Source organism: Nonomuraea sp. NPDC047529 (assembly GCF_040642995.1).
Taxonomy (GTDB): Bacteria; Actinomycetota; Actinomycetes; order Streptosporangiales; family Streptosporangiaceae; genus Nonomuraea.
The window spans coordinates 1-54,181 of record NZ_JBEYTJ010000010.1; the positions used below are offsets into that span (position 1 = coordinate 1).

Consider the following 54,181-nt stretch of genomic DNA (forward strand, 5'->3'; position numbering starts at 1 on the left):
TTCAGGGGCGGCGTGTGGGGGGGGGCCGTGAGGGGCCCGCCGCCCCGCCGGGGCGGTCCGGGGGCCCCGCCCGCGGCGGGCCCGCTACGCCAGCGATCGGCCGACCAGCGCGTCCCCCAGCGGCGTACGTGCGTAAAGGACGGAACGGCCCGTGCGGGTGCCCACGACGAGACCCGTCCGGCGCAGGGCGGCGAGGTGGCCTCCGGTGGCGCCGAGGCTCTGGCCGAGCAGGGCGGCGAGGTGCGTGGTCGTCGCGGGCACGGCCAGCTCGGTGAGGACGCGCGCCCGGGTGCGCCCGATCAGCAGCGCCAGGTCGCCGTCCGGCACGCCGACCCCCGCGCCGGTGCCGCGCGCCGGGTAGACCAGCGCGTTGGGCCAGGACTCCTCCAGGTACGCCCCCACCGAACGGGAGAAGGCCGTCGGCAGGAACAGCAGGCCCTTGCCGCCCAGCACGTGCAGGCCGTGCCGCGTGTGCAGGCGCACCTCGATGTGCCCGTCCTGGCGCCAGCGCACCTGGTCGCTGAGGTCGTCGAGCGCGGCGGCCCAGCCGTAGGCGGCCAGGCGTCCGGCGCGCTGGATCACGTCGCGTTCCAGGATCGTGTGGAAGCGCGGCCAGCTCACCGAGACGATCTCCCGCCACAGGGCCTCGTACGCGTCCGCCAGCACCTGGACCACCCGTGGCGAGAACAGCACGTCCCGGAGCTGCTCCGGCAGCGGCGGAAGTCCCGCCAGCACCTTGGTGACCTCCTTGTGGGCCTGGGCCACCGGGGTCCGGCGCATCGAGGCCAGCTCGGTCTCGAACGGCACGCTCATCCCGGCCGGGGGCGGCGCGATGAAGTCGACGTTCGCGTCGCCCTTGTTGCCGCTGACCGCCGCGAGCGCGCGCAGCGCCGGATGCCGGCGCACCAGGTCGAGGTACGGGCCACGCCACCGTTCCACCCACCGGCGGTGCACGCCCGGCTCGTTCCTGCCGTCGAGCGTCCAGTGGGCGTGCATGGTCTCGATCAGCGGCGAGATCGCGAACCGGCTGGCCACCAGGTCCTGCGGGGACACCTGGATCTTCACTGCCATCTTTCGGTTATATCCGAAACTGTGGCCCTGCCGGGAGCCGGTTCAGCAGCATCGGGGGTGTGAGAGCGGCGACGTACGGCGACGTGTTCGCCGTCAAGGAGTTCCGGGTGTTGTTCGGCAGCTTCGCGCTGCTCGTCACCGGGGACTCGATCAAGATGCTGGCCCTGTCCGTGCTGGTGTACGCGCGTACCGGGTCGCCGGGGTTGTCGGCGGCGGCGTACATGGCGGGGTGGCTGCCGTACATCGTGGGCGGCATGTTCCTGCTGTCGCTGGCCGACCGGCTGCGGCCCCGGGCGCTGATGGTGACCGGCGAGCTGGTCAGGGCGGCGGTGTGCCTGCTGCTCGCCTACGCCGGGCTGCCGGTGTGGGCGATGCTGGCGCTGGTGCTGGTCAGCGGGCTGTTCTCGCCGGTCTTCGGCGCGGCCAGGTCGGCGGCGCTGCCGGACGTGCTGCCGGGGGACTCGTTCGTGCTCGGGCGGTCGGTGCTCGGGGTCGCCTCGGCGGCCTCGCAGGTCGGCGGGCTCGCGGCCGGGGGCGCCTTCCTCGCCTTCGCCGGGGCGCCCGGCGCGCTGGCCGCCACCGCCGCGCTGGCGGTGGCCGGCGCGGTGGTGCTCCGCCTCGGCCTGCCCGACCGGCCGGCCCGGACCGCCTCGGGAAGGGGCGGGACGGGGGCCGTGCGGCAGACGTTGCGGGTGAACCGGTCGCTGCTGGCCGATCCCCGGGTGCGCGGGCTGCTGCTGGCCGGATGGGTGCCGACGATGTTCCTGGCCGGGGCGGAGGCGATGATCGTCCCGTACCTGGGCGGTCAGGGGCGGGCGGGCGTGGTGCTCGCGGCGGCGGCGGCCGGGATGGCGGTGGGGGAGTTCGCCGTGGGCCGGTTCGCCGCGCCGCCGCTGCGGGAGCGGCTGTCGGCGCCGCTCGCGGTGCTGCTCGGGGTGCCGTGGCTGGCGTTCGCGCTGGGGCCGGGCATCGGGTGGGCCGCGGTGCTGGCCGCGTCCGCGGCGGCGGGGCTGGCGTACCAGCTCGGGTTGCAGCGGCGATTCGTGGACGCGGTGCCCGAGGAGGGGCGCGGGCAGGCGTTCGGGCTGCAGTCGGCGGGGTTGATGACGGGCCAGGCGGCCGGTGCGGCGCTGGTCGGCGTTTTGGGCGAGTCGATCGGGCCGGGGCCCGCGATCGTGGTGGCGGGGGCGGCGGGCGTCCTGGGGGCGCTGGCCCTGCTCGGGGCCCTGCGCCCGCCGCACCCGGCCCCGCCGCACCCGGCCCCGCCCCACCCGGCCCTGCCCCACTCGGCCGCGCCGGCCGGTCACGTCGCGTCGTCCGGTGAGGCTGCGTCGTCCGGTTCCGCCACGTCTGGTGGGGTTACGTCGCCGGGAGTTCGCCGGAACCGCGTGGGATGAGACGTACGGGCAGTTCGACGTGCTCCGGCGGCCCGCCGTCACCGCGCAGGCGGCGGAACAGCAGCTCGGCCGCCACCCGGCCCATCCACGCCGGATCCTGCGCCACCACGCTCACCCCCGGCCGCAGCAGGTCGGCCAGCTCGAAGTCGTCGAACCCCACCAGCGCGAGCCGCCGCCCCTCCAGGACCCGCAGCGCGGTTACGGTGAGCCGCCCGTTCCCGGTGAACAGCGCGGTCGGCGGCGCGTCGAGGGCGAGCATGCGCCGCAGGTCGGCCCGTACGTCGTCCGGGGACGGCGTGCGCATCGCCACCAGCCGCGGGTCGAACAGCCCGCCGAGCGCCCGCCGGTAGCCCGCCAGCCGCTCGGCCGCCGTGTAGATCGCCGGATCGTCCCCCAGGAACGCGATCCTGTGGTGCCCGTACGTGAGCAGGTGCCGTACGGCCTGCTCGGCCCCGCCCGCGTTGTCGGCGAGCACGGTGTCCACGTCGATCCCGGGCTCGGGCGGCCGGTCGGCGAACACCACGGGCGTGCCGGTCTCCAGCTCACCCCGCAGGTACGCGTGGTCGTCGCCCGCCGGGACGACGATCAGCCCGTCCACCCTGCGCGCGCAGAACGTCTGGACCAGCTCGCGCTCCCGGCCCGGCTCCTCGCCCGACGACCCGCTGAGCAGCAGGCAGCCGTGGTCGATGACGACGTCCTCGACGGCCCTGCTGAGACCGGCGTAGAAGGGGTCGGCGACGTCCTCGATGACCAGCCCGATCGTGGCGGTCATGCCGGTGCGCAGCCCCCGGGCGCTCTCGTTGCGGCTGTAGCCCAGCCGGTCGATGGCCGCCCGCACCCGCTCGGCGGTCGCCGGATGGACGCCGGGTTCGTCGTTGACGACGCGCGAGACGGTCTTGAGCGCCACGCCCGCCGCCGACGCGACGTCCTTCATCGTCGGTCTCACGCATGGATCATGTCCTACTCCACCCAGGCGGACAACGCTGTCAGACGCCTGTGCCAGAGTAGGTGCCCTATGCCGTTGAGACACGCCTTGCTGGTGGCCGGGTTCGTGCTGGCCGCGCTCAACCTGCGGCCCGCCATCGCCGGCCTGTCGCCGCTCCTCGACGAGATCATGAAGGACCTGGGGCTGTCGCCGTCGGCCGGCGGCGCGATCACCACTGTCATGGTGGTCTGCCTGGGCGTGTTCGGCCCGCTCGCGCCGCTGCTCGCGCGGCGCATCGGCCTGGACAGGACGCTGCTGGCCGGCCTGCTCGTGGTCGCGGCGGGCGAGATGCTGCGCGGGCTCGACGGCGTTCCCATGCTCTACCTGGGCTCCGCGCTGGCCGCCACCGCCATCGCCGTCATGAACGTCTCCATGCCCGGCATCGTGAAGCAGCACTTCCCGACCCGGGTCAACCTGCTCACCGGCGTCTACGTCTCGGCCGTGGTCGCCGGCGCGGCCGGGGCCTCGGCCCTGGTGATCCCGCTGGAGCGGGCCACCGGCTTCGACTGGCGCGGCGTCTCGGCGCTGCTCGCCGTGCCCGCGCTGGTCGCGGCCCTGCTCTGGCTGCCGCAGGCGGTCCGGGGGAGGGCGGCCGAGCAGGGCGGCCCGAGACCGTTCGGCGCCATCCTGCGCAGCCGGGTCACCTGGTACGTGACCGCCCTCATGGGCCTGCAGTCGCTCACCTTCTACGTCATGCTGGCCTGGCTGCCGACGATCTTCCTCGACGCCGGCCTGCCCGCCGACCAGGCCGGCTACCTGCTCAGCCTGACGAACCTGGTCCAGGTCGCCACCTCGCTCGCGGTGCCGGTGCTGGCCGGCCGCCGGGCCTCGCAGGTGCCGTACGTGGTGGGCGCGGGCGTGCTGACCGTGTTCGGCTACCTCGGCGTGCTGCTGGCCCCGGCCACCGTGCCGTGGTTGTGGATGATCGTGCTCGGCGTCGGCCAGGGGGCCTCGTTCGCGCTGGCGCTGCTGATCATCGCGCTGCGCCCGGCCGATCCCGCCGGCGTGACCGCGCTGTCGGCCGTGTCCCAGTCAGTGGGGTACCTGGTGGCCGCGCTGGGCCCGCTGCTGTTCGGCTACCTCAGGGAGCTCTCGGGCGGCTGGACCCTGCCGCTGACGGTCGGCCTGGGCGTCCTCGGAGCGCAGCTGGTGGCTGGATGGCTGGCCGGACGCCCTGCTACCTTAGGTAAGGCTAACCTGTAGAAGGGATTCGCGGCGTGCTGACCGAGGCTCTCCAGCGCCTGGCCGACGGCCGGGGCGGCGTCATAGGGGTCGAGCCCGGCCTCGTGATCGACCCCGACGAGAGCTGGACGGCCGCCGCCGATCTCGTGCGGGAGCCGTACACGCTGCTGGAAGAGCTGGTCGCGCAGACGGCGGCGCGCTGGAACGCGCCGAGGCACGTCGGCGCGGCGCTGTTCTGGAAGACCTTCGGCTACTGGCACAGCCTGCCCATGGCGCTCGGCTGGGCCCTCGACGGCCGCGTCCCGGTCATGCGGCTGGCCGACACCTACTTCAAGGTCTCCGACGCCGGCGTGACCATCGCCGCCAGCCGGGTGACCTGGGGCACGGGCGTCGAGCCCATCCGCGAGTCGCTGGCCGAGGCGCAGCAGCCGCTGGTCAAGGCCATCAGCGTGCTCGCCAAGGTCGGCGAGCGCACGCTGTGGGGCTCGACCGCCGAGGCGTTCGCCCATCCGCTGGTCACCATCGTCGAGGGCGACTACATGGCCCTGCTCGCCGAGATCGGCAGGCCGGTCGACGGGCTGGTCGAGCCCGCCGACGACGGCTACTTCCGCAGGACGTGCTGCCTGTGGATCACCCTGCCCGACGTCGAGGCGTGCGGGAGCTGCTGCGTGCTCAGGCCACCGCGACAGGCTCGTCCATAGGACGCAGCTCGTCGGCGTAGCTCACCGAGACGCGGCGCATGACGCCGCTGTCGTCGATCGAGTACTGGCCGAGCCGCCACAACGGCGGCGAGTAGGCGTGGATCGAGACGCTCTCGCCCTCCGCGCCGCCGAGCCGGTGGATGTGGTCGGGCCCGAACGAGAACGACTGCCCGGCGGGCACCACGGTCTCCAGGTGCTCGCCGCCGATGCGCGGGTTGCTCTCCTGCAACGCCCCCTGCACGACGTGCACCGCGCCCGAGGAGATGTCGTGGTCGTGCCAGCCCGTGTCGTCCTCGGGACGCCAGCACAGCACCCAGACGTCCACGTAGGCGTCCCGGTACAGGGAGGCGTAGTGCCGTCCGCCGTCGGTCGGGAAGTCGACCATCTCGCGCCACTCCTGCGGGTTGGCGGCCAGCTCGTCGACCAGGTCGCGCAGCTCACGCCGGTCGAGCGCGCGCTCCGGCAGCCCGGCACACACGCCGCCGCCCTGGATCTGGATGTCACTCACGTACGAGTCTCCTTTCTGTATCTCATGGCCTCACTCCGTGAGGCGGCTCGGTCGCCGGAATGCCGGCGCCTTCCCCCGCTCTGGTCGCTTCGCTCCCGCCGCTCCTCCAGGCACCGGCGCTCCCTCGCGGGGTCAACTGCCTCACTGCGTGAGGCGGCTCGGTCGCCCGCAGGCCGGCGCTCCCTCGCGGGGTCAACCGCCCCACTGCGTGGGGTGGGGTTGATGGCCAGGTGCCGGCGCTCTCTCGCGGGGGTCATGGGTTCGGGAGGGAGAGGAGGCGGCGGGGGTTGGTGGAGCGGATGGCGTGGAAAGCGGCGGCGCCGAGGCCGGGGTCGGGGGCGGTGGCGTACGGGGCGTCGGAGCCGTTGACGACGACGTCGATGCCCAGCTCGCGGACGATCGCGTCGATGGCGCGCGGCCCGTACGAGGACGTCTCCACGTAGAAGCCGGGGTCGACCAGGCCGCGCCCGGTGCCGCCCCGGGCGATGAGCCGCTCGGAGTGCAGCGGCGCCAGGCCCGCCAGCAGCGCGAAGCACACCCGCAGCCGAGGATGCCGGGGCCTGACCACGGCGTGGAAGTGGTGCCAGGACGCGTGCATCTGCTGCACGTACGGCACCAGCGCCGGCCACCACGACGGCGCCCCCGGCGGCGGCGGCACGGCGGCCGGGCCGGGATGCACGAACAGCGGCAGATCCCGCTCGGTGAGCACGTCGAGCAGCCGGTCGTCCGGTACGGCGGTGGCCGGGATCTGCAACCCGGCCGCCCCCCGGTCGAGGTCCTTGGCCAGCCGCTCAGGATCGGGCTCGCTGTGACAGGTCGCCGCCCACACCCCGAACGGCCGGCCCAGCGCGAGCGCGCCCTCGTGGTAGGCGTCGATCAGCGGCCAGGCTTCCTCCGGCGGCAGGAACTCCACGCCCAGCGGGCTCGACATCGACACCAGCGCCAGGTCGAGCCCGGTCGTGTCCCGGTGCTCGTGGTCGGCCGGATCGACCTCGTACGGCGGCTCGCCGTCGAGGAGCAGCGTCCAGCCGTCGAGCCGGGGAGGGGCGGTGCGAGCGCGCAGCGCCGCGACGAACGCGTCCGTCCACAGATGCTGATGCACGTCGATGCTCACGATCACACCTCCCTCTATTTCCTACTGAGATTACAGGTAAACGAACTGTACTGCGAAATCAAACCTGTGAACCGTTTCAGTGATACGGTTCAGTGAACCGCTTCACTGTCCTATTTGTCAACGCTTCGCACGTCGAGACCGGACCAAGAAGAAGGACGCGAGCCCGAGCGGGAACCCGGCTTCTGTCGGTGGCAGGCAATAGGCTGGCTGGATGCCGCGGAAGAGAGCGACGATTCGGGAAGTGGCCCGCGCGACCGGTCTGTCTCCGGCGGCCGTCTCCTATGCGCTGCGCGGCATGCAGGTCTCGGAGGAGACGATGGAGCGCGTCCGCGCCGCCGCCGCCGAGCTCGGCTACGAGGCCGACCCCATCGCAAGGGCCCTGGCCAGCGGCCGCACAGGCATGATCGGCCTGCTCTGCGGCTCGCTCGAAGACCTGTGGCAGCAGTCGCTGGCGGTCGGCATCAGCAGGGGCCTGCGGGAGAAAGACCGCTATGCCCTGATCCTCGACGCGGTCGGCGACCCCGAGCGTGAGCGCGTGCTCGCCCAGCAGCTCCGCGACCAGCGCGTCGACGGTCTGATCGTGCAGCCGGTCGATCCGGCCGCGCCGTTCTGGGCCGAGCTGTGCGAGTCGCTGCCCGTCGTCGCGATCGGCGACGCGCTGGCGGGCACGGCGGGCGAGGTCGTCTTCGACAACCGCCGGGGCGTCACGCTGGCCCTCGAACATCTGGCCGGGCTCGGCCACCGCCGGGTCGCCGTGCTCACGCCCACCCAGGCCAGCACGCCCGACCGTCCGGCCGACGTGCACGTCCTGGCCGAGGCCGACCGGCTGGGGCTCGACATCGAGGTCGTCTCGGCCCCCCACGACCTGGCCGCGGCCACGTCGGCGGCCCACGAGATCCTCTCCACGTCCAGGCCGGGGGCGGTCTTCTGCTTCGCCGACTCCATCGCCTACGGCGTCTACGCCGCGGCCAAGGAGCTGGGCCTGTCCATCCCCGGCGACGTGTCGGTCATGGGCTACGACGACCATCCCATGTCAGGGCTGCTCACCCCGGGCCTGACCACCGTCGACTGGGACATCGACGGCATCGTCAGGGCCGCGGTGCGCCTCATCGCGGCCGCGGCCGACGGCGGCACCCGGCGCCGCCGCGTCGTCCAGGCGCCGACGCTCAGGGAGCGTGGCTCGGTCGCGCAAGCGCCGCCCGCGCCTCGTCCAGCTCGTCGGTGAGCCGGCCGTCGGGCCGCGCCCCCTTGCGGGCCCGTACGGCGGCGGCGCGCTCGCAGGCCAGCACGATCTCCAGCGGTTCGAGGCAGCGCAGCGCGTGGCGGGCGGCCTGGGTGGCGAAACCGGCGTGGTCCTCGGTGCCCAGCGAGATCACCGCGGTCCCGGTCGTCACGGGGGCCGCGAGGTGGCGCAGCTCGGCCAGGGCGTCCTGGGCCACGTACTCCAGGATCATGAGGCCGGAGGCGCCCGGCCGGTCGGCCAGGAACGGGAGCTGCCCGGTGTAGGCGGGGTTCATGAGGGTGGCCAGGCGGGCGGTGCTGAGCTGGGCGGTATGGGCCAGCGCGGCCCGCAGCGCGTCGAGGGCCAGGGCCACCGGGGCCGAGTGGAAGTTGCCGTTGTGCCAGGCCAGGGTGCCGGTGACGAGCGGGTTCTCGGTGGCGGCGTTCAGGTCGGTCTCGACGGTCGCGGTGGCGCGCTCCAACGCGTCCACGGCCGCGCCGTGCACCTGCGCGAAGGCGCGGTAGCCGTACGGGTCCTGGACGCGGGGGGCCGGTTCGTGGGCGAGCAGGCCGCGCAGGCGTCCGGCCACGCGCGACTGGCCCGCGTGCGGCCTGGCCTCCTGGACGGGGGCGGCCAGGGGCTCGGCGGAGGCGTCCACGGCGGTGAAGGACAGCGCGGCCACCTCCACGGCGGCCTCCAGCAGCTCGCCCAGGCGATGGCAGGCCAGGGCGGCGTCGGCCAGCGTGGCCGCGCCCGAGCTGATGAAGGGCAGCGCGTCGCCGGAGGCGAGCGAGAAGCGCGGCCCGGCCGCCTCCTCGCCCGCCCGCCGCCAGGGCACCTCGCCCAGCAGGCACAGGGCCGTGGTGGCGAGCGCGGTCAGGTCGCCGGTGCCGATCGCGCCGTACGTGCGGACCGGCGGCGTGAACCCCCCGGCGACCGCGTCGGCCAGGACGGGCAGCACGGCCGGGTCGATGCCCGAACCGCCCGCCATGAGCTGGTTGAGCCGCACGACGAGCATCGCCCGCGCACGTTCGGCCTCCACCAGGGGGCCCGCTCCGCAGGCGTGGCTGCGCAGCAGATCGAGACCGGGGGAGTCGAGCCGGACGTCCCGGTTGGCGCCCACGCCCGTGCTGCGGCCGTAGACCGGGCCGGTCAGCCCCTGGGCGGTGGCCCACGAGGCCCGGGCCCGATCGAGGGAGCCGATCGTGACCCGGGCCCGGCCGTGGGCGGCGTCGTGTACCTGGGCGCAGGTCAGGCCCGCGCCGTTGAGCTGCATGGGGAGGGGGTCAGTCGTTGTCGGGGATGAACAGGCCGAGCAGCCAGCTGACGACGCTGATGATGATCGCGCCCCAGAAGGCGGCGGGGTAGAAGTTGTCGACGTGGAAGGGGATGTCGAACTGACCGGCGATCCAGCTCGTCAGCAGCAGCATGGCCGCGTTGATGACGAGGAGGAACAACCCCAGGGTCAGCACGATGACCGCGCAGCCCAGTGCCTTGACGATCGGCTTCACGATGGCGTTGACGACGCCGAAGATCAGGGCCACGAGGAGCAGGACGCCCCAATACTTGGCCGAGTTCTCGGGGGCTGTGATCTTGATGCCGTCGAGGAACTGGATGGCGACCCAGAGGGCGGCGGCCGCGGCCACGGTTCTGATGATGAATCTCACGCTGGTTGATCCTCCCACTTCGCGATCGCCGGCGCGATAGACGGACGGAGGGACGTCGATCGATCACTGTCGGTGGTGGCGGTTACCTGTGACTCCTGTCGGGAAAGGGAGCGAGATGGACGCTAATGGTCTTGATTCGTTGCCCGCGGCGGAGTTGCACGACCGAGCGGTGCGGTACGCCGTACGCCATGGGGATCTGGGCTTCCTGTGGAACCTGCTCAAGGTGATCCCCGCCGCCGAGGCCGCCAGTGGTCACGAGAGTGAGACCGCCAACGACCTCAGCCGGGTCTCCGCGCTGCTCAGCGACGCGCTGGCGGCGGGCGAGGGTGAACTGGGCGAGGCGTTGCGCCCGATCTACCTGGAGTATCTGCGGGATCATCCCGACGCCTGAGCCGTGCTCAGCCGGCCAGGCGCGCCCCCGCGTCGATCCCCGAGATGCCCGGCGTGCTGACCTCCTGCCCGTCCCGCAGAACGATCATGGTGTCGTACGCGCCCGCCTCGGCCAGGTCGGCCGCGAAGCGCGGGGCCAGGGTGGGGCCCATGGCGTACATGGCGGTGGCGTAGGCGTCGGCCACGCCGAGGTCGGGGCCGATCACGGTGACCGAGCCCAGCGTCTGCTGGCGCTCCCCGGTGCGCGGGTCCACCACGGCCGCGCCGCCCGAGGTGGCGATGCCGAGGTCGTGGGCGAACAGCGCCTTCCTGACGACGTCGGTGCGCGGGTCGCGGATGCCGACGCGCCAGGCCTTGCCCGGGGCGGCCGAGCCGCGCACCCTGATGTCGCCGCCCGCGTTGATGCGGTGGTCTCCGGCGCCGGCGTTGCACAGCGCCCGCGACAGGCGTTCGAGGGCCCAGCCCTTGATGTAGCCGGAGGGGTCGATCACGCCGTTGATCCGGTGCTCGAACCAGCCGCCGGTCGCCTCGCTCAGCTCCTCGCAGCGGTGCAGCACCTCGACGAGCTCGGGGATCTGCCTGATGGTGAGGCCCTGGTTGAGCCGCCAGATCTGGCTGTCCTCCTTGGCCGGGCTGAAGGTGTCGGCCACCCAGCGCAACCAGGAGAAGGCGTCGTCGAGCAGGGGGGTGAGCTCTCTGGCCGGCAGAGCCGTGCGGATGTCCACACTGACGGGCATGCCCATGACCGTGTCGACACGGGCGCTTCCGGGGAAAATCGTCACCTGGCCTCCTTGTCCGCAGACCACGCTCTCACGTCGGCCGTAACGTGGGGCTAAACCTTTTGCTCCGGTTTGAAATGAACCTGTGATCTGGGGATCGCAAGGCGTGACAACGCGCCGCCGACGTACCGGGTGAACGGGCGCGGGCCCTCGACGACGACCTCGCGCTCGGTGATGTCGGGGATCTGGCGGCTGAGGCCGGAGGCACTGATGCGCTCCTTGGCCCTCGGGTCGTGCTCGGCGCCGGTGACGAGGATGAGGCCGTACCTGGCCTCCAGGTCGCGCAGCTCGTTGCTGGCGCGCTCGGTCCGGTACACGGCCACGATGTTCGGCGTGCTGTCGGGCACGGCGCCGGGTCCTGTGGCGAGGGCCAGCCGGGCGCGTAGGGTCTCCGCGTCCATGCCGGACGCGATCAGCACCTTGCCCCTGGTCTCGGGGGTCACCGTGTGGCTGCGTACCGCCATGACGGCCGCCATCGCGTACAGCAGGAGCGACCCAAGACGGCTGGGCGCCGTCACGTACGCGGTGGAGCTGAACTCGTGGGCCACCAGCAGCGCACCGGCCAGGTAGCCGCCGAGCCGCAGCCGCTGCCTGGCCTGTTCCGTCCGGAGCAGGTCGGCGGCCTTGACGATGGCGAAGCCGAGCGCGACGAGCAGCGCCGCGGCGGCGTACGCGGTGGGCCGCCAGGGGTAGCCGAACCCCGGCTGGATCGCGCCGAACTCGGCGACCGCGACCCCGCACCAGAAGAGGATGGGACCGTGACTCGCATTCACCTCACTAGCCATGCCTATGACGATGCTGAAGGAACATGAGAGCTTTCTGAGTAAGGTCTGAAACATGGCTAACGTGCGTGTTGAGCGGACAGAAGACGGCGGTTTCCGGGCCACGAACGCCCGTGGCGCCGAGGTGAGGATCGGCGGCGGTGACGAGGAGGGCGTGTTCACCCCGGTCGAGCTGCTGCTCGCGGCGGTGGGCGGATGCAACATCGTCACCGTCGAGCCGCTCACGGCCAAGCGCGGGCACCGGCTGGTGCGCCTGGCCATGACGGTGGAGTCGGAGAAGGTCGAGCCGAACAAGCTCGGGCCGGTGACGGTCACCTACGACGTGGAGCTGCCCTCGGAGGAGGCCGACGAGGTGTTCAGGGCGGTCGCCGGGCGGGTGCACGACAAGTACTGCACGGTGAGCAGATCGTTGCAGGACGGTACAGAGGTTCGATTGGAGCTTCCCTAGTCGGATTAAACGCTTATTCGACCCCGTTATGACGCGACCGTTGCATTCGTCTCGGTAGCGTTGTAGCAGGTCGAGAGGCCACAACAGACCTTCACCGATGCGGACGCGGAGGGGGACCGCGGTCCGCGAGTGCGGGACCGCCGACGTTTTTGGGGGAAGACGTCGGCCTGGACCGCCACCGATCGAGGCCGGGCAGATTTGGGGGAAACTGCCCGGCCTCGATCCATGCCCACCCCCTGCCACTCCCCGCCGCTCCGCCTTTGGCTCACAGGTGGCAGGGCATGCGTATTGTCCTGTGGTGTGAAGAAAGTTCTCATCGACTGCGACCCCGGCATCGACGACGCGCTCGCCCTGGCCCTCGCGGCCGGCTCTCCCGATCTCGAAGTGGTGGGCGTCACCACCGTGGGCGGCAACGTCGACCTGGAGCTGACCACCGCCAACGCGCTGGCGCTCAGGGAGTTCCTCGACCTCGGCGACGTGCCGGTCACGCCCGGCAGCGCGGGCGCCCTGCTGCACCGCACGGTCCGCGCCGGCCACGTCCACGGCGCCACCGGCCTGGGGGACGTCGTCCTGCCCGCCCCCGTACGCCCCCTGTCGGACGGCCACGCGGTGGACTTCATCGTGGACGCCCTGCGTGCCGCCCCCGGCGAGATCACGCTGGTCGCGGTGGGCCCGCTGACCAACATCGCCCTCGCCGTACGCCGCGAGCCCCGCGTCGTCGAGTGGGCCCGCGAGCTGGTGATCATGGGCGGCTCGTACACGCGGGGGAACCACAACCCGGCGGCCGAGTTCAACATGCTGGCCGACCCCGAGGCCGCGGCGATCGTCTTCGAGGCCGGCTGGCAGGTACGGCAGCTCGGCCTCGACGTGACCCTGTCCGCCCTGGTCACCACGGACGTGCTCGACCGCATGCGCCCGCTCGGCCGGCTGTCGGAGCTGCTGGTGCCCGCCGCGCAGTTCTACGGCGTGGTGACGGCCGAGGGCGGCCCGGCGATCCACGACGCCTGCGCGGTGGCGTACGTGCTGGACCCGTCGTTGTTCACCTGCGTGCCGGCCGTGGTGAACGTGGAGACCGTCGGGACGTACACGCGGGGGATGACCGTCACCGACTTCGACCTGCGCGGACGGCAGGCGAACGCGCTGGTGGCGACGTCCGTGGACGTGAAGGGGTTCTGGGACCTGGTGCTGGGGGCGTACGGGAGGCTGGGGGAGCGGCTCGGCTGATGTGCGGGCACCGTCCGGCGGCTGATACAGTTAACCCTGTTGCGCCGCTAGCTCAGTTGGTTAGAGCAGCTGACTCTTAATCAGCGGGTCCGGGGTTCGAGTCCCTGGCGGCGCACCCTAGAGAAACCCCAGGTCACTGTGTTGACCTGGGGTTTCTGCTTTCCCGGAACCCTGTGGACGCCCCCGAGCCGCTCGGTGTCACCCGTGGCCCGCCGCTCCCATGCCGGGCCGCTCAGGAACGGCCGTCCAGGAAGATGACCATCGGGATGGTGGCACCCCGGCGCTGCGACAATCAGGGGGTGGACGAGACGCTTCTGGAGTGGCTGGCGGGGCTGGGGCGCGAGAGGCTGGCCGAGGTGCTGACGTCGCGGCCGGACGTGTTGCGGCCCGTGCCGCCGCGGCGGCTGGTCGAGCTGGCCGAACGGCTCGACGCGCCCGAGTCCGTGCACCTGGCGCTGTCCCGGACGCCGCTGCCCTGCCTGCTGCTGACCGAGGCGATCCTGGTGGCGGCCCGCACCGGGCGGCCGCTGTCCGGCCTGGTGGCCTCCGGGGCCGACCTCTCAGGGCTGATCGACCGGCTCGAACGCGCCGCGCTCGTCCGGCGCGACGAGGGCGGGACGCTGAGCTTCGCCGCCGGGCTGCCCGCGGTGCTGCCCACGCCCCTGGGGCTCGGTCCCGACCTGGCCGCGATCCTCCCGCAGGTCACCATGGCCGAGCTGACCGAGGTGGACCGGCGGCTGGGCGGCACCGGCGCGGGGCGCAAGGCGATCCTGATGGAGTCCGTCACGGCGGCGCTCGGCGACCCCGACCGGCTGGCCCGGCTGGTCGCCCGCGCCCCGGCGGGCACCCGCGAGCTGCTGGACGACTTCGTCGAGCGAGGGCCCGCGCGGGTGCTCGACGAGTTCCCGCCGCGCGGCCAGCACCAGCCGCGACGTGCGGCGACCCCGGCGCGGTGGGCCCGCGACCACGGTCTCGTCTGGAGCGTCGACTGGGAGCGCACGTACGTCATGCCCATGGAGGTCGCGCTCGCGCTGCGCGGGCGCGACCACCGGATCGACCTGCCGGTCGAGCGACCGGCGATCAGTACGCGGCCGGTCGCCGGAGAGCTCGTCGCCCACGAGGCGTCCGTGGCCGCCCTCCGCCTCCTGGACCGGGCCGCGGCCCTGTTGGAGGCCGCCGCGGCGGAGCCGTTGCCCGAGCTGAAGGGCGGCGGCGTCGGGGTCAAGGAGGTGCGCCGCCTGGCCGGCCGGCTGGGCTGCGCCGAGGACGAGGTCCGCCTGCTGCTGGACGTCGTGCACGCCGCCGGGCTGCTGGCCGCCAACCCGGTCACCCAGGTGCGCACCCGGCGCGCGACCGAGACGCGGCGTACCGGGGTCTCGCCGACCAAGGGCTACGACGCGTGGATGCGCCTGGAGCCGGCCGATCGCTACACCGCGCTGGTCGAGGCATGGTGGGGGCTGCCGATCAGCCCGACCCGCCGGTACGACGGCAAACCGCGCACCCCGCTGGCCCCCGCCGGGACCGGGACGCCGTCCAGCGTCATCCGGGAGGTGGTCTTCGAGCTGCTCGCCGACGCGACCGCCACGGGAGAGGGCGCGGCCGTCCCGGACGCCGAGGAGGTGGCGGCGGCCGCGAGCTGGCACCTTCCCCTCCTGCAGCGGGCGAGCTGCCGCGAGGTCGTGCTGGCCGTGCTGGCCGAGTCGAGGCTGCTGGGCCTGGTCGGCGCGGACGTCCTCAGCCCGCCCGGCCTGGCCCTCCGGTCGCCCTCGGCTCCGCAGGCGGGCGAGGCCGCCGCGGGGCTGCTGGCCGCGGCCCGGCAGCAGGCGCTGTTCGGCACCGACCTGACCGCCGTGGTCACCGGCCCGCCCGCCGCCGCCCTGGCCGAGGTGCTCGACCGGGCCGCCGACCGCGAGCCCGGCGGCACGTGGCGGTTCGGCCCGGCCTCGGTGCGCCGCGCCCTCGACGCCGGCCACACCCCGGCCGACCTCGTCGCCGCCCTGGCCGAGGTGGCCTCCGGCCCGTTGCCGCAGCCTCTGACGTATCTCGTCCACGACGTCGCGCGGCGGCACGGGGAGGTCGAGGTGGTCCCGGTGGGCTGCTGCGTGGTGGGCGACCACGCCCTGCTGGCCGAGGTGGCCGCGCATCGCAGGCTGGCGAAGCTGCGTCCGCGCCTGCTCGCCCCCACCGTCCTGGCCAGCGCCCTCGATCCGGCGCAGACCCTGGCCCTGCTCAGGGAGTCCGGGTACGCGCCGGTGGCCCGCGAGGCCGACGGCTCGCTCGCCGTGACCGGCCGCACCTCCAGGCGCGCGCCCGCCCGTCCGGCCCGCCGCGAACAGGCGGTCCTCAGCCCCGAACGCGCCGCCGCCTGGCTGGTCGCCACCGCGGGTGAGCCGGCCCCGGTCTTCCACGGGCTGCGCGACGTCTTCAGCCGGTACGCCACCGCCCTGCCCCCCAAGGCCCGCGAACGGGTGGCGATGGAGCTGCAGTACCACGGCACGGCCCGGATCGCCTACGACGGCGAGGACCTCACGGTCAGCGGCCCGGAGGTACGCGGCGCCGACCTCGACGTGTGGTGCCACGAGCCCGCCGAGTTCCGGCTGCTGGACCTGGCCAAGATCACCAAGGTGCTGACCTGATCAGGCGTCCAGCTCGTCGCGGGCCGCCATCAGGGCGAAACCCAGCAGGTTGAGCCCCCGCCAGGTCGCCGCGGAGGCGGCGCGCTCGTCGTCGGCGGCCAGGCCGATGCCCCAGACCCGGTCCAGCGGGCTGGCCTCGACCAGCACGTGCGCGCGGGTGCCGACGAGGAACTCCCACAGGTCCGCGTGCGCCCGGAACTTGGCGAGCGAGGCCCGGGTGACGATGTCGAGCCGGTGGGCGTCCCACACGGCCTCGTCGAAGCCGCGTACGGTGCGGCCGAGCTTCTTGGCCTCGGCCGGGGTCGCCGCGCGCAGGATGCGGCCGGCGATGTCGTGGTCGCCGAACAGCCACGCCTTGTGGGCCATCATGTAGTGCTCGGCCGAGGCGAAGGTGTGGCCGTCCTCGGTGAAGGTCGCCGGCCACCACTGCGACAGGCAGCCGCGGCCGGGGCCGCCGTCGCGGGACGGGCGGTGGCCCCAGAAGTAGAGGTAACGCGGCCGGCGGCCGTTCCGCTCCGCCGCGACGGCCTCGTCCACGGTACGGGGAAGCTGGTCGGACACGGCTCAACCGTCCCACAGGGTACGGACGGCCGCCAAGCGGATAAAGGCAACAGGTCAGAGCCGGCGGATCATGGCCTGCTTGGCCGCCGCGAACTCGTCGTCGGTCAGCACGCCCGAGCGGTGCAGCTCGCCCAGCTCGGCCAGGCGGCGCAGCACCGCGTCGTGCGCATCACCGCCGGGGGCGGCCGGCGGCTCAAGCTCGGCGGGCTCCTCGCGCGGCAGCCGGGCCAGCACCGCGGCGCCGACCAGCGCGGTCGCGCCGCCGAAGCGCTGGATGCCCCAGGAGACGCAGTGGGGGTCCTTCTGCGGGGTGACCCCGGGCCCGTCGCCCTTGAGCCGGAAGCGGAGCGTGCCGTAGCCCAGGCCGGACTGCGGCTTCCACTCCACGCCCACCAGGTTGGCCAGCGGGAACTCCTGCGACCCGGCCCGTTCCTTCTCCGAGCTGGCGAAACCCGTCCATTCCAGGCGGACGCGCTCGCCGTCGAAGACGGCCGTGCCGTCGCCGGCCGTGGCCGAGACGGGGATGGCGGGGCCGGGGAGGAGGTAGTGCTCGCAGGGGCCGGTCGGCGTCTGGTTGATCTCCAGGGTGTCGCGGACCTCGTCGGCGAAGTACTGGGCGGCGCCGGCGCGCTCCTTGGGCACCGCGAGCCGGTAGGGGTCGGCGGGCGCGGCCAGCGACCCGGCGACGAGGTCGGACAGGGGGTCGGCGCCGTAGCGCAGGCGAAGGCGCAGCTGGCCGCCCTTGCGGCCGGGCTCGAACGCGCACGTCGCGATGGCCTCCAGCGGCACGGCGACCTCGCCGAGCACCTTGCGGAGCTCATGGACGTTCTTGTCGCCGCCTGGGACCACGCGCAGCATCTCTCCGTTGAACGTCCACGAGCCGTCGAGAACGGCGATCTCGGTCATATTCTCAGCCTAGGACGTCGAGAGGAGCCCGATGAAGATCTTCACGAGCTGGATGTCGTGGGGCCAGGCCGCCGGCCCCCTGGCCGAGGCGCTCCCGTCGCAGGCCGTCACGAGGTTGCGCGAGTCGGTGCGCTTCGCGCGGACGCAGCACGGCGTGCGGCAGCGTCCCACCGGGCGGCCGTACGTGGAGCACCTGCTGGAGGCGCTGGAGGTGGCGGTGGCCGGGGCACAGGTGCGCGACCCCGACGTGCTGACCGCGGTCGTGCTGCACGACGTGCTGGAGGACACGGCGTGCACCGAGCGGGAGCTCGCGCGGCGGTTCGGCGCGGACGTGACCGGGCTCGTCCGCTGGGTGACCAGGCCCGCCGGGCAGGCCGGGGCCGACCACCTGGCCGCGCTGGCCAAGGCCCCGGCGCAGGCCGTGCTCGTGAAGCTGGCCGTCGGGGTGAGCAAGGTGCAGGAGTTGCAGCGCCTCCATTGGCGGTTCCAGAAGCACTGCTACCAGGAGACCGTCTCCTCCATCGTGCCGCTGGCCGCGCCCCACCCCTGGTTCGCCGAGTGGTACGAGGAATGGCAACGGCCATGGGCCAGGCGCGTGGCCCGCTTCCCGGACTAGCCTCCCAGCCGGGCCAGCCGGTTGCGCACGCCGTCGAAGTGCGCGTACACGGCCGACACCGCGGCGGCCCGGTCGCCGGCCAGCACCGCGGCGTAGATGTCGCGGTGCCGCCTGGCCACGTCGCCGGGCGGCTCGTCGGGGGCGCCGAGGTGGTCGCGGAGCTGGTGGTAGACGTCCCAGAACGCGCCGAGGAGCTGGCTGACCAGCGGGTTGCCGAGCGGCCGGTAGAGCAGGTCGTGGAAGAGCCGGTCGGTCTCGGGGGAGACCTCGCCGACCTGCGACTCGTGGTCCATGCGGGCCATGACGTCGGCCACCGGCGCGAGGTCGGCCTCCGGACCCAGGTCGATGAGCCGCTGGACGAGGCCGCTCTCCAGGATCTCGCGGATCTCGATGAGGTGCGCCAGGTGGTTGCGGCCGTTCTGGAGGGTGATGCGGCTGTGGAAGGCCAGCTCGTCCACGAGGCCGGACAGCGACATCCGGCCGACGAACATGCCGAAGCCGTGGCGGATGTCCACGATGCCGACCGCCTGGAGGGCCTTCAGCGCCTCCCTGACGGAGTTGCGGCTGACCTGGAGCTCCTCCATGAGCTCCGACTCCGTGGGCAGCGGGTCGCCCGCGACCAGCCCGCGCCTGACGATCAGGTCTTTGACGCCCTCCTGGGCCTCGACGGCCCGGCTGGGACGTGCCGGACGCGGGACTGCGGTCATGGAGCTTCCTTTCATCGTAGGTAACATTCCGGAAATCCTCTGTTGACCTCAAGACGCTCTGGCGTTTAGCGTCCACGTTACGCACAAGATAGGACATGGGATGTCCTACGTTCTACCTTTCCCCCCAGGAGGCATCCGTGAGCTCTGAGTTCAGCCGCCGTGACTTCCTGCGCTACAGCGGGGCCACGGGTGCGGCGGCGTTCATCGCGGCCACCCTCTCCGCCTGTTCCGGAGGCCCGGCCTCGACCGGCTCGGTCGGCGCCGGATCGAACAAAGACCTGATCACCGCCGTCATCGGCTACGGCAACGACCAGAGCTGGGACCCGACGCAGACCGCGTCGGCGTTCGCGATGGCCGGGATCAGCCACGTCTACGAAGGACTGCTCGACACCGACCCGGTCACCCGGGAGCCGTACCCGGCCCTGGCCACGGCGCTGCCCGCCGACCCGAACGCCACGTCCTGGACGTTCACCCTGCGCGAGGGCGCCAAGTGGCACGACGGGCAGCCGGTCACCGCCGACGACGTGGTCTTCACGTTCGAGCGCATCCTCGGCCCCGACAACGTGCTGACCGGCAACTTCTTCAAGTCCTGGCTCCAGGAGGTGAAGAAGGTCGACGACCGGAACGTGGAACTGGTCTTCAAGTTCCCCTTCCCCGACGCGGCGCCCCGGCTGACCATCGCCAAGATCATGCCGAAGCACGTGTTCGGCCAGGCGGGCGCGTGGGACAAGGCCAAGAGCGGCATGGCGGTCGGCTCCGGGCCGTACAAGCAGACGGCGCACAACCCGAAATCCAACACCTCCTTCGAGGCGTTCGACGGCTACAACGGGCCGCGCCCGGCCACCGTCAAGAAGATGAACTGGCTGACCATCGTGGACGCCTCCGCCCGGGTGGCCAAGATCTCCGGCGGCTCGGCCGAGGCGCAGATCGCCGACAACATCCCGTACGCCAACGTCGAACAGCTCAAGCAGCAGGGGCTCACGGTTGAGGGCGGCAAGGGCATGAACCACATGTTCCTGATGTTCAACACCGCCGCCAAGCCCTTCGACGACGTACGCGTCCGCCAGGCGCTGCACTACGCCATCGACAAGCAGAAGATGATCGACGTGGCGCTCAAGGGCCACGGCACGGCCTCCAGCTCCTTCCTCAACGAGGGCCACCCCGACCACCGCCGCGCCTCGGTCGTCTACGACTACGACCCCGACAAGGCCAAGGCGCTGCTGAAGGAGGCGGGCGTCACGAACCTGACGGTCAACCTCATGGCCGTCAACGTGAGCTGGATCGCCGACTGCCTGCCCACCATCGCCGCCTCCTGGGAGGCCGTCGGGATCAAGACCACGCTGGAGCCGCAGGACACGGCCGCGCTGTTCACCAAGATGGACCAGTTCCAGGACTACCAGGTGGTCGCGGCGGCCTCGAACCCCAACCAGTTCGGCATGGACGCCGACCTGATCCTGCACTACAACTACGTGCCCGGCGGCCTGTGGATGAAGTACAGCCACTGGGACGGCAGCAAGGACGCCGAGAAGCTGTTCGCCATGATGGACGCGGCCGGCAAGGAGACGGACAAGGCCAAGAAGACCGAGCAGATCCACAAATATCTGGACCTGGTCGCCGAGGAGGCCGTGCTCTACCCCGTCGTCCACAACGAGCTGATGACCGCCTGGGACCCGAAGAAGATCTCCGGCATCCGCGCCCAGCCCTACCCCGGCATCAACCTGCTGCAGGCCAAGAGGACATGACGCTCGTACTCAGGATGCTGCTGCGGCGGCTCCTCATCCTGATCCCGCTGGTCCTGGGCGTGGTCGCGTTCGTGTTCGTCGTGATGCGCTTCTCGGGCGTCAAACCCGAGTACGCCTACTTCCAGGGCGCGAACCCCACGGCGGAACAGATCCACCGCTTCCAGGAGGAGAACGGCCTGCTGGACCCGCTGCCGCTGCGGTACGTGCGCTTCGTCGCCGACCTCGCCCAGGGCGACATGGGCACCAGCGTGCTCACCAAGAAGCCGGTCATCGAGTCGGTGACGACCGCGTTGCCGCTGACCCTCCAGCTCACGTTCCTCGGCCTGGCCGTGGCGGTCGTGTTGTCGCTGGTGTTCGGCGTGACCGCGGCGCTGTTCCGCGACCGCTGGCCCGACCAGGCGATCCGGGTCGTGTCGCTGGTCGGCGTCGCGGCCCCGGCGTTCTGGCTGGCGCTGCTGATGATCCAGTGGCTGGCGGTCGGCGAGGGACTGTTCCCGACCGGCGGCTACATCAACCCCGCGGACTCCGTCACCGGCTGGCTGCAGTCGATGACGCTGCCCGCGCTGTCGTTGTCGCTGCCGATCGCCGCCCAGCTCACCCGCATCATCCGCACGTCGATGGTCGAGGAGCTGGACCGTGACTACGTGCGCACCGCGATCGGCAGCGGCCTGCCGATGATCGTCGTGGTCGGACGCAACGTGCTGCGCAACGCGCTGATCAACCCGCTGACCGTGCTCGGTCTGCGCATCGGCTACCTGATCGGCGGCACGGTGGTCATCGAGACGATCTACGGCCTGCCCGGCATGGGCCAGCTCATGATCAACGCGGTGCGCGACGGCGACCCGGCCGTGGTGCAGGGCGTCGTGCTCACCATCGCGATCGGCTTCATGGTGGTCAACCTGGTCGTCGACATCCTCTACCTGCTGGTCAACCCCCGCCTGAGGAGTGCCGCCTGATGAGAAGCGGACTCACCGAACGCCTGGCCAGGCCCGGCGTCGCCTTCCGGCGGCTGCCCCTGGCGTCCTGGCCGGCGGTCGGCGTCATCGTCCTGGTCGTGCTGGCCGCCCTGTTCGCGCCGCTGATCGCGCCGCACTCGCCGTACTTCCAGGAGGCCGCCGGCGGCGGCCCGTCGGCCGCGCACTGGATGGGCCTCGACAGCGCCAACCGCGACATCCTGTCCAGGCTCCTGTACGGCGCCCGCTGGTCGCTGATCATCGGGCTCGGCGCCACCGGGCTCGCCCTGGTGGCCGGGGCGGTCGTCGGCGCGGTCGCGGCCACCTCGCGCCGGATCGTGGACGAGACCGTCATGCGCGTGCTCGACGTGATCATGGCCTTCCCCGGCATCGCGCTGGCCGCCGTGCTGGTCGCGGTGTTCGGCGGCAGCATCCCGGTGCTGGTCATGGCCATGGCCTTCCTCTACATGCCGTCCGTGGCCAGGGTCGTGCGGGCCAACGTGATCGCCCAGTACGGCGAGGACTACGTGGCGGCCGAACGCGTCATCGGCGCCCGCACGCCGTACATCGTGGTCAGGCACGTCGCGGTCAACTGCGCCGCGCCCGTGCTGGTGTTCTGCACGGTGATGGTGGCCGACGCGATCGTGTTCGAGGCGTCGCTGTCGTTCATCGGCGCCGGCGTACGGCCGCCGAACCCGTCGTGGGGCAGCGTCATCGCCGACGGCAAGAACCTGGTGCTGCTCGGCGGCTGGTGGGCCACGGTCTTCCCCGGCCTGCTGATCCTGCTCACCGTGCTGGCCCTGAACATCCTGTCCGAGGGCATCTCCGACGCCTGGGCCGCCCCGGTACGCAGAGCCGCCCCCAAGAAGGACGACGCGTACGAGCAGGCCACCCCCGGCACCGGCCAGGTGCTCGAACTGCCCGGCCTGGCCGAGGCGGCGCGCCGGCTGGCCGAACGCGCCCGCCCGCTGCCCCAAGGACAGCCGATCCTCAGCGTCGAACGCCTGCGCATCGGCTTCGAGCCGGACATCGACATCGTGGACGGCATCGGCTTCGAGGTGTGGCCCGGCGAGGTCGTCGGCCTGGTCGGCGAGTCCGGCTGCGGCAAGTCGCTGACCGCACTGACCGTCATGGGCCTGCAACCACGTGCGGCCCACGTCAGCGGGCACGTGCGCTTCGACCAGAAGGAGCTGCTCGCCCTGCCGCGTGGCGCCCGCCGCCGCCTGCTCGGTCACGAGATGGCGATGATCTACCAGGACGCGCTGTCCTCGCTCAACCCGGCCATGACCATCAGGGCCCAGCTCAGGCAGGTCACCCGCAGGGGCGGCCGGCGTACCCCCGCCGAGCTGCTCGAACTGGTCGGCCTTGACGCCCGCCGCACCCTGTCCGCCTACCCGCACGAGCTGTCGGGCGGCCAGCGGCAGCGGGTGCTGATCGCGATGGCGCTCTCCCGCGAGCCCAAGCTGATCGTCGCCGACGAGCCGACGACCGCGCTCGACGTGACCGTCCAGGCGCAGGTCATCGAGCTGCTGCTGCGGCTGCGCGAGGAGCTGGGGTTCGCGCTGATCCTGGTCTCGCACGACCTCGCCCTGGTCGCCGACGTCACCGACCGCGTCGTCGTCATGTACGGCGGCCAGATCGTCGAGACCGGCGCCACCGCCGCCCTGGTCGGCGAGCCCGCCCATCACTACGCCCGTGGGCTGCTCGGCGCGGTGTTGTCGCTGGAGTCGGGGGCCGAGCGGCTGACGCAGATCCCCGGCGTGGTGCCCGCGCCCGCCGACTTCCCGGCCGGGTGCAGGTTCGCCGACCGATGCCCGATGGCCACCGACATGTGCCGTACGCAGGCCCCGGTGCTGGCCGGAGAGGCCAGGCGGCACGCGGTGGCCTGCCACCACCCGGCGGTCGAACTCGTGGGGAGTGAGCGACATGCTTGAGCTGGACGATGTGCACGTCGTGCACAAGGCCCGGTCGGGAGGGCTGTTCTCGCGCGACCGGGTGCACGCCCTGACCGCCGCCTCGCTGACCGTCGCGCCCGGCGAGACCGTCGGGATCGTGGGGGAGTCGGGCTGCGGGAAGTCCACGCTGGCCAAGGTGCTGGTCGGGCTGCAGCGGCCGACCTCGGGAAGCGTGCGCCTGCACGGCCGCGACCTGTGGACGCTGACGCCGGGCGAGCGGCGCGCGCTCGTCGGCGGCGGCGTCGGCCTGATCTTCCAGGACCCGTCCACGGCGCTCAACCGGCGGCTGCCGGTCGGGCGCATCCTGCGCGACCCGCTCGACGTGCACGGCCGCGGCACCCCCGCCCAGCGCGAGGCCCGCGTGCGTGAGCTGCTGGACCTGGTGGGCCTGCCCGCGGGCGTGGCCGGCGCGCTGCCCGGCCAGCTCTCCGGCGGGCAGCGGCAGCGGGTGGCCGTGGCCAGGGCGCTCGCGCTCGAACCCGGGCTGGTCGTCGCCGACGAGCCCACCAGCGCCCTGGACGTGTCCGTCCGCGCTCAGATCCTCAACCTGCTGCTCGACCTCAAGGAACGGCTCGGGCTGGCACTGGTGTTCATCTCGCACGACATCCAGACCGTGCGCAGGATGAGCGACCGCGTGGTCACCATGTACCTGGGCCGGATCGTCGAGCAGACGCCCGCGCAGTCCGTTCCGGGGCGGGCCAGGCATCCGTACACGCGGGCGCTGTTCTCGGCCACCCCGGGGCTGATCTCGCCCATCAACCCGATCCCGCTGGTGGGGGCCGTGCCGTCGGCCACCAGGCCGCCGAGCGGCTGCCCGTTCCGCACCCGGTGCTGGCGGGCCGACGACCTGTGCGCCGCCGAGCCGCCCCCCGCCACCCGGGCCGGGGACGACCACTTCTTCCACTGCCACCACCCGGTGGCGGCCGGAGCCACCGACCTAGAGCTGATCCAGGAGCACTCATGACAGATCCCGATGTCGCCGGGTCCGCGACAGATCCCGATGTCGCCGGGTCCGCGACAGATCCCGATGTCGCCGGGTCCGCGACGGTGACCGGCGTGATCCCCCCGGTCTGCACCCCGTTGACCCCCGGCCACGAGGTGGACGCCGCCTCCCTGACCCGGCTGGTGGACCATCTGCTGGAGGGCGGGGTGGACGCGCTGTTCGTGCTCGGCTCCTCCTCGGAGGTGGCCTACCTGACCGACGCGCAGCGGCGGGTGGTGCTGGACACGGTCGTCGGGCACGTGGGCGGGCAGGTTCCGGTGCTCGCCGGGGTGATCGACATGACCACGCCGCGGGTGCTCGAACACGCCCGGGTCGCGGTGGAGGCCGGGGCGTCCGCGCTGGTGGCGACCGCGCCGTTCTACACGCGCACCCACCCCGACGAGATCCGGACCCACTTCCGGACGATCGCCGCCCGCGGCGGACTGCCCGTCTACGCCTACGACCTGCCGGTCAGCGTGCACACCAAGCTGGGCGCCGACCTGCTGCTCGAACTGGCCGCCGAGGGCGCGCTGGCGGGGGTGAAGGACTCCAGCGGCGACGAGGGCGGCCTGCGCCAGGTCATCATGGGCCGCCGGGCGCCGTTCAGCGTGCTCACCGGGTCGGAGGTGACCGTGGACTCCGCGCTGTGGATGGGCGCCGACGGCGTCGTGCCCGGCCTCGGCAACGTGGACCCCCACGGGTACGCCGAGCTGTACCGGGCCGCCTCCCGTGGCGACTGGGAGGCGGCCAGGATCCAGCAGGAACGCCTGGTCAGGCTGTTCGAGATCGTCCGGGTCGGCGCGGGCCGCATGGGCGGCAGCTCGGCGGGGCTGGGCGCGTTCAAGGCCGCCCTGCACCTGCGGGGCGTCATCGACTGCCCGCTCACCGCGCTGCCGCAGATCCCGCTGAACGACGACGAGACCGGCCGCATCGGCAAGCTGCTGGCCGCCGCCGGGCTGCTGTAGCCGCTCAGCGGCCGCTGCTCAGAGGCCGCTGCTCAGAGGCCCTCGGCGTGGGCGGCCCGCTCGTTGGGGACGCAATGGGTCATCTTCAGCCCCTCCACGTCGCGAGGGCCGTTGCGTCCCAGCTTGACCAGGCGCTCCCGGTCCTCGTCGGTGAGGTCCTGGCCCGCCAGCGGCTCCAGCTGGGAGACGTCGTCCGGGGTGAGGCCGAGGCCCTCGCCCACGCGCAGGCCGAGGTCGTCCTCCACGAGCAGGAAGTGCCAGACCATGCGCTCCTGGATACGCCGGTCGCACTGGCTGAGCGCGTCGACGAAGTTGCGCACGAGGTCGTCGCGCTCCCACTGCTCCATGAGCAGGTAGCGCTGGCCGGCCTGCTTGTAGTCGTTGGTCCGCGGGATGCGCCTGCGCATGAGCCGGCCGCTGATGACCGGGCCCTCCTCGTCGAGGGTCGGGTACTCGGCCTCGCGCAGGCCGCCGCGGAGCGAGGGCTCGTAGTTGATGTGCGGGTCCTCGCCGCCGGTGTCGACGAAGAACGCCATCTGGCCGTCGCGCTGGTTGGTCCTGATGGGCGCGTTCCTGGCCTGGTTGACCGGCAGTTGCAGGTAATTGGGGCCGACCCGGTAGCGCTGGGTGTCGCTGTAGGAGAACGTCCGGCCGACCAGCATCTTGTCGTCGGAGAAGTCGAGGCCGTCCACCAGGACGCCGGTGCCGAAGGCGGCCTGCTCGTTCTCGGCGAACTGGTTGTCGACGTTGCGGTTCAGCACCAGGCGGCCGACCGGCCTGGCCGGGAACTCGTTCTCCGGCCACACCTTGGTGTCGTCGAGCGGGTCGAAGTCCAGCTCGGGGTGCTCCTCGTCGCTCATGAGCTGGACCAGCAGCTCCCACTCGGGATATTCGCCGCGCTCGATGGCGTCGTGCAGGTCCTTCGTCGCGTGTCCCAGGTCGCCCGCCTGGACGACCGCCGCGTCCGCCTCGGTCATGCTGCGCACGCCCTGCTTGGGCATCCAGTGGTACTTGACCAGATACGTCTCACCCTGCTGGTTGACCCACTTGTAGGTGTTCACGCCGAACCCCTGCATGTGCCGGTAATCGGCGGGGATGCCGCGCGGGCTGAACAGGTTGACCAGCATGTGCATCGACTCGGGCGTCTGCGACATGAAGTCGAAGATGCGGTTCGGGTCCTGCCGGAAGGTGACCGGGTCGGGCTTGAGCGAGTGGATGACGTCGGGGAACTTGATGGCGTCCCGGATGAAGAAGACGGCCAGGTTGTTGCCCACGAGGTCCCAGTTGCCGTCCTCGGTGTAGAACTTGATCGCGAAACCGCGCGGGTCGCGGGCGGTCTCGGCGGAGTCCCGGCCGCCGATCACGGTGGAGAAGCGCAGCGCCACATCCGTGCGCTTGCCGGCCTCCTGGAACAGCTTGGCCCTGGTGTAGCGGCTGACCGGCTCGTCGCCGATCTTGCCGTACGCCTCGAAGTAGCCGTAGGACAGCGTGCCCCTGGCGTGCACCACCCGTTCGGGGATGCGTTCGCGGTCGAAGTGGCTGATCTTCTCCAGGAACTGGTAGTTCTCCAGCGTGGCCGGACCGCGCGGGCCGACCGTCCGCTGGTTCTGGTTGTCGTAGACGGGATGCCCCTGCCGGTTGGTGAGCACCTCGCGCTCGTCGCCCGACTGCGGTCCCTTGCTGGAGACGTCTGTCATCGCACCGTTCCTCTCCCCGGACGAGATCTTCCCCGGCTGCCCTCAAGGCCGGATCGGAAACGGGCAAAACCTCGTCCTCGGGGCGGCTACCTGCTCACGTCGTCGGCGCCCCGGCCGAGCAGGCCCAGGTCGGACCGGCGGGGCAGGCTCTCCCAGTCGCCCTGCGAGGTCACCGCGAACGCGCCCGCCGCGCAGGCGGTGTCCAGCCGCCGTTCCGGCTCGGCCCCGGCCAGCCAGTCGGCCAGCCACCCGGCCGCGAACGCGTCCCCGGCGCCCACGGGGTCCACCTCCGTCACCCGGTACGGCCGGGCCCGCCGCAGCACCCCGTCCGACAGCTCAAGCGCGCCCTCGGCCCCCGACTTGACCAGCACGTACGAGGGCCCCAGCGAGGCCAGCGCCTTGGCCAGCTCCGCCGGGTCCTCGACGTCGGCGATCAGGCGGCCCTCGGGCACGGTCGCGAACAGCACGTCCACGCCGCCGACCGTCTCCCGCAGCCAGGCGCCGGCCTCCTCCGCCGCCCACAGGGCCCGGCGGTAGTTGACGTCCAGCGAGACGAGCACGCCGGCCGCCCGCGCCACGGCGACGGCGTGCGCCACGCTCTCGCGGGCGGACGGCGACAGCGCCGGGGTGATCGCGGAGACGTGCAGCACGCGGGCCGAGGAGATCAGCGCCGGATCGAGGTCGTCCGGCCGCAGCCGGGACCCGGCGCTGTCCCTGCGGTAGTAGCGCACGTCCACGAGGTCGGCGGTGCGCCTGCCCTTGATCATCAGGCCGGTGGGGGCGTGCGGGTCGGTGACCGCGCGCACGTCCACGCCCTCCCCGGCGAGCGTGGCCCGGATCAGGTCGCCGAACTCGTCGTCGCCCACCCGCCCGGTCCACGTCGCCCGGTGGCCGAGCCGGGCCACGCCGATCGCCACGTTCGACTCGGCGCCGCCGAGGCCCAGGTCGAAGTCGCGGGCGAAGCGCAGCGGCCCGGTACGCCGGGCGGCGAACAGCGCCATGGTCTCGCCGAAGGTCACCAGTTCGGTCATGTGGTCGGCCTGCCCAGCTTTCTGGAGATCCGTGACGCCGCCCCGGCCACCAGCGGCCCCAGCTCCCGCACCCGCGCGGCGGTGATCCGCGAGGTGAGCCCGGAGACCGAGACGGCGGCGACGACGGCGTCGTTGTGGTTGAAGATCGGCGCGGCGACGCAGCGCACCTCGGGCTCGTTCTCGCGGTCGTCCACCGCGTAGCCGCGCCGCCGGATGTGGGTCAGCTCGGCGCGCAGCCGGTCGGGGTCGGTGATGGTGTGCTTGGTGATCGGTTCCAGCGCCAGCCCGGCCAGTGCCTCCTCCGGCTGCCAGGCCAGGATCGCCTTGCCGACCGCCGTGGCGTGCACCGGGCCGCGGCTGCCGACGCGCGAGGCCATCCGCACGTTCGTCTCGTTCTCCACCTTGTCGATGTAGACGACGTGGGGGTGGTCGTAGACGACCAGGTGGACGGTCTCGCGCACCTCGCTCATCAGCCGGTGCGACTCCTCGGCCGCGACCGCGCGCAGGTCGAGCGTGGCCAGGTACGCCTGCCCGAGCTGGAGGGTGCCGTGCCCCAGCCGGTACGCCCCGGTCCTGCGGTCGCGTTCGAGCAGCCTGGCCTCCACGAGCGGGACGGTCAGCCGCAGCACCGTGCTCTTGGACAGGCCCACGGCCTCGGCGAGCTGGGTGAGCGACAGGCCGGTGTGGCCGCGTACGTGGTCCAGGACGGCCAGGGCGCGCCGGAGCGAGGCGGACTGGTTGCGTTCGGGCACGAACGTCACCATATTCGATGAAATTTCGCGAAATGCAGCACGCTGTTGTGCACTGCACAACATCTTCTGACAAGTCTTCTCGACCCTTGGACGAATTCCTAGTGTCTGCGCTCAGGAGGTAATAGTGAAGTTTCTTTACTTTGCCGCGGCCGGAACGGCCCTGCTCACGCTGGCCGCCTGCGCACCCTCGACCGCTCCCGCCTCCGGCGGCGGCGACGAGCGGACGGGGACGCTGCGCGTCTGGCTCTTCGACGAGCCCAACCGCGCCCCCAAGGACAAAGTCGTCAACGAGGCGATCAAGGAGTTCACCGCCGCGCACGCGGACGTCAAGGTCGAGGTCACCTACATCCCCACCACCCCCGCCCGGCACGAGAAGTTCAAGGGCGCCTTCAACGACCCCGCCAGCTCCCCGGACGTCGCCGAGTACGGCAACACCGACCTCGCCGAGTACGCCGCCGCCGGCGGCTTCGCCGACCTCACCGCCGACCTGAAGGGCCTGGACCTGACCCCCGACCTGGTCAAGTCGGCCTCCGTCCAGGGCAAGCAGTACGGCCTGCCCTGGTTCATCGGCATCCGAGCCCTCTACTACCGCACCGACGTCTTCGACGAGCTGGGCCTGAAACCGCCCACGTCCGTCGCCGCGCTGACCGAGACCGCTCGCACGATCCGGAAGAAGAAGCCCGACCTGTACGGCATCGCCGTCGGCGGCGAGTACACCTTCGGCGCCCTGCCCTTCGTCTGGGACGCCGGCGGCGACATCACCTCGCTCGACTCGCCCGAGTCGCGCAAGGGCGTCAAGGCGTACACGGACCTGCTGACCGACGACGTCTGCCCGCCGCAGGCGTGCGTCTCGCTGACCGGCGGCAAGACGGTCGAGCTGTTCGCCGGCGGCAAGGCCGCGATGGGCATCCTGGGCAACTTCAACCGCTCGGCCGTGGACGCCGGCGCGGCGGCCGGCAAGTACGCGGTCGTGCCGTTGCCCGGCGCGGCCGAGGGCTCGATCGCGCCCGCCTTCGCCGGCGGCAACAACCTGGGCGTGCTGAAGAACGCCGGTCACCGCACCCTGGCCGCGGACTTCGTCAAGCTCCTGGGCGGCAAGGCGTACCAGGCCAAGATGTACGACGCGATGGGCAACCTGCCGACGCTCACCTCGGCCCGCGACGAGCTGGCGGCCAAGGACCCGTTCGTCAGGCCGTTCCTGGACACGGTGGCCAAGGGCACCCGGTTCGTACCGATCGACCCCGCCTGGGTGAAGATCGACAACGGCAAGGTCATCCCCACGATGTTGCAGAAGGTCGCGACCGGGCAGTCCACCGTCGACCAGGCCACCACCGAGGCCTCCGCGGCCGTCAAGACCGCCTTCGGCCGCTCGTGAGCCGAGGTACGACCGTCCGCCGCGGGCGTCCGTGGCTGTACCTGCTGCCCGCGGCGGCCGTGCTGGTCCCGATGTTCGGCTACCCGGTCTACATGCTGGGCCTGCTGTCGGTCTTCGACTACCGGCAGGCGCAGGTCAGCGGCGGGCAGCCGAGCACGTTCGTCGGGTTCGGCAACTACGCCACGCTGCTCGGCGACGGGCGCTTCTGGGAGGTGCTGGCGCAGACCGTGGGGTTCGCGGCGGCGCTGGTCGTCGCGACGCTGGCGGTCGGCGCGGCCCTGGCCGTGCTGCTGACCAGGACCGGGCCGGTGCCGAGGGCGGCCCTGTCGCTGGCCGCGCTCGGCGCGTGGGCGGCGCCCGCGATGACCGGCTCCACCGTGTGGATGTTCCTGTTCGACGCCGACCTCGGCCTGGTCAACCAGGTGCTCGGGATCGACGGGTTCAACTGGTTCTACGACCGGTGGGTCACCTTCGGCGTGGTCGGCGCGACGGTGGTGTGGCACTCGTTCCCGCTCGTCATGATCACCCTGTACGCGGGCATCCGGGCCGTCCCGTCCTCGGTGCTGGAGGCCGCCGCGCTCGACGGCGCCTCGGCCTGGCAGGGGTTCTGGCGGATCGTCGTGCCGATGTTGCGGCCCCTGGTCACGATCGTGGTCATCCAGTCGGTCATCTGGGACTTCAAGCTCTTCACCCAGATCTACGTGATGACCAACGGCGGCGGCGTCGCCGGGCAGAACACCGTGCTCAACGTCTACGCCTACCAGATCGCCTTCGGCTCCTCCGAGTACGGCCTCGGCTCGGCCGTCGCGGTCGTCATGACACTGATCCTGCTCGTGATCACCCTGTTCTACATCCGTGCGCTGCGGCGCAGTGGGGAACGCCTGTGAACCGACGACGTCTTCTGCCCAACACGGTCGCGCTGGTGGTCGCCGTCCTCACCGCGTTCCCGCTCTACTGGATGGCCCTGTCGGCGTTCAAGCCCGCGGGGGAGATCCAGTCGCTGGAGGTCAGGCCCTGGACGTCGCACCCGACGCTGGACAACTTCGTCCGCGTGCTGACCGGCGAGAACTTCGCCCGCTACCTGCTCAACAGCGCGGTCGTGGCGCTGGTCGTGGTCGTGTTGTCGGCCGGGCTCGCCTTCCTCGCGGCGGTGGCCGTGACCAGGTTCGCCTTCCGGTTCAGGACGACCGTGCTGATCATGTTCCTGGTCGCGCAGATGGTGCCCGTCGAGGCGCTGACGATCCCGCTGTTCTTCGTGGTCAGGGACCTGGGGCTGCTCAACACGCTGGCCTCGCTGGTGGTGGTGCAGCTCGCTTTCACGCTGCCGTTCGCGATCTGGATGTTGCGCGGGTTCGTCGCCGCGGTGCCCGAGGCGCTGGAGGAGGCGGCGATGATCGACGGGGCCGGCCGCGCGACCGTGCTGTGGCGCGTGCTGTTCCCGCTGGTCGCCCCCGGCCTGGTGGCGACCAGCGTGTTCTCCTTCATCACCGCCTGGAACGACTTCGTCTTCGCGCGGACCTTCATCATCTCGGCCAAGGACAACCAGACCCTGCCCGCGGCGCTGCTCGTCTTCTTCAAGCCCAACGAGAACGACTGGGGCGGGATCATGGCGGCCTCGACGCTGATGACGATCCCCGTGCTGATCTTCTTCGTGGCGGTGCAGCGGCGGCTCGTGTCAGGGCTTGGAGGGGCGGTCAAGGACTGAGACGTCGTGCCGGTCGCCGGGGGCCAGGAACTCCAGCAGCAGCCGCGCCTCCCGCTCGACCTCGTCCAGCTCGCCGATCGGCGTCCACTGGTGGACGTTCAGCGTCGAGACGCCCTTGGCCCTGGTCACCGTCCAGTCGCCGGCGGTGACGCCGTCCACGAGGATGATCCGGGGGATCACGTTCGTGCCCATGAACGACCCCTGCATGACGGCCGCGCCGCGCTCGCTGATCACCCGGGAGCGGTCGGCGTGCGACAGGAACAGGTTGTCGAAGTCGTACATCAGCCGGACCGGGGCCGGCACGTCCTCCGGCGGCCGGACGGCCTCCGGCAGGTCGTACAGCGTGCGGCCGGAGGCGTCCCTGAAACGGACCAGGTCCATGGACTCGACCACCTCGCCCAGCCTGGTCAGCCCCGACCACGTCTGCGCGTCCTGCACCGAGGCCGGGCCGAACGCGGCCAGGTAGCGCCGGACCAGCTCGGCGGCCGTCATCGGCGGCACCTCGCCCAGGCCCAGCCACGACTCGGCGGTGGTGTGCGCGACCGGCCCGCTCCTGCCCCACAGGCCGCGCGGCGGCACCTGGACCAGCGGCAGCAGCCAGCGCACGCCCTGGCCGAGCGCGTGCTGGTCGTGCTCCGGCCACCGTTCGGCCAGCGCCCGCCCGAGGTCGGCGAAGGTCATCGGCCGCTCCTCCAGCAGCGCCCGCCCGGTCACGGCCAGCTCGTCCAGGTCGACGCCCGCCAGCCGCTTGCCGAACGTCGTCCGGGTCATGCGCTCGGTGACCACCTGCAACAGCGGCCGCATGGCCAGGCAGTCGCGGGCGGTGACCAGGTGGATCGTGGAGCGTTGCAACGCGATCCGCACCAGCTCGCGGGAGTCCAACAGGGCGGAGGCGTCCTCGGGCTTGAGCCCCTCCAAGCGGTTCCACAGGCCGACGTACCAGGTGTGGGGGGTCTGCGCCTGGAGGCCGCCGAGCTGCTCGACGACCTCCTGCACGCTCCCGCCGCCGCGGCGCAGCAGCAGTTGCCGGTCGAGCGTGGCCCGGTTGAGCGCGCGCTGGGAGATGAGGGGATCCATGGGGACAACGGTAGGGGCAATCGCGGTCACTTCCCGACCTCGATGTGCCCTCAGGCGAGCGCGTCGGGGTCCAGCTCGTCCGGCGAGGAGTAGCCGGACAGGGCGAGCGTGATGTCCAGCTCGCCCAGCAGGCAGCGCAGCACGTGCTCGACGCCCGCCTGCCCGCCCAGCGCCAGCCCGTACAGCACGGGACGGCCGACCAGCACGGCCCGCGCGCCCAGCGCGAGCGCCTTGACCACGTCGGCCCCGGTGCGCACACCCGAGTCGAACAGCACCGTCAGCCGGTCGCCGACCGCCTCGGCGATGCCGGGCAGCGCGTCGAGCGCGGCCAGGGCGCCGTCGACCTGGCGGCCGCCGTGGTTGGACACCACGATGCCGTCGATGCCGTGCTCGGCGGCCAGCCGCGCGTCCTCGGTGCTCATGATGCCCTTGAGCACGATCGGGCCGTCCCAGTGGTCGCGCAGGAACGGCAGGTCGTCCCAGCTCAGCCCCGGGTTGGGGAACATGCCCGCCCAATGGGCGACCGGGTTCTCCACCCCGGCGAAGTTGGGGTCGCTCAGGTAGTTGGCGATGCCGGTGCCGGCCAGGAACGGCAGGAAGCCGCGGTCGAGGTCGGCCGGACGCCAGCCGAGCAGCGTCGTGTCCAGCGTGACCACCAGCACCGAATGGCCGGTCGCCGCGGCCCGGCGCAGGAAGCTCAGGCACACGTCCCGGTCGGTCGGGTAGTAGAGCTGGTACCAGCGCGGCGCGTCCCCGCCCGCCGCCGCCACCTGCTCGAAGTCGTGGGCTGCGGCCGTCGAGTGCACGTACGGGACGCCGACCGCGGCCGCGGCCCGCACGGTGGCGAGTTCGCCCTCCTCGTGGGCCAGCGTCTGCACGCCCATCGGCGCCACCAGCACCGGCGCCGCCATCGGGGTGCCCAGCACCTCGCACGACAGGTCACGCTGCCGCCGGACGCCGCGCAACATCCTCGGCACGATCCGGCGCCGCTCGAACGCCTCCAGGTTGGCGCGGGCGGTCGAGCCGCTGCCCGCGCTGGGCACGATGTAGCCGAGCGCCTCGGGCGGGAGCACCCGCCCGGCCGCGGCCTCCAGGGCGGAGAGGTCGGTGGTCAGCTCCGGCGCACGGCCTTCGAGCATGCCCGTCAGGTAGATGCCGAGCTGGTGATCGCCTGCGTTCATGGCTCCCATCCAACCAGCCCGTCCCGCCCTCCGGGGGCCGTGCCGACCGCCCTCATGACGGCCCTGACGACGGCCCTGATGACGGCGACCGCGACGCGGCCCTACGCTGCTTCTCATGCACAAACGCGTGATCGACAACCGCTTCGAGCTGACCGAGAGGCTCGGCGGCGGTGGAATGGGCCTGGTGTGGCGCGCCTGGGACACCGCCCTCCACCGCGAGGTCGCGCTGAAGGAGGTCCGGCCGCCCGACCCGTCGTTCGAGGAGCACGATCCGGAGGGCGCCCGCGAGCTGCGCGCCCGGGTGCTGCGCGAGGCCCGCGCGCTGGCCAGGCTGAACCATCCGCACGTCGCCACCATCCACCACATCGTCGATCCGGGCGCCGACGGCTACCCGTGGATCGTCATGGAGCTGGTCACCGGCGGCTCGCTCCAGGACCGTCTCACCCGCGGGCCGATGACGCCCTGGGAGACCGCCCGCCTGGGCCGCGAGGTGCTGTCCGCGCTGCGCGCCGCGCACGCGGTCGGCATCCAGCACCGCGACGTCAAACCCGCCAACGTGCTGCTGCGCGAGGACGGCCGCTCGGTGCTCACCGACTTCGGCATCGCCGCCGTGCGCGAGTCGACCAGCCTGACGGCGACCGGGTCGTTCATCGGCTCGCCGGAGTACATCGCGCCCGAGCGCATCAACGGGCACGAGGGCGACCCCGCCTCCGACCTGTGGTCGCTCGGCATGATGTTGTACGTGGCCGTCGAGGGCCGCCACCCGCTGCGCAGGAGCACCACGCTGGCGACGCTGGCCGCCGTGCTCAACCAGGAGGTGCCGCCGCCGGAGCGGGCCGGGCCGCTCGCGCCCGTGCTCGGCGCCCTGCTGCGCCGCGACCCGGCCGGCCGGCCCGACGCCGAGACCCTCGACCGCCTGCTCGCCGCCGTCGCCGACCCGGGCTCCGCCCCGCACGCCTACCTCCCGCCGCCCCCGGCCCCCTTCCGGCCCGGCCACCCCTCCCCACCCTCGGGCCCCCTCCACCACGGGCCGCCGCCAGGGGCCACCGTGCCGCCCGGGGGGCCGCGGCCCTGGGGGCCGGAGCCGTCGTTCTCGCACGCCGGGACCAGGTCGTCGCGCCGCTCCCGCCGCTCGCCGGTCGCGGCCGTGACGGCCTCCGTGGGCGCGCTGGCGGTGACCGGCGTGCTGGTCTACACGCTGCTCCCGGGCGTGCGCGGCGCGGAGCAGCCGGAGCAGCCGCAGACGCCGCGGGCCACCCCGATGGAGACCACCGACGCCCAGGAGCCGGCGGAGACCGACGAGCCGAAGCCGCAGCCGGAGAACCTGCTCACCGCCGACGGCATCCGCGCCGCGATCAAGGCGCTCAAGCCGGTCATGGGCGGCACCAAGGTCGTCCGGATGGTCGTCTACCCGACGTACATCTCCGCCGAGGCACCGGTCAAGGGCGACCCGACCATCTACGACCGCTACGCCTACCGCGACGGCGTGGCCTCCCGCGAGGGCGCCGGCTCCACGGTCCGCACCCCCACCGTCGACCTGGCCAAGTACGACTGGGACGCCATGCCCGGCCTGCTCAAGAAGGCCGAGGGCGTCCTCGGCGTGCGCAAGCCCACCTCGCGCTACCTCGTCGTCGATCCCAACTTCGTCTTCACCAGCACCAAGCAGGTCCTGCTCGTCTACCTGGGCGACGCCTACCGCACGGGCTACCTGGTGGCCGACCCGCAGGGCAGGGTGCTGAAGACCTACCGCGCCTCCTGACCGGCCGGGCGGCTCAGCAGCCGCCCTGGTAGCCGCTCTCCGGGATCAGGCGGCTCCACTCGTCCTGGCTGAGCGGCCCGCCCGCGCGGGCGCACACCTCCTGCGCCGTCAGCGCCGGGTCGACCGGGCTCTCGCGTACGCTGCCGTCCGCCGCCACGCCGCGCAGCGTGCGGCCGTCCTGGCTGAAGGCCAGCCCCTCGGCCCACGAACCCACCTGGCCGACCTCGCGCAGGGTGCCGGCGTCCCACAGGGAGGTGCGTTCTGCGTCGATCGCCAGCAGGTCGCCGCCGGGGGAGAAGCGCAGGTCGCGTACGGGGGCCGGGCCGGTCTCGACCGTGCCGGCCCGCTCGCGCTCCCGTACGTCCCACAGCTCCACGCGTCCGCCGCCGAGCCCGAGGGCCAGCGTGCGGCCGTCGGGGGAGAAGGCGAGCGCGGTGGGCCGGTCGGCGGCCGGGGCGAGCGGGGTGACCTCACCCGTGCGCAGGTCGAGCAGGTTCGTGCCGGAGGCGAGCGTCGAGCCGTCGGGGCTGAAGGCCATCGCCAGGTCGCCGGCCCCCTCGTAGACCTTGATCCGGCGGCCCGCGCGCACGTCCCAGGTCTCCAGCAGGCGGCCGCGGGCGGTGGCCAGCGTGTCGCCGCCGGGGGACAGGGCCACGGCCGACACGTCGCCGCCCGCGTCGACGGCGCTCACCCTCCTGCCGCCGGACGCCTCCCAGACGGTGACCGGGTCGCCCGCCACCGCCAGCAGCCTGCCCGCCGCATCGAAGGTCACGTCGCCGGTGGCGGCGATCTCGGCCAGCGGCCTGCGCGCCACCACGTCGGTGAGCCGGATGGCGTCGCCCACGTCCTTGGCCGCGACCCGGCCGTCGCTCGACAGCGCGGCGGTGCGGACGCCGGGGGAGGGCGCGGGCAGCCCGGGGACGTCGAGCGAGACGACCGAGCCCAGCCCGCTCAGGTAGCGCAGCGTGCGGCCGTCGGCGGAGAAGGCCAGGCCGCCGTGCTGGTCGCCGCGGAAGTGGTAGGCCCCGGCCAGCCGCCGGTCGGCCACGCTCCAGACGCGCACCTCGTCCCGGCCGGGAAGGGCGAGCAGGGTGCCGTCGGGGCTGAACACGGGGGTGCCGGCGGAGGTGTCCGACAGCCTCTCAGCGTCGCCCGCCTCCGCCGCGAAGGCGGCGACGGGGGCGGGGGCCGGGTCGGCGGCGGAGGCGCCCTTCGGCGGCTCGGCGCCGGGCGTGACCAGCGTCACGCCGTCGCGGCCCGCCACGGCCAGGGTGCGGCCGTCGGGGCTGAACGCCAGGGGCGGCGCCGACCGGTCCGGCCCGGACTGCGGCCGTACGGTGATCACCCGTTCCCTGGTCCGGCCCGGCAGCGCCCACAGCTCGACCCGCCCGTCCAGGCCGGAGAACGCGGCCCGGCTCCCGTCGCGGGACACCGCCACCCGGCGGTCGCTCACGTCGAACAGCACCTCGCCGCCCCGGTACACCTTCGTCCGGTTCCCGCTGGTGATCGCGTACGTCCCGGTCTCGGGGGTACGGCCGGTGGCGAGCTCGACGGGCCGGCCGTCCGGGCCCTCGGCGTACCGGCCGTCCTCGCTCAGGGCGGCGCTGCCCTCGGGGAGCGCGCGCGTGGCGAGCTGCCGGCCGCCGCGGACGTCCCAGACGGTCAGCGTGCCGTCGCCCCACCTGACCAGCTCGTCGCCGCGCAGCAGGTAGCCGGCCCGCTCGTCGGCCGCGGGGTCGGTGAACACGCCCAGCTCGGGCTGCGCGAGCGAGGCCTGCAACGCCGCCCGCGCCTCGAACACCGGCGACATCCGCCAGGCCGCCACGCTCAGCCGCATCGCCGTACGCGGGTCGGAGGAGCGCAGCGCCTCGGCACGGGCGGCGACGGCCCGAGCGTTGGCCTCCAGGAGCTGCCCCCGCAACTGCTGCTCGCCGTTCAGGGAGAGGGCCGACATCGACACCGCGACGGCCAGGGCGGCGGCCAGCGTCGCCAGCGACGGACGCAGCAGCCGCCTGCGCTGCTTCGACATGGCCACGCTCGCGCCGATGAAGTCGCGTTCGAGCTGGTTGAGGCGCAGGTGGCGGCGCCTGGCCGCGGCCCAGCCGAGCGCCGTGTCGAGCCGGTCGCCCCGGTAGAGGTACGTCTGCCCGCGCCGGTGGCGCGACCACCGGTCGGCCGCCAGGCGCAGCTCCCGGTGGACGGCCAGGCCGTCACGCTCGTCGGCCACCCACCCGCGCAGGCGTGGCCAGGCCCGGTAGAGCGCGGCGCTGGCCGGCCCCACCCGGTCGTCGCGCACGGCCACGAGCTTGCCGACCGGGGTCTCGGTGGGCGGCACCCGGACGCTGCGGCGCACGAGCAGCCCAGCCGCCATGAGCGGGGCCAGCACGCCGCCCTCGTCGTGGGGCTCGTCGCCGTCCATCAGGCGCAGCAGCAGCCCCGGCACCGCCTCCTGCTGGCGCGGCGTGAGCCCGGCGTAGACGTCCTCGGCCAGCTCGCCGAGCGACCGGTGGCCGGCCACTCCGTCCGGCGGGCGCAGCGCGGCGGGGTCGGCCTCGACCAGCAGCTCGTGCGCCGCGGGCCGGGCGGCGGGGTTCTTGGCCAGCGCCCGTCCGACCAGCTCGCGCAGCCCCTCGGGCAGGGCGCTCAGGTCGGGGTCGACGGTCAGCAGCCGGTGCAGCACCACGCCCAGGCTGCGTCCGGAGAACGGATCGCCGCCCGTGGCCGCGTAGAGCACCACGGCCCCCCAGGAGAAGACGTCGGTCGCCGCCTCGTGGCCGCTGCCGGTCAGGATCTCCGGGGCCAGGTACGTGCACGTCGCCCCCAGCGACCCGCCGACCGCCGCCCCCATGTCGATGACCTTGGGGCCGCCCGCCGCCAGCAGCACGCTCTCCGGCCGCAGGTCACGGTGTGTCAGCCCGGCCGCGTGCAGCGTGCTCAGCGCCCCCGCCAGCGCTCCGGCCAGCGCCGCCAGCTCCTCGCCCCGGTACGGCCCGTGCCGCTCGACCGCCTGCCGCAGGTCGGGCCCGTCGACGAATTCGCTCACCACGTAAGGGACGCCGTGATCGACCCCGGACGCGACCACCTCCGCCAGATGCGGGCAGGTCACCCGCGCGACCGGCTCCACCTCGACCCGCGGCACCTTGACCGCGTAGCGGCGGCCGTCGTCGTCGTAGGCGTCGTAGACCACTCCGCGCGCGCCCGCGCCGAGCCGGGCGGCCAGCCAGAAGCCGCCCAGCCTCTCGGGATCACCAGGCACCAAGCGCATCGTCACTGATGCTTAGATGCGCCGGAGCGGCCGTTGGTTGTGGGAGAACGACCACAGGTCCCCCGCGCGCCTCGGGGGACCCATGCGTCATGATCATTATGCCAGGTTCCCGGATCTTGACTGCCACTCCGGACGCAGCACCGACATCGTCACGGAGTCGTGCCACTCGCCCTCCCACAGCAGGGTGTCGCGTTGCACGCCCTCCTCCACGAACCCGGCCTTCTTGTAGACGTGCCGGGCCCGGTCGTTGAAGGAGTAGACGTCGAGGCTGATCCGGTGCAGCGGCGTGGTGGCGAAGGCGTGGTCGAGGACCAGCTCGATCGCCTCGCTGCCGTAGCCCTTGCCGAAGACCCGGGCGCCGATCAGCGCGATCCGCAGGTTGCACGACAGGTTGTGCCGGTCGAGCTCGTTGAGCACGACCTCGCCCACGTACTCGTCGCCGGCCATGACGGCCAGGTCGAGCCGGTCGGCGTGCTCGCCTCTCGTGCTGTACCACTGGCGGGCCACCTCGGGGTCGGCCTCGCCGTGGCTGCCCGTCAGCCGGGTCACCTCCGGGTCGCCGACCAACGTGAGCAGGCCCTCGACGTGCTCGGGGCCGACCGGCAGCAACCTGACCAGCTTCCCCGTCAGAGTGGGTTTCTCGGCGAACATCCCCTTTGGCTATCAGCCCTGGTCATCGACAGGCAAACCCATTCTCCTCAGCGCCGCGTCGCGCACCTCCTCCGGGGTCAGCACGCCGACGTCACAGGTCAGGTCCGCGACCTGCTCGAAATACCGCTCGCGCCGGGCCCGCATCTCCGCCGGCTGGAACTCGGGGCGGTGCGCGCCCGAGCTCATGCGCTGTGCCAGGACGGCGTTGGCGGCGTCCACCCAGACCACGAACGCGTCGCGCAACGCCGCACGCACCCGGGGGTCCTCGACGGTGCTGGCCGCCGCCGCGATCACCTTCGGCTCGTCCGCCAGCGCCGCCAGCACGTGCTCGGCCTCGTACCGGTGCAGCGCGTCCGCGCCCTCGCGGGCGGCGATCTGCGCCGCCGTGCCGCCGTACTCCTTCTCCAGGAACGGGTCGCTGTCGGTGAACGGCATCGCCAGCGCCGTGGCCAGGAGGCGGCCCGCGGTCGTCTTACCCGACCCCATCAGCCCGATTACCACGACTGGTTTGTTTTTCGACATGTGGATAGAGGTTCCTTCGCGTCAAGGAGGTAAATCTGATGACCATCGCCGGAAGCATCATCCTCATCATGCTCGGTGCGATCCTCACCTGGGCCGTCGAGTTCGATCTCGCCGGTCTCGACATCAACGTCGTCGGCGTCATCCTCATGCTCGGTGGCCTGGCGGGGCTGCTGTTCGGCATCTACCGGATCAGCGTCACCCGCAGGGCGGTCGGCCCCATCGACGAGCCGGTGCACCGGCACGAGATCTACGAGGAGCCGGAGACCCGCAGGACCACGGTGTACGAGGAGCGCCGCCACTACGACGAACCGCCGCTGTAGGAGGTGAATCGACATGCCAGCCGTTGACGAGCTGCCGTCGACCATCAAGCGTTCGCCCAAGAAGGCGCAGAACACATGGATCAAGGCGCACGACTCCGCCGTGAAGGAGTACGGAGAGGGGCGGCGCGCGCACATGACCGCGTTCGCCGCCCTCAAGCACTCCTTCGAGAAGGTCGGAGACCACTGGGAGGCGAAGGGGCAGAAGGGGCCGTCCGACAAGGGCGCGACCGACCGCTCCGGCCGGACCGAGGAGGGCGTGGACGCCAACGCCAGCAAGGAGCACTTGCAGGGCGTGGCGTCCAGGCTCGGGGTGCGCGGCCGATCCAGGATGACCAAGAAGGAACTGGTGGACGCCATCAAGAAGGCCAACAGGAAGGCCACGGCGAAGGCCCGCTAGTTCCTTCAAAGCAACCGCTTGACCGCCGCGGCAATCGCGTGGCGGTCTATGCGGGCGTCCGCGAGCTGTTCCTCAGGCGTCGCCGACCCGGGCAACCCGGTCACGGCGAGCTTCACCACCCGCGGGCCGAGCTCGCTGACGGCGTCCAGCACGGCGTCGCCGAGACCGCCCTCCAGCCGGTGATCCTCGACCGTGATCAGGTTGCCCGTCGTCGTGGCCGCCTCCACCAGCACCGCCGCGTCCACCGGCTTGACCGAGTACAGGTCGATCACGCCGACCGGGACGCCGGCCGCCTGCAGTTCCTCGGCCGCCGCCAGCGCCTCGTGCACCGTGATGCCCGCCGCCACGATCGTGGCCCGGTCGTCGGGCGAGCGCCGCAGCACCCGCGAGCCGCCCACCGGGAACCGTTCGCCCGGCGGGTAGATGACCGGGGTCTCCCCGCGCGTGGTGCGCAGGTAGGACACCCCTGACACGTCCGCCATCTCGACGGTCAGCGCCGCCGCCTGGTTGGCGTCGCACGGGTACAGCACCGTGCTGCCGTACACCGCCCGCATCATGGCCAGGTCCTCCAGGCCCATCTGCGAGGGGCCGTCCTCGCCGATCGAGACGCCGGCGTGCGAGCCGACCAGCCGGATCGACGCCTGGCTCACGCCGGCCATCCTGATGAAGTCGTGCGCCCTGGTCAGGAACGCCGCGAAGGTGGCCGCGTACGGGGTCCAGCCGCGTACCGACAGGCCGACGGCCGCCGCCACGAGCTGCTGCTCGGCGATGTACATCTCGAAGAAGCGCTCGGGGAACGCCTCACCGAACTCCTGGGTCTTGGTCGAGTCGGCCACCTCGCCGTCCAGCGCCACCACGTCGCCGCGGGCCGCGCCGAGCGCCGCCAGCGCCGCGCCGAACGCGCTTCTGGTCGCGGCCTTCCCGCCGACCTCGTACTCGGGCACCGTCGCCGGTCGCGTGTCGAAGTGGAACGGCTCCGCCCCGCCCTCCGGGGGGTGCACGTCCACCCGGACGCTGCGCGGGCCGCCCAGCTCGTCGATGGCCTTGTCGGGATCCTTGAGCGGCTTGCCGTGCGCGCCCTCCCGGTTCTCGACCTCGGTGACCCCCTCGCCCTTGCGGGTCTTGGCCAGGATCGCGGTGGGACGTCGGCGGGTGTTGCAGGCGTCCCCGAGCGCGAAGTCGATCTGCCCGGGATCGTGCCCGTCGATCTCGATCGTGTGCCAGCCGAAGGCGCCGAAGCGGCGCGCGTACGCCCCCGTGTCCCATCCGTGCCTGGTCGGGCCGCGTTGTCCCAGCCGGTTCACGTCCACGATCACGACCAGGTTGGCCAGCCCCTCGGCCCCCGCGTGCTCGGCCGCCTCCCAGATGGACCCCTCGGCCAGCTCACTGTCACCGCACAGCACCCACACCCGGTACGGCAACCGTTCCAGCCGTCCCGCCATGGCCACGCCCACGCCCACCGGCAACCCCTGCCCGAGCGAGCCCGTGGCGACGTCGACCCAGGGCAGCCGGGGGGTGGGGTGCCCCTCCAGCCTGCTTCCCCTGCGCCGGAACGACAGCAGCTCCTCGTCGTCGATGACCTTCGCCGCCTTGTAGAGCGAGTAGAGAAGGGGGGAGGCGTGGCCCTTGGAGAAGATCAGGTGGTCGTTGCCGGGGTTGTCGGGGCGGTCGAAGTCGTACCTGAGGTGGCAGGCGAACAGCACGGCCATCAGGTCCGCCGCCGACATGGACGAGGTGGGGTGCCCGGAACCGGCCGCCGCGGCGGCGCGTACGGAGTCGACGCGCAGTTGCGCGGCCAGTTCGGTCAAATACTGGAGATCGCGTTCAGGCATCAAGACCCTCCTCGTGAGTTTCACGCCGCCTACCCCCTGGGCGCGGCTTAACTCGGGCTTGACGCCACCTGACCCCATTTATCCACAGTTGAAACACCCCTCGCGGGGCGGCCCGGGTCGGGGTGTCAGGTGTCGAAGCGGCGGCGGGCCGCCTCGATCTCGCCGAGGTGGCGCTGCGTCCAGTGGCACATCGCGTCGACCGTCGCGCGCAGGGCCCGTCCCGGCTCGGTGAGGGTGTACTCCACCCGCGGCGGCACGGTCGGATACACCTCCCGCTCGACCAGCCCGTTGCGCTCCAGCATGCGCAGGTTCTGGGTGAGCATCTTGTGGCTGATGCCCTCGACCTGGTCGCGCAGCTCGCCGAACCGCAGGGTGCCCTCGCCGATGGCCTCGATGATCAGGAACGCCCACTTGTTGGCGACGTCCGAGAAGATCTCCCGTGCCAGGGAGTCGGCCCGTCTCAGGTCCGCATCGCCGTCCGGGCCCTTGAACTGCTTGGTCACCATGAGGTTCCCCAGTCACTGAAAAGTGCGTTCTTCCACGTCAGCGGACACTCTCCTACAGTTCCTCAGTAACCACAAGAGACTGTGAGGCGGCCGCGCACGCGTTCCGGCCGCCCGTGTTCCGAGGAGGCGCACCACCATGCCCGTCACCCTGCTGAACCCCGAGGGGCTGCCCGAGGTCGACGTCTACCACCAGGTGGCGGTCGCGTCGGGGACGAGGCTGGTCTTCGTCGCCGGCCAGGTCTCCTGGGACGCCGACGGCACCACGATCGGCGCCGGCGACCTCACCGCGCAGGTCGAGCAGTGCTACCTCAACATCGCCACCGCCCTGGCCGGAGCGGGCGGCACGTTCGACGACGTGGCGAAACTGACCGTCCACGTCGTGGACTGGACCCCCGACCGGATGGCCGCCCTCCTGGAGGGGATCTCCCGGGCGAAGGCGAAGCTGGGGGTGACGTCGACCCCACCGGCGACCCTGCTGGGAGTCGCCGCCCTGGCCGTCCCCGACCACCTGGTCGAGATCGAAGCCACCGCCCTCCTCCCCTGACCGGGCAATGCCGGAGGCGACGTACTGAGAACCAACTGAGAAACGTCGTTCAGAACCCACTTCTCAGTTTCTCTCAGTGAAGTGAAGCCCCCGCGACCCGGTGACGGGGGCGTCCTCGGCGAGATCCACGTCCTGTCCTGGGGGGCTCGCACGGTCCGTTGTGTGCGCCGAAGGTCGCCGAGGCCGGGATCGAGGAGCGGCGCGGCAAGTGGCACGGCATTCTGGCCGAGGGCGGGGACTCGATCCCCGGCGTCGCAGGCGCGCCGCTTCTACGCCGAGAACGGCCGCCTTCAGGCGCGGTCGTGGAGGGTGACCTGGTAGCCGTCGGGGTCGGCGAAGGTGAAGGTGCGGCCGAAGGGGCCGTCGATCGGTGCGGAGACGATGGTGTGACCGTCGGCGACGAGGGCGTCGTGGATGGCCTGGACGTCGGTGGCGTGCAGCCAGATCGAGGCGCCGATGCCGGGCTGGGCCACGGACGCGAGATCGGTGCCGGGGACGACGTCGCGCAGGGCGAACGCGATCGGCTTCGTCTCGAAGACGACGGCGTGCGGAGGCCCGGCCGGCGAGCGGACGAGGCCGAGGTAGCGCTCGTAGAACGCCTGTGAAGCGCCGAGGTCGCGCGCCTGGAGCGAGATGAAGTCGGGGCCGGTGACGGGCATGGTGATGCTCCTTCTCTTCATGTCAGGATACTGACACGCAGCAATGTATGTCAGAATACTGACATGAGTCAAAGCGGTGGCGGCATCGACCTGGACAAATCGCTGGGCTACCTGCTAAAAGAGGCTTCGAGCGCCCTGCGCGCAGCCATGGAGGAGGTGCTGCGGCCGCTCGGGATGACCGTGACGCACTACTCCTGCCTGGAACTGCTGGCCCAACGGCCGGGGCTGTCGAACTCCGAGCTCGCGCGTGGCGCGTTCGTGACCCGGCAGTCGATGAACGTGCTGCTCCAGGCCCTGGAGCGAGACGGCTACGTGACCAGGCCCGCGGCGGCGCCGGTCGGGAAGGCCCTTCCGGCGCGGCTCACGCCCAGCGGCCGGCGGAGCCTGGAGAAGGCGAGCGCGGCGGTCCGGTCCGTCGAGGTCAGAATGCTGGCCGGGATGAACGAGACCGAGCAGTCGGACGCCTTCCGGATCCTGCGGAGCATGATTCACTCCCTGCGCGACGGTGACGACGCATAGCTCGGCGCTCCGAGGTGGCCCGCCTTCGCCGCCGGGTCAGCGGTTGAGTCGGCGGGCCGCCGTGACCGCCGCGACCACGCCCCCCGCCGCCAGCATCACCGCGCGCCGGTGCTGGGACAGCCACAGCTGAGGGCTGTGACCGTGTGAGCGCTGGTCGAACGTCCCGTGCGCCCCGTAGTCCTTGTCCTCGTCGGCCGGCTCCCAGAGGTTGGACACCCCGCTCGGCTGCTTCTCGTCCGTCTGCTGGGACTTGATGCCGGTCCTGGCCAGGTACCGGTCCACGAGGGCGGGGGCGACGCGCTGGGCCAGGAGGGTGGCCGCGGTGCTGGCGCCCACCCAGTACTCCTTGCGTCCGGGGTGCTCGGCGGCGTAGACGATGGCGCGGGCCGCGACCTCCGGCTGGTAGATCGGGGGGACGGGCTGGGGGTGCCGCCGCAGCTTGGACAGGACCCACTCGAACTGAGGGGTGTTGACCGCCGGGAGCTGGACCAGCGTGACCTCGACGCCGCTGCGGTCGGCCAGGAGCTCGGTGCGCAGCGACTCGGTGAAGCCCTTGATGGCGTGCTTGGCCCCGCAGTACGCCGATTGCAGGGGGATGCCGCGGTGGCTCAGGGCCGAGCCGACCTGGACGATCGTCCCGGCGTTGCGGGGGCCCATGAGGTCGAGGGCGACCTTGGTGCCCCACACGTAGCCGAGGTACGTCACCGAAGTGGTACGGGCGTACTCATCCGGCGAGATGTCGGCGAACTTGGCGAACACCGAGGAGAAGGCGCAGTTGATCCAGACGGAGATCGGTCCCATCTCCGCCTCGACGCGTTCCGCCGCCGCCTTCACCTGCTCGTACTCGGCCACGTCCGCCTCGTAGACCCGCGCGTCCCCGCCCGCGGTCCCCACGTCCACGGCGGCCGCGCCGAGGCCCGCCTCGCCGCGTGCGACCAGGGCCACGCGGGCGCCGCGGGCGCCGAGTTCGCGCACCACCGCCCGTCCGACCCCGCCGCTGGCGCCCGTCACCACTACCACGCGTCCTCGAAGGGATGCCATGTCGACTGTCAGCCTGCCTCTCCCGTTCCTCGTTCCTTCTGCCGCCGGATCGCCAGGGCGATGTCGATGATCGTGACGATGAACAACACGATCGCGATCCCTGCCATCACCGGCGCACCCGCGATGAGCCCCAGCACCGTGAACGCGAAGAGGAACACCAGGATGAACGACCCCACCCTGATGTGCACCACGTCGCGCGGTGTGGCGGGCACCATGGGGTGCCCCTTGCGGTCACCCTGCTCGTACCATCTACCGTCATCCGTGTTCTCAGGCATACCGCTCACCTGCCCGTCCTGTTTGTTGCCTAACGTCCTGGGTAGCCGCCCTGCGTGCCCGAGCTGCGTCCGAGTGATCAGAGTGAGCCGGGGATCGTCAGGCGTCGCCGCGGGCGGGGCTTCAGCTACGAAGGACCGGACGGGCGGCCGGTGCGCGACAGCGCGACACTGCAGCGCATCCGGTCGCTCGTCATCCCCCCGGCGTGGAAGGACGTGTGGATCTGCCCCTCCCCGCGCGGCCACCTCCAGGCCGTCGGCACGGACGCGGCCGGACGCCGGCAGTACCGCTACCACGACCTCTGGCGCGAGCAGCAGGACAAGGCGAAGTTCGACCACGTGCTGGAGGTGGCCGAGCGCCTGCCCGCCTTCAGGCAGGCCGTGGACGACCGCCTCAAGGGCCGCGGCCTGACCAGGGACCGGGTGCTCGCCGCCGCCGCCCGCCTGCTGGACATCGGGTTCTTCAGGATCGGCGGCGAGAGTTACGACACCTACGGCCTGGCCACCCTGCGCATGGAGCACGTGACGTGCCGGAACGGCGTCGTGACCTGTGCCTACCAAGCCAAGGGGGACATCTCCCGCGAGGTCGAGGTGGCCGATCCGGGGGCGTGCACGGTGCTGCGTTCGCTCAAGGCGCTCGGCGCGGACGGCGAGCTGCTGCGCTACCGCCGTCCGAAAGGCGGGTGGGAGGACGTCAGGAGCGAGGACATCAACGACTACCTGCGCGAACTGATCGGGTACGAGGTCACCGCCAAGGACTTCCGCACCTGGCACGCGACCGTCCTGGCCGCCGTGGGCCTGGCGGTCTCCGGACACGCCCGGGGGAGCGGCACGGCCAGGAAGCGGGCGGTCACCCGGGTGATGCGGGAGGTGGCCGAGTATCTGGGCAACACGCCGACCGTGGCGCGGGCGTCGTACGTGGACCCGCGGGTGGTGGAGGCGTACGACCAGAACAGGACGATCGCCGCGGCCCTGACGGAGCTCGGAGCCGACACCGACTACGGCCAGCTCGCCACGCACGGGACGGTGGAACGGGCGGTCATAGACCTGATTCGCGCTGTTTGAGCCGTTAATCCCCGGGCATGCGGCGACAATGGAAGGAGACAGACGATGGAAGCTCCGCAGTACGTCGCGGCCCGCGTCCAACGGGCGCTGGCCGAGGACGGACGCACGAACGAGCTCGGCATACGGGTCGACGTCCGCGGCGACCAGTTGTTCCTGCGTGGTCAGGTGAGCGGAGCCGAGCAGCGCGACAGGCTCGGCCAGGTGGCGCGGGAGATCGCGCCCGATCTGCACCTGCACAACGAGATACGCGTGGTCGACGTCTCGGTGCCGGGGGAGGATGAGCATCTTGACTGACCTGCGAATAGCGGCGGTGGGCGACATCCACCTGGGCGAGGACGTCAGAGGCCAGTACCGGCGCAGGCTTGAGGGCATCGAGGAACGCGCCGACGTGTTCATGCTCGCGGGCGACCTCACCCGGCACGGCACGCTGGAGGAGGGGCGGCTCGTGGCCGACGAGCTGCGCGGCCTGCCCATCCCCACCGTGGCCGTCCTGGGCAACCACGACTACCACTCCGACCTGCAGTACGAGATCGCCGCCGAGCTGCGGGACGCCGGCGTCATCGTGCTCGACGACGATGGCACGGTGATCCAGTGCGGTGACCGGAAGCTGGGCGTGGTCGGCGGCAAGGGGTTCGGCGGCGGGTTCGCCGGCAAGAGCGCGAGCGAGTTCGGCGAGCGCGAGATCAAGAACTTCATCTCCCACACGCGCTACATCGCCGAGGCGTGGAAGATCGCGCTGAAGGAACTGGTGGCCGACCAGCGCGTGGTGCTGTCCCACTACTCCCCGATCAAGGAGACGCTGGAGGGCGAGCCGCTGGAGATCTACCCCTTCCTCGGCAGCTACCTGCTGGCCGAGGCGGTGGACACGGCGGGGGCCGACCTCATCCTGCACGGGCACGCCCACAAGGGCACGGAGAAGGGCACGACCTCGGGCGGCATCCGCGTCCGCAACGTCGCCCAGCCCGTCCTCGGCAAGGCGTACGGCGTCTACTGCCTGGAAGAGCCGGGCAACGACTACGACGACTGACGGACCTCACAGCACCCGTGCGGCGATGACGCACACGTCGTCGGTGGCGCTGTCGGCGCCGAGCCGCCGCAGCACGCAGTCGATCATCTGCTCGGGATCGTCCCCCTCGCACGCGTGCGAGGCCCGGACGAGCGCGGCGACCCCCGCGTCCAGATCCTGACCGCGCCGCTCCACGACGCCGTCGGTGTACATGAGCAGGGTGTCGCCGGGTTCGAGCTGCGTGACGGTCATGTCGAACTCGGCCGCGTCGAACGCCCCCAGCAGGGTGCCGGTGACCCCCTCGATCGGCTGCCCCTCGCCGTCCCTGATGAGGAGGGGCGGCGGGTGCCCGGCGTTGGTCCAGGCGAACGTGCGCCGCTCGGGGTCGAAGTGGCCGATGATCGCGGTGCCGGTGACGGTGATGCCCTCGTTGGAGTGCACGATGAGGTCGTTCAGCCAGGTGGCGAGCCGGCCCGCGGGAGCCCCCGTGTACGCCAGGCCGGCCAGCCCCGAGCGCATCTGCAGCATGATGCTCGCGGCGGTCAGGCCGTGGCCCATGGCGTCGCCGATGGCCAGCAGGACGCGGCCGTCGGTGATCAGACGGGCCTTGAACCAGTCGCCCCCGAGACTGGCCAGCTCCTCGCCCGGCAGGTAGCGCACGCCCACGCTGAGCCCCGGCAGGCTGATGAGCCCCCGGCGGATCGGCAGGATCGTGTCCTGGAGCTGGACGGTGATCCGGTGCTCCTGCTCGGCCCGTTCCTTCTCCTTGGTCGCCTGCTCGTGCGCCACGGCCAGCGCGCGTTCCCTGCGGCGGTTCTTGGTGACGTCCTGGACCAGGGAGCGGACCTTGATCGGCACGCCGTCCCCGTCGAGGATCGGCTCGCTGTAGACGCACAGGTGGCGCACACCGTGCCGGTGCTGGATGCGGAACTCGTTCTCCACGGCCTCGCGGAACTCCAGCAGCGTGCGGATCTGCTCGTCCATGAGCGGCAGGTCGTCGGCGACCACCACGCTGGGCAGCTCTTCCAGGGCCATCGGGCCGTCGGCGCGGTCGCGGCCGAACATCTCGTACATCTGCGGCGTCCACAGTGTGCGCTCGGTCGCCAGGTTCCACTCGCCCCAGCCCAGCTCGGCCAGGCGCTGCGCGCGTTCCCAGCCGGAGACCAGCAGTTCCTCGTCGTCGAGGATGCGCCAGGTCACCAGCAGGCCCTCGTCCACGCGCGAGGCACGCACGCTCAGGGTCGCCGGCCACAGCCGGTAGTCCATGGCCTCGACGAACTCCATCGGCATGTGGTGGAGGGGCTCGCCCGTCTCGTACACGGCGATGTAGTCGTCGAGCAGGCCCGAACCGGCCACGCCGGGGCTGACCGCCAGGAGGCGGCCCCCGGCCAGGTCGTCGGCCGTACGTCCGGCCGGGGTCCTGGCGTGCTTGTTGGCGGCCAGGACCAGGAAGTCGACGACGCGGCCCGCGTCGTCCTGGACGGGGGTGAGGAAGATGGCCGAGGCATGCACGCCCGCCAGCATGCCGTGCACCCACTGGGGCACCTCGGGCTGTTCGAGCTCCTGCTCGGGCAGCGGTTCGATGCCCCTGGCGACCTCGGTCAGCTCCAGACCGCTGTGCTGGGCCATCCTGGCGAGTTGCTCGGCGGCCTCGCCCGGGCGGATGTTGAGCCGGGTGGCCAGGCGGGCCGTGGCCTCGTCGAGGATGGCCTGGGTACGCAGGTGGCGGCGCAGGTGAGCGAGCTGCTCACGGACCCTTGCCGAAGCCGCGTTCATTTCGTAGCGGCTGAACGGCGGAAATCTGCTCACTCGCTCCCCATGCCCGATCAATCGGGATTGAGGGCTGATGCTGCTGATATTTCGGTAAACCTAGGTGTTCCGCTGGGCCGTTCTCGAGGTTCGGCCCAGCGGACGGTCGCGGACGGGGTCCAGGGCGGCGTCCGCCCTAGACATTGAAGATGCTGACCCCACCCGGCCCCACGAGGAAGCCGAGGACGATGAGCACGATCCCCCAGAGGAGGTCGCGCCGGGCCAGAATCACGTAGATCCCGGAGATGACGAGGATTACGGCGATGATCCAAAGCAAAGTAGCCATGCCACGGCAACTGCCCCCACGCGCGACTCCATAACATGTTTTTCTCCGCAGTAACGGGCAGGTGGGGATTCATGACGACATTCGGCTATTTCTTGTCGTGCGAGGAACACAGCCCCCAAGAACTGGTACGCCAGGCCAAGGCCGCCGAACGCGCGGGTTTCACGGCCTTGTGGATTTCCGACCACTTCCACCCCTGGCTGGACGAGCAGGGCCAGGCGCCCTTCGTCTGGTCCGTGATAGGCGCGCTGGCCGAGGCGACCTCCCTGCCCATCACCACAGCCGTCACCTGCCCGCTCGTCCGTACGCACCCGGTCGTCATCGCGCAGGCCGCCGCCACCACGGCGGCGCTCACCGGCGGACGCTTCAGGCTGGGCGTGGGCACCGGCGAGGCGCTGAACGAGCACGTCGTCGAGTCCCGCTGGCCGCCGCTCGACGAACGTCTGGAGATGCTCGAAGAGGCCGTCGGGCTGATGCGCGAGCTGTTCACCGGCAGGCTGGTGACCCACCGGGGCGCGCACTACCGCGTGGACACCGCCCGGCTCTACACGCTCCCCGACGAGCCCGCGCCCATCCTGATGTCGGGGTTCGGCGAGAAGTCGACGACGCTGGCCGGACGGCTGGCCGACGGCTACATCTCCACCGCGCCGGACGCGGGGTCGGTCACGATGTTCCGCGAGGCCGGCGGCGGGGACAAACCGGCGCTCGGCGGGCTCAAGGCCTGCTACGCCGCCGACGAGGCCACCGCGCGCAAGACCGTCCACCGCCTGTGGCCCACGCAGGGGATCAAGGGCGAGGCGTCGCAGCTCCTGCCGCTGCCACGCCATTTCGAGCAGCTCGCCGAGTCGGTCACCGAGGACGAGGCCGTGGGGGGCAGCCCGGTCGGCCCCGACCCCGAGGTCCACGCGCGGGCGATCAGGCAGTACGTGGACGCCGGCTTCGACGAGGTCTACGTCAACCAGATCGGCCCCGAGCAGGACGCCTTCTTCGACTTCTACGAGCGCGAAGTGCTCCCGAGGGTGCGCTAGCCGGCCGACTTCATCAGCTTGGCGTAACCGAGCTGCAGCCAGTCGGAGATGGCGACCGCGGTCATCGTGGCGCCGACGAGCCTGGTCACCCTGGGGGCGAAGACCAGGCCGACGGCGTACGCGGTGGCCGCCCACTGGGCCAGGCAGAACGGGCAGGCCAGCAGCTCGCCCATCGGCCCGCGCGGCTCCTCCTGGACCTCGGAGGGGCCGCCTTGGCCCTCGTACCTGGTGAAGGGCGCCCGCAGGGGGCTCATGACCGGGTCCTTGGCCAGGCGCCGGGAGACCTTGTGCGTGCAGGCCGCCATGAGCGCGAGGTCCAGGACCCCGACCCGCTCGGGCAGCTTCCTCTTGGTCAGCACGGTGGCCACCACCGCGCCGGCCACCCCCGCCCCGTACGTGGCGAGGATGCCCATGTAGCCGCCCAGCGGCCGATCGTGCCCGTTGCCGTACGCCCGTTCCGTCTTCTCCAGCATCTCGGTCATAGGGTGTGGCGCTACCCTCAACCCCCGTCCCTACGCCCTGTCCCTACGCGCTGTCCGCAACGCCTACATGACGATCGTGCGGGTAGCCCGGAACCATGAGCAGCCATGGCCATGCGGTCACCGACGCCATCCTTGACACGTTGAAGCGCGCGAGCTCCGGGCTGAAGGACGCCGGGGTGAAGTTCGCGCTGGCCGGCGGCTGCGCGGCCTACGCCAGAGGCGCCGCCCCCTCCCTGCACGACGTCGATTTCGTCCTCACCGAGCACGACGTGCCCGCCGCGCTGGAGGCCCTGCGCGGGCTGGGCTTCCAGACGGCCAAACCGCCGGAGGACTGGCTGGTCAAGGCGTACGACGAGGGCCGGCTGGTCGATCTGATCTTCCGGGTCTCCGACCACGAGATCACCGAGGAGTTGCTGGACCGGGCCGAGCCGCTGAAGGCGTCGGCGGTGATCGTGCCGGTGCTGGAGGCCACCGACCTGGTCATCTCGTGGCTGCTGCCGCTGTCGGAGCACGCCTGCGACTACGGCGCGCTGCTGGCCCAGGTGCGGGCGCTGCGCGAGCAGGTCGACTGGTCGAGGGTGGTGGCGGTGACGGCGGACTCGCCGTACGCGACGACGTTCGTCACGCTGCTGGAGCGGCTGGGCGTGCTGAGCGAGCCGGTGGTGGCCGGCGGCGAGAGCCGGTGGCCCTGACGGAGGCGGCCCGGAACGGGCGGAGGGCCGCGTCCTTTTCGGACGCGGCCCTCCTTCTAGGACGGACTGCCCTTCTGGGGCAGACGTCCAGGGTCACCCGCCGTAGCGGCCGTAGTAGTCACCCAGCCGCGTACGGTACTCGGGCTCCTTGTACCTGCCCTCGTCGAACTCGGGCGCGTCCTTGATCTCGGCCTTGGTGCGCGCGACGTGCACGTTGCGCTCCTGAGGGTCGATGCGCGTGACGACCTGCGCCGGCAGCATGACCTTCTTGCCGAAGATCCAGGGACCGGTGTCGACGATGATGTAGCTCTCGCCGACCTCGTACGTCGCCTCGTCGACGGACCCGATCTTCCCGTCGGTCGCCTGGACGTGGTACCCCACGAGATCCAGACTCTGACCCCGGTCATAGACGTCAGCACGATAGTTCCAGAGCTCCATTGGGCTCTCTTCCTCTCTTCTTCCGTCTTTTCTCGGGCAAGACCTCCGCTACCCGGACAGACTCCGGTAAACCCCCCACAAAGCGTCGGTGGTGGCGGATACGATCCGCGTCACGGACTGGAAAGGGGGCCGGATGACTGTCGGCGAAGCGCAGGAGTGGGCCCCCGCGGGCGTCGATGTCACGCGTCCCAGCGTGGCCCGCCTGCACGACTGCCTGCTGGGCGGCGTGGAGAACTTCTCCGTCGACCGTTCGGTGGCGCGCCGGCTCAAGGACGCCGTGCCCGAGGTGGTCGACCTGGTCTGGTGCAACCGGGCCTTCATCGGGCGGGTCGTCGACTTCCTCGTCCGCGAGGCGGGCATCAGGCAGATCATCGACCTCGGCGCCGGGCTGCCCACCATCGAGAACACGCACGAGGTCGCCCAGTTCGCCGACCCCCGTACCAGGGTCGTCTACGTCGACCTCGACCCCATGGTCGAGCCGCACGCCCGCGCCATCCTGAGCGGCAACCCCAACGCCACCGCGATCACCGCCGACGCCCGCGACGTCGAGGCCGTGCTCGGCCACCCCGAGCTGGGCCGCCTGATCGACCTCGACCAGCCCACGGCCCTGCTCGCCGTCGGGCTGCTGCACCTGTTCCCCGACGCCGACGACCCCCGCGGCCTGGTCCGGCGGTACGTCGCCGAGCTCGCCCCTGGCAGCCACCTGGCCGTCTCCAACATGCTCGCCTCCGAGAACCCCAAGGCCAAGGCCCTGGAGACCCTGCTCCAGGCCACCATGGG

General features: G+C 72.0%; 56 protein-coding genes and 1 tRNA gene (1 of these 57 cut by a window edge). 29 read left to right on the top strand and 28 right to left on the bottom strand.

What is annotated here, in order from left to right; translation table 11 throughout:
* Positions 1 to 84: 84 nt before the first annotated feature.
* Entirely contained in the window at positions 85 to 1,071 is a 987-nt protein-coding gene (locus ABZ815_RS17615; protein ID WP_357698956.1) for a winged helix-turn-helix domain-containing protein, read from the bottom strand.
* Positions 1,072 to 1,130: 59 nt separating this feature from the next.
* Between ABZ815_RS17615 and ABZ815_RS17620 the strand changes: the two genes are divergently transcribed.
* Positions 1,131 to 2,468 (top strand): MFS transporter, encoded by a 1,338-nt coding sequence (locus ABZ815_RS17620; protein ID WP_357698958.1) that lies wholly within the window; start codon positions 1,131 to 1,133, stop codon positions 2,466 to 2,468.
* On the opposite strand, the gene ABZ815_RS17625 is transcribed toward ABZ815_RS17620, so the two are convergent.
* Positions 2,431 to 3,402 carry a LacI family DNA-binding transcriptional regulator gene (locus ABZ815_RS17625; RefSeq protein ID WP_357699467.1) on the bottom strand — a complete coding sequence of 324 codons (972 nt, stop codon included), beginning with the start codon at positions 3,400 to 3,402 and terminating at the stop codon, positions 2,431 to 2,433. The genes ABZ815_RS17620 and ABZ815_RS17625 overlap by 38 nt on opposite strands.
* An 87-nt stretch (positions 3,403 to 3,489) precedes the next feature.
* On the opposite strand from ABZ815_RS17625, the gene ABZ815_RS17630 reads away from it, so the two are divergent.
* The gene (locus ABZ815_RS17630; protein ID WP_357698960.1) at positions 3,490 to 4,656 is read left to right on the top strand and encodes an MFS transporter; all 1,167 of its coding nucleotides are present in this window, start codon (positions 3,490 to 3,492) and stop codon (positions 4,654 to 4,656) included.
* 14 nt (positions 4,657 to 4,670) lie between these two features.
* Positions 4,671 to 5,336, top strand: coding sequence for a (2Fe-2S)-binding protein (locus ABZ815_RS17635; protein WP_357698962.1), 666 nt, complete (start codon positions 4,671 to 4,673; stop codon positions 5,334 to 5,336).
* Here the strand turns inward: ABZ815_RS17635 and ABZ815_RS17640 are convergent.
* Complete coding sequence (locus ABZ815_RS17640) at positions 5,308 to 5,844, bottom strand: cysteine dioxygenase family protein (protein ID WP_357698964.1); 537 nt, start codon at positions 5,842 to 5,844, stop codon at positions 5,308 to 5,310. The genes ABZ815_RS17635 and ABZ815_RS17640 overlap by 29 nt on opposite strands.
* Before the next feature lie 253 nt (positions 5,845 to 6,097).
* The gene (locus ABZ815_RS17645; protein ID WP_357698966.1) at positions 6,098 to 6,958 is read right to left on the bottom strand and encodes an amidohydrolase; all 861 of its coding nucleotides are present in this window, start codon (positions 6,956 to 6,958) and stop codon (positions 6,098 to 6,100) included.
* A gap of 211 nt (positions 6,959 to 7,169) precedes the next feature.
* Here ABZ815_RS17645 and ABZ815_RS17650 point away from each other — a divergent pair, with 211 nt between their 5' ends.
* Complete coding sequence (locus ABZ815_RS17650) at positions 7,170 to 8,183, top strand: LacI family DNA-binding transcriptional regulator (protein ID WP_357698968.1); 1,014 nt, start codon at positions 7,170 to 7,172, stop codon at positions 8,181 to 8,183.
* Here the strand turns inward: ABZ815_RS17650 and ABZ815_RS17655 are convergent.
* Together ABZ815_RS17655 and ABZ815_RS17660 are read right to left on the bottom strand one after the other, a co-directional pair.
* Complete coding sequence (locus ABZ815_RS17655) at positions 8,125 to 9,456, bottom strand: aromatic amino acid ammonia-lyase (RefSeq protein WP_357698970.1); 1,332 nt, start codon at positions 9,454 to 9,456, stop codon at positions 8,125 to 8,127. The genes ABZ815_RS17650 and ABZ815_RS17655 overlap by 59 nt on opposite strands.
* 10 nt (positions 9,457 to 9,466) lie before the next feature.
* Entirely contained in the window at positions 9,467 to 9,847 is a 381-nt protein-coding gene (locus ABZ815_RS17660; RefSeq protein ID WP_357698972.1) for a phage holin family protein, read from the bottom strand.
* A gap of 115 nt (positions 9,848 to 9,962) precedes the next feature.
* On the opposite strand from ABZ815_RS17660, the gene ABZ815_RS17665 reads away from it, so the two are divergent.
* The gene (locus ABZ815_RS17665) at positions 9,963 to 10,238 is read left to right on the top strand and encodes a hypothetical protein (protein ID WP_352319467.1); all 276 of its coding nucleotides are present in this window, start codon (positions 9,963 to 9,965) and stop codon (positions 10,236 to 10,238) included.
* A gap of 7 nt (positions 10,239 to 10,245) precedes the next feature.
* On the opposite strand, the gene ABZ815_RS17670 is transcribed toward ABZ815_RS17665, so the two are convergent.
* Positions 10,246 to 11,019, bottom strand: coding sequence for an FAD:protein FMN transferase (locus ABZ815_RS17670; RefSeq protein ID WP_357698974.1), 774 nt, complete (start codon positions 11,017 to 11,019; stop codon positions 10,246 to 10,248).
* Between the two features lie 50 nt (positions 11,020 to 11,069).
* Positions 11,070 to 11,801: a hypothetical protein gene (locus ABZ815_RS17675; protein ID WP_357698976.1), complete on the bottom strand. Its 732-nt coding sequence runs from the start codon at positions 11,799 to 11,801 to the stop codon at positions 11,070 to 11,072.
* A gap of 52 nt (positions 11,802 to 11,853) precedes the next feature.
* Between ABZ815_RS17675 and ABZ815_RS17680 the strand changes: the two genes are divergently transcribed.
* The 4 genes from ABZ815_RS17680 to ABZ815_RS17695 all read left to right on the top strand — a co-directional run bounded on the left by ABZ815_RS17680 (position 11,854) and on the right by ABZ815_RS17695 (position 16,106).
* Positions 11,854 to 12,246 carry an OsmC family protein gene (locus ABZ815_RS17680; protein WP_357698978.1) on the top strand — a complete coding sequence of 131 codons (393 nt, stop codon included), beginning with the start codon at positions 11,854 to 11,856 and terminating at the stop codon, positions 12,244 to 12,246.
* A gap of 300 nt (positions 12,247 to 12,546) precedes the next feature.
* Positions 12,547 to 13,470: a nucleoside hydrolase gene (locus ABZ815_RS17685; RefSeq protein ID WP_357698980.1), complete on the top strand. Its 924-nt coding sequence runs from the start codon at positions 12,547 to 12,549 to the stop codon at positions 13,468 to 13,470.
* A gap of 41 nt (positions 13,471 to 13,511) precedes the next feature.
* Positions 13,512 to 13,585: transfer RNA gene (locus tag ABZ815_RS17690), tRNA-Lys, on the top strand.
* A gap of 184 nt (positions 13,586 to 13,769) precedes the next feature.
* On the top strand, positions 13,770 to 16,106 hold the full coding sequence (locus ABZ815_RS17695) for a helicase-associated domain-containing protein (protein WP_357698982.1): 2,337 nt from the start codon (positions 13,770 to 13,772) through the stop codon (positions 16,104 to 16,106).
* Here the strand turns inward: ABZ815_RS17695 and ABZ815_RS17700 are convergent, their stop codons facing one another.
* Both ABZ815_RS17700 and ABZ815_RS17705 read right to left on the bottom strand, forming a co-directional pair.
* Complete coding sequence (locus ABZ815_RS17700; RefSeq protein ID WP_357698984.1) at positions 16,107 to 16,667, bottom strand: NADAR family protein; 561 nt, start codon at positions 16,665 to 16,667, stop codon at positions 16,107 to 16,109.
* A gap of 54 nt (positions 16,668 to 16,721) precedes the next feature.
* Positions 16,722 to 17,573 (bottom strand): DUF4429 domain-containing protein, encoded by an 852-nt coding sequence (locus ABZ815_RS17705; RefSeq protein WP_357698986.1) that lies wholly within the window; start codon positions 17,571 to 17,573, stop codon positions 16,722 to 16,724.
* Positions 17,574 to 17,604: 31 nt separating this feature from the next.
* Here ABZ815_RS17705 and ABZ815_RS17710 point away from each other — a divergent pair, with 31 nt between their 5' ends.
* Positions 17,605 to 18,189: an HD domain-containing protein gene (locus tag ABZ815_RS17710; protein ID WP_357698988.1), complete on the top strand. Its 585-nt coding sequence runs from the start codon at positions 17,605 to 17,607 to the stop codon at positions 18,187 to 18,189.
* On the opposite strand, the gene ABZ815_RS17715 is transcribed toward ABZ815_RS17710, so the two are convergent.
* Positions 18,186 to 18,896: a FadR/GntR family transcriptional regulator gene (locus ABZ815_RS17715; RefSeq protein ID WP_357698990.1), complete on the bottom strand. Its 711-nt coding sequence runs from the start codon at positions 18,894 to 18,896 to the stop codon at positions 18,186 to 18,188. The two genes, ABZ815_RS17710 and ABZ815_RS17715, sit on opposite strands and share 4 nt — an antisense overlap.
* 137 nt (positions 18,897 to 19,033) lie before the next feature.
* Here ABZ815_RS17715 and ABZ815_RS17720 point away from each other — a divergent pair, with 137 nt between their 5' ends.
* The 5 genes from ABZ815_RS17720 to ABZ815_RS17740 are packed head-to-tail and all read left to right on the top strand — an operon-like array spanning position 19,034 to position 25,493.
* On the top strand, positions 19,034 to 20,638 hold the full coding sequence (locus tag ABZ815_RS17720; RefSeq protein ID WP_357698992.1) for an ABC transporter substrate-binding protein: 1,605 nt from the start codon (positions 19,034 to 19,036) through the stop codon (positions 20,636 to 20,638).
* On the top strand, positions 20,635 to 21,594 hold the full coding sequence (locus ABZ815_RS17725; RefSeq protein WP_357698994.1) for an ABC transporter permease: 960 nt from the start codon (positions 20,635 to 20,637) through the stop codon (positions 21,592 to 21,594). The genes ABZ815_RS17720 and ABZ815_RS17725 overlap by 4 nt, the downstream gene beginning before the upstream one ends.
* Entirely contained in the window at positions 21,594 to 23,525 is a 1,932-nt protein-coding gene (locus ABZ815_RS17730) for a dipeptide/oligopeptide/nickel ABC transporter permease/ATP-binding protein (protein WP_357698996.1), read from the top strand. The genes ABZ815_RS17725 and ABZ815_RS17730 overlap by 1 nt, the downstream gene beginning before the upstream one ends.
* Positions 23,518 to 24,510 (top strand): ABC transporter ATP-binding protein, encoded by a 993-nt coding sequence (locus tag ABZ815_RS17735; RefSeq protein ID WP_357698998.1) that lies wholly within the window; start codon positions 23,518 to 23,520, stop codon positions 24,508 to 24,510. The genes ABZ815_RS17730 and ABZ815_RS17735 overlap by 8 nt, the downstream gene beginning before the upstream one ends.
* Positions 24,507 to 25,493 (top strand): dihydrodipicolinate synthase family protein, encoded by a 987-nt coding sequence (locus ABZ815_RS17740; protein ID WP_357699000.1) that lies wholly within the window; start codon positions 24,507 to 24,509, stop codon positions 25,491 to 25,493. The genes ABZ815_RS17735 and ABZ815_RS17740 overlap by 4 nt, the downstream gene beginning before the upstream one ends.
* Before the next feature lie 32 nt (positions 25,494 to 25,525).
* Here the strand turns inward: ABZ815_RS17740 and ABZ815_RS17745 are convergent, their stop codons facing one another.
* From ABZ815_RS17745 to ABZ815_RS17755, 3 genes are all read right to left on the bottom strand, one after another.
* Positions 25,526 to 27,190, bottom strand: coding sequence for a catalase (locus ABZ815_RS17745; RefSeq protein WP_357699002.1), 1,665 nt, complete (start codon positions 27,188 to 27,190; stop codon positions 25,526 to 25,528).
* Positions 27,191 to 27,276: 86 nt separating this feature from the next.
* The gene (locus ABZ815_RS17750) at positions 27,277 to 28,221 is read right to left on the bottom strand and encodes a sugar kinase (RefSeq protein ID WP_357699004.1); all 945 of its coding nucleotides are present in this window, start codon (positions 28,219 to 28,221) and stop codon (positions 27,277 to 27,279) included.
* On the bottom strand, positions 28,218 to 28,973 hold the full coding sequence (locus tag ABZ815_RS17755) for an IclR family transcriptional regulator (protein WP_357699005.1): 756 nt from the start codon (positions 28,971 to 28,973) through the stop codon (positions 28,218 to 28,220). Before ABZ815_RS17755 ends, ABZ815_RS17750 begins: the two co-directional genes overlap by 4 nt.
* Before the next feature lie 124 nt (positions 28,974 to 29,097).
* On the opposite strand from ABZ815_RS17755, the gene ABZ815_RS17760 reads away from it, so the two are divergent.
* Genes ABZ815_RS17760 through ABZ815_RS17770 form a run of 3 tightly spaced genes read left to right on the top strand, consistent with a single transcriptional unit; the run spans position 29,098 to position 32,053 of the window.
* On the top strand, positions 29,098 to 30,348 hold the full coding sequence (locus ABZ815_RS17760) for an extracellular solute-binding protein (protein WP_357699007.1): 1,251 nt from the start codon (positions 29,098 to 29,100) through the stop codon (positions 30,346 to 30,348).
* A complete protein-coding gene (locus tag ABZ815_RS17765; RefSeq protein WP_357699009.1) occupies positions 30,345 to 31,235 on the top strand; it encodes a sugar ABC transporter permease in 891 nt (296 codons plus the stop codon). Before ABZ815_RS17760 ends, ABZ815_RS17765 begins: the two co-directional genes overlap by 4 nt.
* The gene (locus ABZ815_RS17770; RefSeq protein WP_357699011.1) at positions 31,232 to 32,053 is read left to right on the top strand and encodes a carbohydrate ABC transporter permease; all 822 of its coding nucleotides are present in this window, start codon (positions 31,232 to 31,234) and stop codon (positions 32,051 to 32,053) included. The genes ABZ815_RS17765 and ABZ815_RS17770 overlap by 4 nt, the downstream gene beginning before the upstream one ends.
* Here ABZ815_RS17770 and ABZ815_RS17775 read toward each other — a convergent pair.
* Both ABZ815_RS17775 and ABZ815_RS17780 read right to left on the bottom strand, forming a co-directional pair.
* Positions 32,024 to 33,130 carry a winged helix DNA-binding domain-containing protein gene (locus tag ABZ815_RS17775; RefSeq protein WP_357699013.1) on the bottom strand — a complete coding sequence of 369 codons (1,107 nt, stop codon included), beginning with the start codon at positions 33,128 to 33,130 and terminating at the stop codon, positions 32,024 to 32,026. The genes ABZ815_RS17770 and ABZ815_RS17775 overlap by 30 nt on opposite strands.
* A 50-nt stretch (positions 33,131 to 33,180) precedes the next feature.
* Positions 33,181 to 34,311 carry an alpha-hydroxy-acid oxidizing protein gene (locus tag ABZ815_RS17780; protein WP_357699015.1) on the bottom strand — a complete coding sequence of 377 codons (1,131 nt, stop codon included), beginning with the start codon at positions 34,309 to 34,311 and terminating at the stop codon, positions 33,181 to 33,183.
* Between the two features lie 115 nt (positions 34,312 to 34,426).
* Between ABZ815_RS17780 and ABZ815_RS17785 the strand changes: the two genes are divergently transcribed.
* Complete coding sequence (locus ABZ815_RS17785) at positions 34,427 to 36,070, top strand: serine/threonine-protein kinase (protein ID WP_357699017.1); 1,644 nt, start codon at positions 34,427 to 34,429, stop codon at positions 36,068 to 36,070.
* 13 nt (positions 36,071 to 36,083) lie between these two features.
* Here ABZ815_RS17785 and ABZ815_RS17790 read toward each other — a convergent pair whose 3' ends face one another.
* The 3 genes from ABZ815_RS17790 to ABZ815_RS17800 all read right to left on the bottom strand — a co-directional run bounded on the left by ABZ815_RS17790 (position 36,084) and on the right by ABZ815_RS17800 (position 40,508).
* Positions 36,084 to 39,326, bottom strand: coding sequence for a WD40 repeat domain-containing serine/threonine-protein kinase (locus tag ABZ815_RS17790; RefSeq protein ID WP_357699019.1), 3,243 nt, complete (start codon positions 39,324 to 39,326; stop codon positions 36,084 to 36,086).
* A 105-nt stretch (positions 39,327 to 39,431) separates the two neighbouring features.
* On the bottom strand, positions 39,432 to 39,986 hold the full coding sequence (locus ABZ815_RS17795; RefSeq protein ID WP_357699021.1) for a GNAT family protein: 555 nt from the start codon (positions 39,984 to 39,986) through the stop codon (positions 39,432 to 39,434).
* A 12-nt stretch (positions 39,987 to 39,998) separates the two neighbouring features.
* Positions 39,999 to 40,508, bottom strand: coding sequence for a shikimate kinase (locus tag ABZ815_RS17800; protein ID WP_357699023.1), 510 nt, complete (start codon positions 40,506 to 40,508; stop codon positions 39,999 to 40,001).
* 38 nt (positions 40,509 to 40,546) lie between these two features.
* Between ABZ815_RS17800 and ABZ815_RS17805 the strand changes: the two genes are divergently transcribed.
* Both ABZ815_RS17805 and ABZ815_RS17810 read left to right on the top strand, forming a co-directional pair.
* Positions 40,547 to 40,828, top strand: coding sequence for a hypothetical protein (locus ABZ815_RS17805; protein ID WP_352319513.1), 282 nt, complete (start codon positions 40,547 to 40,549; stop codon positions 40,826 to 40,828).
* A 13-nt stretch (positions 40,829 to 40,841) separates the two neighbouring features.
* Entirely contained in the window at positions 40,842 to 41,225 is a 384-nt protein-coding gene (locus ABZ815_RS17810; RefSeq protein WP_357699025.1) for a ChaB family protein, read from the top strand.
* A 5-nt stretch (positions 41,226 to 41,230) separates the two neighbouring features.
* On the opposite strand, the gene ABZ815_RS17815 is transcribed toward ABZ815_RS17810, so the two are convergent.
* Both ABZ815_RS17815 and ABZ815_RS17820 read right to left on the bottom strand, forming a co-directional pair.
* Positions 41,231 to 43,057, bottom strand: coding sequence for a transketolase (locus tag ABZ815_RS17815; RefSeq protein ID WP_357699027.1), 1,827 nt, complete (start codon positions 43,055 to 43,057; stop codon positions 41,231 to 41,233).
* Between the two features lie 125 nt (positions 43,058 to 43,182).
* Positions 43,183 to 43,563 (bottom strand): helix-turn-helix domain-containing protein, encoded by a 381-nt coding sequence (locus tag ABZ815_RS17820; RefSeq protein ID WP_357699029.1) that lies wholly within the window; start codon positions 43,561 to 43,563, stop codon positions 43,183 to 43,185.
* A gap of 136 nt (positions 43,564 to 43,699) precedes the next feature.
* On the opposite strand from ABZ815_RS17820, the gene ABZ815_RS17825 reads away from it, so the two are divergent.
* Entirely contained in the window at positions 43,700 to 44,107 is a 408-nt protein-coding gene (locus ABZ815_RS17825; protein ID WP_357699031.1) for a RidA family protein, read from the top strand.
* 290 nt (positions 44,108 to 44,397) lie between these two features.
* Here the strand turns inward: ABZ815_RS17825 and ABZ815_RS17830 are convergent, their stop codons facing one another.
* Positions 44,398 to 44,766, bottom strand: coding sequence for a VOC family protein (locus ABZ815_RS17830; RefSeq protein WP_357699469.1), 369 nt, complete (start codon positions 44,764 to 44,766; stop codon positions 44,398 to 44,400).
* A gap of 63 nt (positions 44,767 to 44,829) precedes the next feature.
* Here ABZ815_RS17830 and ABZ815_RS17835 point away from each other — a divergent pair, with 63 nt between their 5' ends.
* Positions 44,830 to 45,285, top strand: coding sequence for a MarR family transcriptional regulator (locus ABZ815_RS17835; RefSeq protein WP_357699032.1), 456 nt, complete (start codon positions 44,830 to 44,832; stop codon positions 45,283 to 45,285).
* 36 nt (positions 45,286 to 45,321) lie between these two features.
* Here ABZ815_RS17835 and ABZ815_RS17840 read toward each other — a convergent pair whose 3' ends face one another.
* Together ABZ815_RS17840 and ABZ815_RS17845 are read right to left on the bottom strand one after the other, a co-directional pair.
* The gene (locus ABZ815_RS17840) at positions 45,322 to 46,326 is read right to left on the bottom strand and encodes an SDR family oxidoreductase (protein WP_357699034.1); all 1,005 of its coding nucleotides are present in this window, start codon (positions 46,324 to 46,326) and stop codon (positions 45,322 to 45,324) included.
* A gap of 8 nt (positions 46,327 to 46,334) precedes the next feature.
* Positions 46,335 to 46,601 carry a hypothetical protein gene (locus ABZ815_RS17845; RefSeq protein WP_357699036.1) on the bottom strand — a complete coding sequence of 89 codons (267 nt, stop codon included), beginning with the start codon at positions 46,599 to 46,601 and terminating at the stop codon, positions 46,335 to 46,337.
* Between the two features lie 54 nt (positions 46,602 to 46,655).
* On the opposite strand from ABZ815_RS17845, the gene ABZ815_RS17850 reads away from it, so the two are divergent.
* The 3 genes from ABZ815_RS17850 to ABZ815_RS17860 are packed head-to-tail and all read left to right on the top strand — an operon-like array spanning position 46,656 to position 48,690.
* A complete protein-coding gene (locus ABZ815_RS17850) occupies positions 46,656 to 47,663 on the top strand; it encodes a DNA topoisomerase IB (protein ID WP_357699038.1) in 1,008 nt (335 codons plus the stop codon).
* A gap of 45 nt (positions 47,664 to 47,708) precedes the next feature.
* Positions 47,709 to 47,957, top strand: coding sequence for a BON domain-containing protein (locus ABZ815_RS17855; RefSeq protein WP_357699040.1), 249 nt, complete (start codon positions 47,709 to 47,711; stop codon positions 47,955 to 47,957).
* Complete coding sequence (locus ABZ815_RS17860; protein ID WP_357699042.1) at positions 47,950 to 48,690, top strand: metallophosphoesterase; 741 nt, start codon at positions 47,950 to 47,952, stop codon at positions 48,688 to 48,690. Before ABZ815_RS17855 ends, ABZ815_RS17860 begins: the two co-directional genes overlap by 8 nt.
* 6 nt (positions 48,691 to 48,696) lie before the next feature.
* Here ABZ815_RS17860 and ABZ815_RS17865 read toward each other — a convergent pair whose 3' ends face one another.
* Positions 48,697 to 50,478, bottom strand: coding sequence for a SpoIIE family protein phosphatase (locus ABZ815_RS17865; protein ID WP_357699044.1), 1,782 nt, complete (start codon positions 50,476 to 50,478; stop codon positions 48,697 to 48,699).
* A 136-nt stretch (positions 50,479 to 50,614) separates the two neighbouring features.
* Positions 50,615 to 50,764 (bottom strand): GPGG-motif small membrane protein, encoded by a 150-nt coding sequence (locus tag ABZ815_RS17870; RefSeq protein WP_165959640.1) that lies wholly within the window; start codon positions 50,762 to 50,764, stop codon positions 50,615 to 50,617.
* 71 nt (positions 50,765 to 50,835) lie between these two features.
* Here ABZ815_RS17870 and ABZ815_RS17875 point away from each other — a divergent pair, with 71 nt between their 5' ends.
* On the top strand, positions 50,836 to 51,789 hold the full coding sequence (locus tag ABZ815_RS17875) for a TIGR03557 family F420-dependent LLM class oxidoreductase (RefSeq protein WP_357699046.1): 954 nt from the start codon (positions 50,836 to 50,838) through the stop codon (positions 51,787 to 51,789).
* Here ABZ815_RS17875 and ABZ815_RS17880 read toward each other — a convergent pair.
* On the bottom strand, positions 51,786 to 52,271 hold the full coding sequence (locus ABZ815_RS17880) for a DUF1360 domain-containing protein (RefSeq protein WP_357699048.1): 486 nt from the start codon (positions 52,269 to 52,271) through the stop codon (positions 51,786 to 51,788). The two genes, ABZ815_RS17875 and ABZ815_RS17880, sit on opposite strands and share 4 nt — an antisense overlap.
* Positions 52,272 to 52,366: 95 nt before the next feature.
* Between ABZ815_RS17880 and ABZ815_RS17885 the strand changes: the two genes are divergently transcribed.
* The gene (locus ABZ815_RS17885; protein WP_357699050.1) at positions 52,367 to 52,963 is read left to right on the top strand and encodes a nucleotidyltransferase; all 597 of its coding nucleotides are present in this window, start codon (positions 52,367 to 52,369) and stop codon (positions 52,961 to 52,963) included.
* A gap of 93 nt (positions 52,964 to 53,056) precedes the next feature.
* Here ABZ815_RS17885 and ABZ815_RS17890 read toward each other — a convergent pair whose 3' ends face one another.
* Positions 53,057 to 53,344 (bottom strand): PRC-barrel domain containing protein, encoded by a 288-nt coding sequence (locus ABZ815_RS17890; protein ID WP_352352063.1) that lies wholly within the window; start codon positions 53,342 to 53,344, stop codon positions 53,057 to 53,059.
* A gap of 190 nt (positions 53,345 to 53,534) precedes the next feature.
* Here ABZ815_RS17890 and ABZ815_RS17895 point away from each other — a divergent pair, with 190 nt between their 5' ends.
* Positions 53,535 to 54,181: the 5' portion of an SAM-dependent methyltransferase gene (locus ABZ815_RS17895; protein ID WP_357699052.1), read on the top strand. It continues 169 nt past the right edge of the window; 647 of the gene's 816 nt are visible here — the first part of the coding sequence; its start codon is at positions 53,535 to 53,537; its stop codon lies off the right edge, out of view.

Excerpts from the sequence above, each read along its gene's own strand:
- ABZ815_RS17675 (WP_357698976.1), bottom strand. The coding sequence starts at position 11,801 with ATGGCTAGTGAGGTGAATGCGAGTCACGGTCCCATCCTCTTCTGGTGC.
- ABZ815_RS17705 (WP_357698986.1), bottom strand. The coding sequence starts at position 17,573 with ATGACCGAGATCGCCGTTCTCGACGGCTCGTGGACGTTCAACGGAGAG.
- ABZ815_RS17800 (WP_357699023.1), bottom strand. The coding sequence starts at position 40,508 with ATGTCGAAAAACAAACCAGTCGTGGTAATCGGGCTGATGGGGTCGGGT.
- ABZ815_RS17820 (WP_357699029.1), bottom strand. The coding sequence starts at position 43,563 with ATGGTGACCAAGCAGTTCAAGGGCCCGGACGGCGATGCGGACCTGAGA.
- ABZ815_RS17840 (WP_357699034.1), bottom strand. The coding sequence starts at position 46,326 with ATGGCATCCCTTCGAGGACGCGTGGTAGTGGTGACGGGCGCCAGCGGC.
- ABZ815_RS17615 (WP_357698956.1), bottom strand. The coding sequence starts at position 1,071 with ATGGCAGTGAAGATCCAGGTGTCCCCGCAGGACCTGGTGGCCAGCCGG.
- ABZ815_RS17845 (WP_357699036.1), bottom strand. The coding sequence starts at position 46,601 with ATGCCTGAGAACACGGATGACGGTAGATGGTACGAGCAGGGTGACCGC.
- ABZ815_RS17745 (WP_357699002.1), bottom strand. The coding sequence starts at position 27,190 with ATGACAGACGTCTCCAGCAAGGGACCGCAGTCGGGCGACGAGCGCGAG.
- ABZ815_RS17855 (WP_357699040.1), top strand. The coding sequence starts at position 47,709 with ATGGAAGCTCCGCAGTACGTCGCGGCCCGCGTCCAACGGGCGCTGGCC.
- ABZ815_RS17650 (WP_357698968.1), top strand. The coding sequence starts at position 7,170 with ATGCCGCGGAAGAGAGCGACGATTCGGGAAGTGGCCCGCGCGACCGGT.
- ABZ815_RS17740 (WP_357699000.1), top strand. The coding sequence starts at position 24,507 with ATGACAGATCCCGATGTCGCCGGGTCCGCGACAGATCCCGATGTCGCC.
- ABZ815_RS17805 (WP_352319513.1), top strand. The coding sequence starts at position 40,547 with ATGACCATCGCCGGAAGCATCATCCTCATCATGCTCGGTGCGATCCTC.
- ABZ815_RS17795 (WP_357699021.1), bottom strand. The coding sequence starts at position 39,986 with ATGTTCGCCGAGAAACCCACTCTGACGGGGAAGCTGGTCAGGTTGCTG.
- ABZ815_RS17735 (WP_357698998.1), top strand. The coding sequence starts at position 23,518 with ATGCTTGAGCTGGACGATGTGCACGTCGTGCACAAGGCCCGGTCGGGA.
- ABZ815_RS17655 (WP_357698970.1), bottom strand. The coding sequence starts at position 9,456 with ATGCAGCTCAACGGCGCGGGCCTGACCTGCGCCCAGGTACACGACGCC.
- ABZ815_RS17725 (WP_357698994.1), top strand. The coding sequence starts at position 20,635 with ATGACGCTCGTACTCAGGATGCTGCTGCGGCGGCTCCTCATCCTGATC.
- ABZ815_RS17875 (WP_357699046.1), top strand. The coding sequence starts at position 50,836 with ATGACGACATTCGGCTATTTCTTGTCGTGCGAGGAACACAGCCCCCAA.
- ABZ815_RS17780 (WP_357699015.1), bottom strand. The coding sequence starts at position 34,311 with ATGAACGCAGGCGATCACCAGCTCGGCATCTACCTGACGGGCATGCTC.
- ABZ815_RS17730 (WP_357698996.1), top strand. The coding sequence starts at position 21,594 with ATGAGAAGCGGACTCACCGAACGCCTGGCCAGGCCCGGCGTCGCCTTC.
- ABZ815_RS17665 (WP_352319467.1), top strand. The coding sequence starts at position 9,963 with ATGGACGCTAATGGTCTTGATTCGTTGCCCGCGGCGGAGTTGCACGAC.
- ABZ815_RS17815 (WP_357699027.1), bottom strand. The coding sequence starts at position 43,057 with ATGCCTGAACGCGATCTCCAGTATTTGACCGAACTGGCCGCGCAACTG.
- ABZ815_RS17750 (WP_357699004.1), bottom strand. The coding sequence starts at position 28,221 with ATGACCGAACTGGTGACCTTCGGCGAGACCATGGCGCTGTTCGCCGCC.
- ABZ815_RS17870 (WP_165959640.1), bottom strand. The coding sequence starts at position 50,764 with ATGGCTACTTTGCTTTGGATCATCGCCGTAATCCTCGTCATCTCCGGG.
- ABZ815_RS17825 (WP_357699031.1), top strand. The coding sequence starts at position 43,700 with ATGCCCGTCACCCTGCTGAACCCCGAGGGGCTGCCCGAGGTCGACGTC.
- ABZ815_RS17885 (WP_357699050.1), top strand. The coding sequence starts at position 52,367 with ATGAGCAGCCATGGCCATGCGGTCACCGACGCCATCCTTGACACGTTG.
- ABZ815_RS17785 (WP_357699017.1), top strand. The coding sequence starts at position 34,427 with ATGCACAAACGCGTGATCGACAACCGCTTCGAGCTGACCGAGAGGCTC.
- ABZ815_RS17810 (WP_357699025.1), top strand. The coding sequence starts at position 40,842 with ATGCCAGCCGTTGACGAGCTGCCGTCGACCATCAAGCGTTCGCCCAAG.
- ABZ815_RS17715 (WP_357698990.1), bottom strand. The coding sequence starts at position 18,896 with ATGACCGCAGTCCCGCGTCCGGCACGTCCCAGCCGGGCCGTCGAGGCC.
- ABZ815_RS17680 (WP_357698978.1), top strand. The coding sequence starts at position 11,854 with ATGGCTAACGTGCGTGTTGAGCGGACAGAAGACGGCGGTTTCCGGGCC.
- ABZ815_RS17625 (WP_357699467.1), bottom strand. The coding sequence starts at position 3,402 with ATGAAGGACGTCGCGTCGGCGGCGGGCGTGGCGCTCAAGACCGTCTCG.
- ABZ815_RS17880 (WP_357699048.1), bottom strand. The coding sequence starts at position 52,271 with ATGACCGAGATGCTGGAGAAGACGGAACGGGCGTACGGCAACGGGCAC.
- ABZ815_RS17830 (WP_357699469.1), bottom strand. The coding sequence starts at position 44,766 with ATGCCCGTCACCGGCCCCGACTTCATCTCGCTCCAGGCGCGCGACCTC.
- ABZ815_RS17775 (WP_357699013.1), bottom strand. The coding sequence starts at position 33,130 with ATGGATCCCCTCATCTCCCAGCGCGCGCTCAACCGGGCCACGCTCGAC.
- ABZ815_RS17710 (WP_357698988.1), top strand. The coding sequence starts at position 17,605 with ATGAAGATCTTCACGAGCTGGATGTCGTGGGGCCAGGCCGCCGGCCCC.
- ABZ815_RS17835 (WP_357699032.1), top strand. The coding sequence starts at position 44,830 with ATGAGTCAAAGCGGTGGCGGCATCGACCTGGACAAATCGCTGGGCTAC.